Source organism: Streptomyces sp. NPDC045899 (assembly GCF_056431485.1).
The window spans coordinates 114,989-161,572 of the sequence record NZ_JBWKKP010000018.1 but is presented as its reverse complement, the minus strand read 5'-3'; the positions used below and the strand labels follow the sequence as shown (position 1 = coordinate 161,572).

Here is a 46,584-nt window from a genome sequence, read left to right as displayed (position 1 = left end):
CAGCTCAACGAGACGATCGAAGGAGGGAAACGACAGCCCCGGGCCGTCACTCAGCGCTACACGCCACCTGGCCGTAGCTATACGAGAACAGGGCCGACACGGATGCCCTCGGGCCCGTAGCTGATCGCGGCGGACTCGGTCAGGCTGTTGACGGCCCGCTTGACCGCGCCGTACGCGGGCAGTGCGGCGTTGCCCCGGAAGCTGCCGACGCTGGAGTTGTTGACGATGGCACCCCGGCCCACGGTGGACTGGATGGCCTTGATCTCGGCCGCCATGGAGCGCCAGACGCCTTTGAGGCTGACAGTGGTGATCAAGTCGAAGTCGGCCTCGGTCACATCGGCCAGCGGGGCGGGCGGAATGGCGGCGCCCGCGTTGTTGAACGCGCCGTCGAGCCTGCCGTGGAGTTCGACCGTCCGGTCCACCGCCGCCTGGACACCGGTCGCGTCGGCCAGATCGCAGCACACGTAGTCGGCGGTGCCGCCCGCCGCCCGCACCTCCTCGGTCACGGCCTTGAGCTGGGGCTCGGTGCGGGCGGTCAGCACCACCGCGGCGCCCTCACGGGCGAACAGCCGGGCCGAGGCGGCGCCGATGCCCCGTCCGGCGCCGGTGATCAGGACGACCTTGCCGTCGAGCAGTCCGGGGGTCGCGGGGCGGGGGGCCATGGAGGTCTCTGCCGGTTCGGTCATGCTCCCATCCTGCTACGAGGGCGGGGCGGGCCACGGCGCGGGTCACGGGCCGGCCGGACACGGCGGCCGGCCCGTGCGGGACGGGGACGGACACGGGTCCGCCCCCGTCGTCCGGGGTCAGCGCACCGCGTTCCAGGAGTGCGCCACGTCCACGATCACGTGGCCGTCGGACTGGAACACCCGGAACGGAAGCCGGGCCCGCACGCCCAGCCCGACCTGGGTGTCGCCCTCGAAGCTGCCGCCGAACCGGGTGTCCTTGAAGGTCTTGTACCCCGTCAGGTTCACACCCGGAAGAGGCTTGCGGGCACGGCCCGGGTACGCCTCGGCCCCGGTCTCCGGGTCGTAGCTGGGTGCGGCCACCCGGATCTCCAGGACGGCGCCGCCGCCGACCGGGATCTCCTCACCGGAACCGTCCTGGTAGAGGGTGTCGACGTAACTCACCCGGTAGCCGGTCTTGTCGGCGGCCGTGGCGCCCTTGACGTCGAAGACCATGCGGTCGAAGCACTCGTGCCGACCGGTCCTGATGTTCTCCAGCGGCTTGTAGGCCGCCGTCTGCGCGCTCTTCTCGCCGCTGCCCCAGCTGGTGGCGCAGGCGGCCGCCGCCGACGGCTTGGCGGCGGCGTGCGCCGTCCCCATCGTCGTCGCCAGTCCTGCTCCCGCCAGCGCCATCGCCGCGAGCGCGGTCCCCCACCGTCGCATATCGAACCCCCATGAGAGTGGACAAGGGATGTACAAGGGGTTTGACGGACCGTAGCCGTCCGAGGTTGTGCCCATGGCGGAAACTGTCGCAAAGAGGACGATCGTGTTCCGGCCAGAGTACGCCGACCGGTGGACGGACGGGCGGGGGTTAGCCCCCAAGGGCGTCCGCCGGGTGGCCGGATGGGATCGTCAGCCCGGTTCCACGAGGCTCGATGTCATGCGAACCCTCTCCGCCAGGACCACCGCGCTCGCCCTCGCCACCGCCGCCACGGCCGCGGTGCTCACCACCGTCTCCGGCGCCGACGCGGCCGTCGGCGACCCCTCGGCCGCCGCCGGCCGGCCGCTCGACTGGGGGCCCTGTCCGGGCACCTCGTCCGATCCGCGCCAGGAGTGCGCGACGCTGAAGGTACCGCTGGACTACCGCGACCCCGACGGGAAGCGGATCTCCCTCGCCGTCTCCCGGATCGCCAGTGAACGGCCGCACGAGCGCCGGGGCGTCCTGCTGCTGATCCCGGGCGGCCCGGGGTCACCGGGCCTGGACCGGCCCACCACGTACGGCAAGCGGCTGCCCCGGTCGGTGCGGGACGCCTACGACCTCGTCGGCTTCGATCCTCGCGGTCTGGGCGCGTCCACCCGGGCCGACTGCGGGCTGTCCACCGCCGATCTGTCGCTGACCGCCTCGCGCCCCTGGCCCGCCGCCGACGGGAGCATCGCGCGGAACGTGACCACGGGACGCCGTATCGCCGACCGTTGCGCCCGCAACGGCGGTGAGTTGGTGCGCAGCCTCAGCACCGTCAACGAGGCGCGGGACATCGACAGCATCCGCCGGGCGCTCGGGGAGCGGAAGCTGTCGGCCTGGGGCACCTCCTACGGAACCTACGCGGGGTCGGTGTACGCGCAGATGTTCCCCGAGCGCACCGACCGCTGGGTGCTGGACAGCAATGACAACCCGGATCCGGAGCGGGTGGGGCGCGGCTGGCTCGCCAACTACGCCGTCGGCGTCGAGGACACCTTCCCGGACTTCGCCGCGTGGGCCTCCGCCCCCGACAGCCCGGTGCGGCTCGCCGAAACCCCCGCCGGGGTGCGCCGCCGGGTGCTGGACCTGGCCGGCCGGCTGGACGCGAAGCCGCTGGCGTGGCCCGGTGCCAACCCGCCGGAGCTGAACGGCAATGTGTTCCGCCAGAGCGTGCTCACCGCGCTGTTCTCCCGGAACGGCTTCGAGGGCCTGGCCCGGCTGATCGTGGACGCGGACGCGGGCAAGGTGCCCGGCACGATCCCGCCCGACCCCGGTCAGGACATCGCGGCGGTGTCCCTGGCGACCCTCTGCAACGATGTGGAATGGCCGCGGTCCCTGCCCGGCTACGCGCGCGATGTCGCCGCGAGCCGCGAGAGCCACCCGCTGACCGCCGGGATGCCGGTGAACGTCTCGGCGTGCGCGTTCTGGCACGACACCCCGCGCGACAAGCCGGTGCGGATCACCGACCAGGGCCCGTCGAACGTCCTGTTGGTGCAGAACAAGCGCGATGTGGCCACCCCGTACGGCGAGGCCCTGAAGCTGCGGCGCGCCTATGGCGACCGGGCGCGGATGGTCAGCGTGGACGCGATGGGCCACGGCGCGGCCTACACGGGGGGAGGCGGCAGTGCCTGTGCGGACCGCCGGGTGACCGACTTCCTGCTGACCGGTGAGCGCCCGGCCGGGGACATCACCTGCCCAGCTGTCCCCGGTCAGGGCGCCCATCACTCGGTTCGGTGAACTCCGGCGCCCTGGCTGACGCGGGCGGCGGGGGACTGCCACGGTCACGGTAGGGCGGCCGTTCCCGCGGCTAGAATTTCGTATCGCAAGGGAATACACCATGACGACATCGCTTGTCGGAAGAGAGGACATCATGGGCCTCACTCCGCCGGAGCCCGGCATGACCCCGCTTCGCAAGGCCGCCGAAGCAGCTGAGGAAGCCAGTGGCCTGCGTGCCGAGATCATCCGAGGAGTTCTCATGATGTCCCCGACCCCGCGTGGCAGGCACGCCGGGATCATCAACGCCCTTTACGACCAGCTGCGCCCCGGTATGGCGGAGCACCTGGCGCCCTACCAGGTCGCATCCGTGTCGATGCCTGGGGACAAGGACGACTACGCGACGCCTGATCTCCTGGTCTGCGACGCGGGCTTCGGCGAGTCGGACGAATGGCTGGCCGACCCCGGCGATGTCGAGCTCGTCTGCGAGGTCGTCTCCAAGGGCAACAGCTCCAAGGACACCCGGGACATGGTCGGCTGGTACGCCGACGCGGGCGTGCCGACCTATCTGATCGTCGACCCCCGGGACGGCACATGGACCCTGTACACCGTGCCCCGTGAAGGGGCCTATCAAGGAGTCCTCCACGGGTTGTACGGCGAGGACATCGAGCTGACGGCACTCGGATTGAAGATCACGACGGGGGACTTCACCCGGTACGGCTGATCCTCGCCGCGCGTCCACGGGCATGAGAGCGCCCCGCCCGCGTTCGCGACGGGGGCGGGGCGCTGTCGGCCGTACCGGAGCCCGGGGCTCCGTCAGCTGATCAGAGCCGCTCGGGGGTGCGGATACCGAGCAGGTCCATGCCCTGGTGCAGGGTGCGGGCGGTGAGCTCGCACAGGAAGAGGCGGTTCGCGACCTGGGACGGACCACCCTCGGCACTGAGCACCGGACACTGGTCGTAGAAGGTCGTGAACAGCGAGGCCAGCTGGTAGAGATACGCGGCCAGCTTGTGCGGCTCGTACCCCTTGGCGACCTCGCGCACCACCTCCGCGAACTGGTCCAGGTGCAGTCCCATGGCCCGCTCGGCCGGGGTCAGCGGCAGCTCGGGGTGGGCGACCGGCGTCTGGCCCTCACCGGCGCGGCGCAGGATCGACTTGATCCGGGCGTACGCGTACTGGAGGTACACCGAGGTGTCGCCGTGCAGCGAGACCATCTGGTCCAGGTCGAACTTGTAGTCGCGCGAGGCGGAGGTGGACAGGTCCGCGTACTTCACGGCGCCGATGCCGACCTGGGCGCCGCGCTCGGCGATCTCCTCCTCGGTCAGGCCCAGCTTCTCCTCGCTCTTCTCCCGGACGACGGCCGCCGCCCGGTCGATCGCCTCGTCCAGCAGGTCGACCAGCCGGACCGTCTCGCCCTCACGGGTCTTGAACGGCTTGCCGTCCTTGCCGAGGACCGTGCCGAAGGCGAGCTGCAGGGCATGGGTCTTCTCGTTCAGCCAGCCGATCCGGCGGGCGGTCTCGAAGACCATCTTGAAGTGCAGCGACTGCCGGGCGTCCACCACGTACAGCAGGGTGTCGGCCTGGAGGTTCTGCACCCGGTCGCGGATCGCGGAGAGGTCGGTGGCCGCGTAGCCGAAGCCGCCGTCGGACTTCTGGACGATCAGCGGGACCGGATTGCCCTCCGGGCCCTTGACGTCGTCGAAGAAGACGCAGAGCGCGCCCTCGGAGCGGACCGCGACACCGGACTCCTCCAGCAGGCGGCAGGTCTCCGCCAGCATGTCGTTGTACCCGGACTCACCGACCACGTCGGGGTCGCGGATCTCCATGTCCAGCTTGTCGAAGACCGAGTAGAAGTAGAGCTTCGACTCATCGACGAACTTCCGCCACAGGGCGATGGTCTCCTCGTCCCCGGCCTGGAGGTCGACCACCCGGCGCCGGGACCGCTCCTTGAATTCCTCGTCCGTGTCGAAGTGGGAGCGCGCGGCCTTGTAGAGGCGGTTGAGGTTGGACATGGCCTCCTCACCGGAGGTCGCCTTGTCCTTGTGGTCCAGCTCGTGCGGGTGCTCGATCAGGTACTGGATGAGCATGCCGAACTGGGTGCCCCAGTCGCCGATGTGATGGCGGCGGACCACCTTCTCGCCCGAGAACTCCAGGATCCGGACGACCGCGTCACCGATCACGGCCGACCGCAGATGGCCGACGTGCATCTCCTTCGCCACGTTCGGCTGGGCGTAGTCGATGACGGTGGTGCCCGCGTCCGGCGCGTGGGGCACGCCCAGGCGCTCGTCGGCGGCGCGCGCGGCGAGGGTGGCGGTGATGGCGGAGTCGGCCACCGTGATGTTGAGGAAGCCGGGGCCGGAGACCTCGATGTCCGCGATCACCGAATCGGGGTCGGCCGAGGTGGCGGCCACCGGGATGTGCTCCACGACCTTCGTGGCCAGCTCGCGCGGATTCCCCTTCAGCCGCTTCGCGAGCGCCAGCATCCCGTTGGCCTGGAAGTCGGCCCGGTCGCTTCGTCGCAGCAGCGGGTCGGCCGACGCGGCCTCCGGCAGGGCTGCCGAGAGGGCGTCCGAGACGCGCTGGTGGACCGTAGCGGCAAGAGAGGGAACCGAGGCCATGGGTGAGATGCCGTTCCGTAGAGGTCTGGGTTGCCGATGTGGCCAGCCCAGTATTTCACGGTGTGTCCAACCCGTTTTCCGGCCCTGTGGACAGACTGTCCACAGGGCCCCGGAGGTGCCCGTTCCGTCTGGGACAATGGGCGGTGCCATGACCGCTAGGAAGGAAGTGCCGACCGTGGCTCAGAGCACCGAGACCGACTGGGTCTCCCGATTCGCCGACGAGGTCATTGCCGAAGCGGAGCGCCGCGCCCCCGGCAAACCGATCGTCTGCGCCTCGGGACTCAGCCCGTCCGGCCCGATCCACCTCGGCAACCTGCGCGAGGTCATGACCCCGCACCTGGTCGCCGACGAGATCCGGCGCCGTGGACACGAGTGCGTCCACATCCTCTCCTGGGACGACTACGACCGGTACCGCAAGGTCCCGGCCGGGGTGGACCCGTCCTGGTCCGAGCACATCGGCAAGCCGCTCACCTCGGTCCCGGCCCCGCCCGGGTCCTCCCACGCCAGCTGGGCCGAGCACTTCAAGGCGCCGATGATCGAGGCCCTGCGGGAGATGGGCATCGAGTTCCACGGCATCAGCCAGACGGAGCAGTACACCTCGGGCACCTACCGCGAGCAGATCCTGCACGCGATGCGGCACCGCGCCCGGATCGACGCGGTGCTCGACCGGTACCGCACCAAGGACAAGCCGGGTGCGGCCAAGGGCGGCGAGAAGCAGCAGCAGAAGCCGGTCGACGAGGCCGAGCTCGCCGCCGCGGAGGGCTCCGGCGCGGCCGCCGAGGACGACGGCAGCGCGGGCAGCGCGGGTTACTACCCGTACAAGCCGTACTGCTCGGTATGTGAGCGCGATCTGACCACCGTCACCTCCTATGACGACGAGACCACCGAGCTGGGCTACACCTGCGCGTGCGGCCACGCCGAGACGGTCCGGCTCAGCGAGCACAACCGCGGCAAGCTGGTCTGGAAGGTCGACTGGCCGATGCGCTGGGCGTACGAGGGCGTGGTCTTCGAGCCCTCCGGTGTCGACCACACCTCGCCCGGCTCCTCGTTCGTCGTCGGCGGGCAGATCGTGCGCGAGGTCTTCGGCGGTGACCAGCCCATCGGCCCGATGTACGCCTTCGTCGGCATCAGCGGTATGGCCAAGATGTCGTCCTCCAAGGGCGGAGTGCCGACCCCGGCCGACGCCCTGGAGATCATGGAGGCCCCGCTGCTGCGCTGGCTGTACGCCCGCCGCCGCCCCAACCAGGCCTTCAAGATCGCCTTCGACCAGGAGATCCAGCGGACCTACGACGAGTGGGACGCGCTGGAGCGCAAGATCGCCGAGGGTTCGGCCCAGCCCGCGGATGCCGCAGCGCACAGCCGCGCGACCCGCACCGCGGGCGGGGAGCTCCCGGCCACCCCGCGTCCGCTGCCGTACCGCACGCTGGCGTCGGTGGTGGACATCACCACCGGCCATGATGAGCAGACGCTGCGGATCCTCAGCGATCTCGACCCGGAGAACCCGGTGAAGTCGCTGGAGGAGACGCGGCCGCGGCTCGACAAGGCCGAGCGCTGGATCACCACCCAGGTCCCGGCCGACCAGCGCACCCGGGTGCGCGAGGAGCCGGACACCGAGCGGCTGGCCGCACTCGGCGAGACCGAGCGCGCATCGCTGCGGCTGCTGCTGGAGGGCCTGGACGACCACTGGTCGCTGGACGGGCTGACCACCCTGGTCTACGGCGTGCCGAAGATCCAGGCGGGGCTGGCCCCGGATGCCAAGCCCACCCCGGAGCTGAAGGTCGCGCAGCGCGCGTTCTTCGCGCTGCTCTACGAGCTGCTGGTCGGCCGGGACACCGGCCCCCGGCTGCCCACGCTGCTGCTGGCGGTGGGGGCGGACCGGGTGCGCAAGCTGCTCGCGGCCTGATCGCATCGCGCGAAGGGGGCGGACCGGTTTCCCGGTCCGCCCCCTTCGGCGTGTACGGATGGACTTCCGTGGCCGGCCGCCCTACGGGATCTGCTCGGCCTGCATGCGCTCCTTGAAGTCCTTGATGTAGGCCATCAGCTCGTTGTTGTTCAGCTCGCTGATGCCGTAGGTCTCCCGGAGCAGCTGTCCGAACTGGAAGGCCGAGGGGAACCGGCGGTTGTCGGCGGTGTACTGGCGGAAGGCGCCGTAGAACACCTCGTCCTGGGGGACATCCTCCGGCAGCTGGGTCAGCGGCTGACCCACCGTCTCGTAACCGGGGTACGACTCCGGCTCGCGCTGTTCGGGGACATAGGCGCCCTGGCCGTGCAGCACGCCCTGACCGCCGAGCTGGCGCACCCGGCCGGGGCTCACGGGCACGGTCACCTGCTGCTGATCGGGCACCTCCGGCTGCTGCCCCGGCTGCGGCTGCGGTGCCGGGTCGGCGGTGACCGGCTGCTGGTACGCGGCCTGCTGGTAACCGGTCTGCTGGTAGACCGGCAGCGGCAGGGAGAGCGGCAGTTCCTGCGGTCCGGCGGGAGCCGGCGCCGGGGCCGCCGGACCGGCACCCGGGGCACCGGGCACATCGACACCGCCGGGCTGCCCGGCGGCTCCGGGGGCGGAGACCGCGCCGGGCGCGGTGGGGGCGCCCGGGGTCCCCGGCGCGCCGGTCTCGGCTCCGGGAGCGTCGTACACCGCCGCGCCGGTGGCGCCGTCCGCGCCCACCGCATCGGACGACCCCGCGCCCGTACCGGCCGGTAGTGCGGAGGGCAGGACCGCGGTCGCCTCCAGACCGGCCGCGGCCAGTCCGGCCGGGGCGGTGTCCGCCAGCGGCACCCCGTATCGCGCCAGCCGCAGCGGCATCAGCGACTCGACGGGCGCCTTGCGGCGCCAGGCGCGCCCGTAGCGGGCCCGCAGCCGGGCGCGGTAGACCAGCCGGTCCTGCTCCAGCTTGATGACCTCGTCGTAGGAGCGCAGTTCCCACAGCTTCATCCGGCGCCAGAGCCGGAAGGTGGGCACCGGCGCGAGGAGCCAGCGGGCGATGCGGACCGACTCCATATGGCGGTCGGCGGTGATGTCGGCGATCCGGCCGACCGCGTGTCGCGCCGCCTCGACGGACACCACGAAGAGCACCGGGATGACCGCGTGCATGCCGACGCCGAGCGGATCGGGCCAGGCGGCCGCGCCGTTGAAGGCGATCGTGGCGGCGGTCAGCAGCCAGGCCGTCTGGCGGAGCAGAGGGAAGGGGATCCGGATCCAGGTGAGCAGCAGATCCAGCGCGAGCAGCACGACGATCCCGGCGTCGATGCCGATGGGAAAGACGTTGGCGAAGTCCCCGAAACCCTTGTCATGTGCCAGATCGCGCACGGCCGCGTAGGAGCCGGCGAAGCCGATCGCGGCGATCACCACCGCTCCGGCGACGACCACCCCGATCAGTATTCGATGCGTGCGTGTCAATTGCATCGCGGCCACCCGCGATCCCTCCCCGTCCTTGGCAACAGCGCGCCCAGCGTCGCATACACGTCAAGCGCCGTGGACGGGAAGGGGTGGCGGGAGGGCTCAGGCGCCGCTCTTCTTCTTGCTCTTGTCGGAGGAGCCGCTGTCGCCGGACTTGTCGCCGGACTTGTCGTCCGACTTTCCGGAGCCGTTCGCGTCACTGGAGTCGCTCGACGTGCCCTTGTCGCCCTGGTCACCCTTGGCGACGGACTCCACGACCTCCTTGGCCGCGGCCTTGGCGTCCTTCATCAGATCGCCGGCATCGGGTGCCTTGGCGGTCTCGTAACCGGCACCGTCGTATTCGATCACCACGACGACGTTGGCCGTACGGGCGACGACCGTCTGGTTACGGAAGTCGTCGCCGTCCTTCTTGCTCTTGGTGCTGACCGTGGTCGCCGCGTCGCCGATGGCCCCGGCCTGCTCGGTCTTGGCGTCCTTGGCGCCGTCGGCCGTGGCGGCCTTGGTGGCCTGCTGGCCCGCGTACGCCTGGGCGCGTTTGTCCCCGGTGCCCATTCCGGAGTCGGAGTGGAAGAGCTTGAGGGAGATGGTCAGCGACCGGTACTTGAATCCGTCGAGGCCGCTCCACAGACAGCTCGCGGACGTGTTGGTGTCCGCCGAGGGCAACGCCTTGCCCTTCTTGCTCTCCGCCTTCGGCACGAGCTCGCCGACGGTCTTCCCCGACAGGGAGGTGCAGACATCGGGCAGCTTGCTGAACTTTGCTGCCGCTACGGTCGGGGTGGGACTGGGCGAGGAAGATCTGGACGGACTGTCCGCGTTCTTCTTGTCGTCATCGGAACCGGACGAGCAACCTGCCACCAGCACCACAGGTACGGTCGCGCAGGCGAGTATTCGGGCGAGTCGCGGGGCTGAACGGTGCATGGGTCCTTCGCTCATTCTCTGTCGATGGGCGGACGTACCGCCCGCGTCATTAGTCGGCACGGTACGCGGCCGACGCGCGGGCGTCCCAATCTCCGAGGTCTTCGCGGGGTGTCCGAGGTCATTCCGCGGGTGCTGCCGGGCCCGCTATTCGTTCAGGGTGTCGGTCAGCTCCTGGGCCAAGTCTTCGGCGTTTTCCTGCAGTTCTTCGCTACCGGGAATGCTCTTCTTGTCGGTCGACCACTGGTTGTAGCGAATGGTGGCAATCACATTCGAGGACCGGAACACCACGGTGATGTCACGGTGCACCCCGGAGTCCTTGGTGATCAGCTGGTCATTGAGGAAAGCGTCATCGGCGAGGTCGTCGAGACGGCGCGGTGCGGTGTCCGCGGTGTCCTCGTCCTCGGCGGCACTTTCATCGCTTTCAGGCGACTCATCACTCTTCGGGGTTTTGTCGCCCTTGCCTGACTTGCCGTCCTTCTTGCCGGTGTCGTCCGTGGCGGAGCCGGGCTCCGAACCGGCGACCGCGCCGTCGTCGCCGCTGCCGCCCTCGTCGTCGGACGCCGCGTCGGGCGTATCGGAACCGTCGCCGGTGGGCGTGGGACTGCTCGGGGCGTCCGGGATGTGCGCCGCGACGGCCTTCTCCTCGTAGGTCTCCTGTGCCCGGTCGTCATCGCTGACGGCCGGGTCGTACGAGACCACGCGCTCGAAGTCCAAGGTCAGATAGCGGGTGCCGGCGGACGTCTCCATCTTCCAGCGGCAGCCGTCGCGCCGGTCGGTGTCGAAGGTGAGCGTCGCCTGGCCCTCGTACGCCTTGTCCTCCTCCTCGCCACCGGGCAGCAGCGTCTGGAGGGTTTTGGTGCTCACGGCGTCGCACGCCTCGGGCAGTGACCGGTAGCGGCCGGGCTCGGCCGAGACCTGCTGGCCCGCGTCGTCCGAGGAGCCGTCGTCCCCGCTGGGCTCCGAGCCGGAGCCGGTGCATCCGCTGAGCCCGACGGCCGCGAGCACGCCGATGAGCACGGCGACGGCCGGGGTGGCTCGCCGTCCGTACGCCCTTCGCTGCGCTGGCTGCACTGTCCGTGTCCCTTCGAGCGAAAACTGCTTGCCGCCCGGAGGCGGTGGCTGGACACAATGTCTACCGCACGCGCTGCCGTGCCTGCCGGTCGACCGCCTTCAATGAGGCATAGGCCCGGTTTTTGCGTTTTCTGTCTTTCACGGGGGAATGGGTAAATCATGTCGTACGTCGAGGTGTCCGGGGCGAACGTCCCGATCCGTATGTGGACGGATCCCACGACGGTCGAGGACGTCGCCATGCAGCAGCTGCGCAACGTCGCCACCCTGCCGTGGATCAAGGGCCTGGCCGTGATGCCCGATGTGCACTACGGCAAGGGCGCCACGGTCGGCTCGGTGATCGCGATGCGGGGTGCGGTGTGTCCGGCGGCGGTCGGCGTCGACATCGGCTGCGGTATGTCCGCGGTCAAGACCTCGCTCACCGCGAACGACCTGCCCGGAGATCTGTCGCGGCTGCGGTCCAAGATCGAGCAGGCGATCCCGGTGGGCCGGGGGATGCACGACGATCCGGTGGACCCGGGCCGTTTGCATGGATTCCCGACCGCGACATGGGACGACTTCTGGGGGCGCTTCGACGGTGTCGCCGAGGCGGTCAAGTTCCGTCAGGACCGGGCCACCAAGCAGATGGGTTCGCTCGGTTCGGGAAACCACTTCATTGAGTTCTGTCTCGATGACGAGGGCTCGGTCTGGCTGATGCTCCACTCCGGCTCCCGCAACATCGGCAAGGAACTGGCCGAGTACCACATCGGCGAGGCCCGGAAGCTCCCGCACAACCAGAACCTGGTCGACCGCGACCTGGCCGTCTTCATCGCGGACACCCCGCAGATGGCGGCGTACCGGCACGATCTCTTCTGGGCGCAGGAGTACGCGAAGTACAACCGCTCGATCATGATGGCGCTCTTCCAGGACGTGGTCCGCCGGGAGTTCAAGAAGGCCAGGCCGGTCTTCGAGCCGGTGATCTCCTGCCACCACAACTACGTGGCCGAGGAGCGTTACGAGGACGTGGACCTGCTGGTCACCCGCAAGGGCGCGATCCGCGCGGGCAGCGGTGACTACGGGATCATCCCGGGCTCGATGGGCACCGGTTCGTACATCGTGCGCGGCCTGGGGAACGCGGCGTCGTTCAACTCGGCCTCGCACGGCGCGGGCCGGAGGATGAGCCGCAACGCGGCGAAGAAGCGCTTCTCGACACGGGACCTGGAGGAGCAGACGCGGGGCGTGGAGTGCCGTAAGGACTCCGGCGTCGTGGATGAGATCCCGGGTGCGTACAAGCCGATCGAGAAGGTCATCGACCAGCAGCGGGACCTCGTCGAGGTGGTGGCGAGGCTCAAGCAGGTGGTGTGTGTGAAGGGCTGACGGCCCGATCCGGGAAGTGGTGTCCCGGACCGGGCGGAGACCCGGTCCGGACGACGGGCCGGGCCGGGGTGCCCGGCCCCGCGACGGGGGTGGGGGCCGGGCACCTGTGCGTTCTTCCCGACCGGCTGGTCCGGGGCCCGCTTCCGCGGGCCCTTTTCCGGTCAGCGCTCGCGGTGGACCTTGTGCTGGGCTGCCTGGGCGCGGGGCCGGACCACCAGCAGATCGATGTTCACGTGGGAGGGCCGGGTGACGGCCCACTCCACGGTGTCGGCGACGTCGTCCGCGGTGAGCGGCTCGGCGACGCCCTCGTAGACGGCCGCGGCCTTCGACGCGTCACCGCGGAACCGCTTCACCGCGAACTCGTCCGTCTTGACCATGCCCGGCGCGATCTCGATGACCCGCACCGGCTCACCGCACAGTTCCAGCCGCAGGGTGGCGGCGATGGCGTGCGCCCCGTGCTTGGCGGCCACGTATCCGCCGCCGCCCTCGTACGCGAGATGGCCCGCCGTCGAGGACATCACGACGACCGTGCCGTCGCCGGACGCGGTGAGCGCGGGCAGCAGGGCCTGGGTGACCTGGAGGACGCCCAGTACATTCACCTCGAACATCGCCCGCCAGTCGTCCGGCTCGGCCTTGGCGACGGTCTCGGTGCCGACGGCGCCGCCCGCGTTGTTCACCAGGACGTCGCAGCGGTCGAGGGAGGCGGCGAACGCGTTCACGGCCTCGCGGTCGGTGACGTCCAGGATGTGCGCCTGGGCCTCGTGGCCCGCCTCCGTCAGCTCGGCGGCGAGCGCTTCGATCCGGTCCGCGCGGCGCGCGGTGAGGACGACGCGGAAACCGGCGGCGGCGAGCCGGCGGGCGGTCGCGGCGCCGATGCCGCTGCTGGCGCCGGTGATGACTGCGGTACGGGTGGTCATCGGCCCTCCTGTGACGTATCCGATGGCGAGCTTCGCGCCTGGATGCGGACTGCTCCGTCCGCGCATGATCCGTACGCAGGATATGACGGTCAGATTTTCCTCCAATCAGGGGACTCAAGATCGGAAACCGCTACGGGCTCGGGGGCCTGGGGAAGGGAGCACAGCGACCGGCGTGGCGCCGGCGGAGGAGCATCCCCATGCCCAAGGAGTGAATTCAGCCCATGACGCAGCAGAACAGATTCATGCAGCGGCCCCGTCGGTCCTTCCGCCGCTGGGGCGTCGTCTCGGCAAGTGCCGTCGCGGCGGCGGCGCTGGTGACCGGCGCTCCGACGGCCGCGTGGGCCACGGCCTCGCACCCGAAGTCGAACGGTTCGTGCGAGCAGCGGTCCCAGGAGCCGCGGAAGCACCATGAGCACGGGCATGAACATGGGGATGGCCGTCAGCAGGAGCAGAGCGAGCAGAGCGAGCAGCGTGAGCAGCGCGAGGAGCACGGCCAGCGCGAGCACCACGGGCAGCACGAGCAGCAGCGCGAGCAGAGCGGCCCGCGCGAGCAGCAGGGGCAGCAGGAGGAACAGCGCGAGGAGCAGGGGGACAACGGCCAGCGCGAGCAGTACGGCGAGAACGGCGAGGGCCGCTACGACAGCGGTCGCCATGACGAGGGTCGTGACGACCAGGGCCGTGACGACCAGGGTCGTGACGACCAGGGCCGTGACGACCAGGGTGGTTACGACCAGGGCCGTGACGACCAGGGCCGTGACGACCAGGGCCGCGACGACCAGGGCCGCGACGACCAGGGTGGTTACGACCAGGGCCGCGACGACCAGGGCCGTGACGACCAGGGTGGTTACGACCAGGGCCGTGATGACCAGGGCCGCTACGACGAGGGCCGTGACGACCAGGGCCGCTACGACGAAGGCCGCGACGACCAGGGCCGCTACGACGAGGGCCGTGACGACCAGGGCCGTGACGAGGCCGGCACCCGCGACGAGGGCCACTACGGGGACGGACCCCAGCTGCGTGCCATGCCCCAGGCCGCACCGCAGGCGCAGGACCGCAGCGCGATGCGTCCCGCCCACGGCGACCACCACGGTGACCCGTCTCACCACCAGGACCACCAGACCCACAAGGCTCCGAAGGCCGAGGAGAAGAAGCACAACGGCTCTGTGACCCTCGCCGACGCGCTCCGGATCGCCGAGTGCGAGGTCGGGGGCCGGGCCGTCAGCGCCGAGCTGGTCGAGGACTGCCCCCCGGAGGACGCGCAGCACAAGGCCGACAGGGCTCCTCAACACCAGAAGAAGCGCCTGGTGTGGGCGGTCGAGGTCGAGTGTGACCACGTCGTCAAGCGGGTGCAGATCGACCCGAAGACCGGCTGTGTGCTGAGCACCACCCAGGTGGAGAAGCACAACGACCACGCCGGGCACGGTCACCACGGCGGCTGAGCGCCAGATCATGGATGACGCCCGGCGGGGGCAGCCCCGGCCGGGCGTCATGCCGTTGTCTCACGGCGCGATGAGCGGTTCGGCCTCGTAGGCCCGGTGCAGCAGCTCCAGGAAGGCGGGCGCCTCGGGGACGGACGTCCCGTCGACGCGGTTCACGGAGACCCCCGGTGTCCAGGAGTTCATGACCACGGCCCCCGCCAGCCCCGGCAGATCGGCGAGCGTGATCTCCGCGTCCCGCTGCGGCGCCCCGAGCCGCTCCAGCTGACGCCGGAGGATCCCCATCGTCACCCCGCCCAGTACGTCGGCCACGGGCCACACCACGGCGGAGCCGTCCCAGAAGGCCAGGTTCCAGATCGACGCCTCGCTGAGCCGTCCCCGCCGGTCGACGAAGGCGGTGTCGTCGAAGCCGCGCCGCACCGCCTGCCGCGGGTAGTACGTCTTGGCCACCTCACCGACGTGTTTCACGGCCGGGAGGACCCGCTCGTACTCCACGGTCTCCATGGCCAGCGGTCCCGCGGGCCCGTCCGCGGGCGGCCCCGTGCTGACCAGCAGGTCGAGCTCCGGCCCGATCTCGTCCGTGCTGAACTCGCCGACGGGGGAGTACACCGTGGCCCTCAGCGAGACATCGGACGCCCCGCCCGCCTCCAGCGCGGCCCGCAGGAGCTCACGCACCCGCTCGTCCGGCAGCGCCGTCCCGAACATCTCCTCCGAGGCCGCCCGCAGCCGGCGCAGATGGAGATCGAGCCCCCGCACCCCGCCCTCACGCACCTGCGCCGCGGTGAAGTGGGCGTACCCCGCGAACGCGAGCGGCGCCAACTCCTCGACGGACGCCGCCACCCCATTGCGCTGAACGACATACCTGCTCATAGCTCACCCCGTTGACCCGTTGGAACGCCCCGGCGCGGAATGCCCACGCCCACGGCGACGTTAAGCCTTCACATCGATGACAAGGTCAACTCCGAAGGGGACGGGACGGACCGGATGCTGATCGGAGAGCTCTCCCGGCGCACCGGCGTCAGCCGCCGCCTGCTGCGCTACTACGAGCAGCAGGGCCTCCTCACCGCCCGCCGCGGCTCCAACGGCTACCGTGCGTACGACGAGGACGCGGTGCTCACCGTCCACCAGGTCCGCGGTCTCCTGGAGGCGGGCCTGTCCACCGAGGTCATCCGCGATGTCCTGCCCTGCGTCCGGGGCGAGCAGCCGCACTTCGAATGGTGCGCGGATCTGCGCTCCACGCTGGCACGGGAGTTGACGGCCACCGACGACCGCATCGCGACCCTCCAGCGCCGCCGCGAAACTCTGGCGGACTACCTGTCCCGGCCCTGAAGCGTCACGGCCACACCAGGCAGTACGGCTGGTGTCCCGCCTCGTGCAGCCGATGGCTGAAGTCCTGCCACTCGTGGAGGAGTTGGTAGACGGTGAAGGCGTCGCGGGGGCCGCCGCGGTCGGGGACGGTGGACCAGATGAAGGCGGCGGCGCCGACCGCTTCCTCGCCCACGCCGCGCAGCGGGTCGACGGCGGTCATCGGGAGCTTGACGACGGCGTAGTCGGGGTGGAGGACGACCAGTTCGAGCGGGGGGACCTTGTGGAGGGGGACGCCCTCGATACCGGTGAGGACCATCGCGGCCACCGTCTCCGGCTTGATCTTGGTGAACATGCCGTGGCCTAGCTCGTCACCGCCGAGTTCCTCGGGGCGCATGGAGATGGGCACCCGCGCCGCGGTGGCCCCGTCGGGCGCGCCGAAGTACTTGTAGGTCACCCCCATGCGGCCCCCGCTTCTGCTTGCCCTGCCCGCATTCTCCCGCCGATGGCGTCCGGGGCGGGCACGCTCGGGGCCTCGGTCGTCAGTCCCCTCACCCAAATCGCCACCGCGATGCATATCTCCACCCGACCACTCGCGGCCACCACCGCGCAACCCGATCAATGTGAGAGAGACCTCCCCCGCACCGGAGCGGTGAAACGCCCCACGGCAGGACTCCGTCAGCCTCTGACAACATGGCTTGCGTGAGCTATCCGTACGCAGCCCCAGTTTCGCAGACGCTTTTCGATCGCGCGGCGGTCGTGACGCCCGGCGGCGTGAACTCTCCGGTGCGGGCCTTCCGCGCCGTGGGAGGTACGCCCCGATTCATGGTGTCCGGTGCCGGTCCGTACCTCACGGATGCCGACGGAAGGGAGTATGTCGACCTCGTGTGCTCGTGGGGACCGATGATCCTCGGCCATTCCCACCCCGAGGTCACGGCGGCCGTGCAGGCCGCCGTCGCACGCGGTACGTCCTTCGGTACGCCCGGTGAGGGCGAGGTGGAGCTCGCCGAGGAGATCGTGGGCCGGGTCGGGCCCGTCGAGCAGGTGCGCCTGGTGTCGTCGGGCACCGAGGCGACGATGTCGGCGATCCGGCTGGCCCGCGGGTTCACCGGCCGGGCCAAGGTGATCAAGTTCGCCGGGTGCTACCACGGGCACGTGGACGCGCTGCTGGCGTCGGCCGGGTCCGGTGTGGCGACCTTCGGACTGCCGGACACCCCCGGGGTGACGGGCGCGCAGGCGGGGGAGACCGTCGTGCTGCCGTACAACGACCTGGAGGCGGTGCGGCAGGCGTTCGCCGCGCACCCGGGCGAGATCGCCTGTGTGATCACCGAGGCGTCGCCGGGCAACATGGGCGTGGTGCCGCCGCTGCCGGGGTTCAACGCCGGACTCAAGCAGCTGTGCGCGGAGAACGGCGCGCTGTACGTCTCCGACGAGGTCATGACCGGCTTCCGGGTCTCCCGGGCGGGCTGGTACGGCCTCGACGGCGTGGAGCCGGACCTGATGACCTTCGGCAAGGTGATGGGCGGCGGCTTCCCGGCCGCGGCCTTCGGCGGGCGCGCCGATGTGATGGCGCGGCTGGCCCCGGCCGGACCGGTGTACCAGGCGGGCACGCTGTCCGGTAACCCGGTCGCGACGGCCGCCGGGGTGGCGCAGCTGCGGCTGCTGGACGACGCGGCGTACGGACAGGTCGACGCCTTCTCCGAGCGGCTGCGGTCGCTGGTGACGGAGGCGCTCGCCAAGGAGGGCGTGGAGCACCGCCTCCAGGTCGCGGGCAACATGTTCTCGGTCTTCTTCACCGGTGCGGACGTCACCGACTACGAGAAGGCCAAGGCGCAGCAGGCGTTCCGCTTCACCGCGTTCTTCCACTCGATGCTGTCGCAGGGGGTGTACCTGCCGCCGTCCGCCTTCGAGTCGTGGTTCGTCTCCACGGCCCATGACGACCGGGCGCTCGAGCGGGTGGCCGCGGCTCTGCCGGGGGCGGCGCGGGCCGCCGCCGAGGCGACTGAATGATGGGTGACATGACTCAGAGCGAGAACGAGATCACCGTCGTCCATGTGATGCGCCACGGTGAGGTGGAGAACCCGGAGGGTGTGCTGTACGGGCGGCTGCCCGGGTACCACCTCTCCGAACTGGGCCGGCGGATGGCCGACCGGGTCGCCGAGCATCTGGCCGACCGTGACATCACCCATGTCGTCGCCTCCCCGCTGGAGCGGGCGCAGGAGACGGCGGAGCCGATCGGCAAGACGCACGGTCTGGACGTGGCGTCGGACCGGCGGCTGATCGAGGCGGCGAACGCCTTCGAGGGCAAGACCTTCGGCGTGGGTGACGGCGCGCTGCGCAAGCCCGCCAACTGGCGCCATCTCACCAACCCCTTCCGCCCTTCCTGGGGTGAGCCGTACATCGACCAGGTGGTGCGGATGATGGCGGCGCTGGGCGCGGCGCGGGACGCGGCGCGCGGCCATGAGGCGGTGTGCGTGAGCCATCAGCTGCCGATCTGGATCGTGCGCAGCTTCGTGGAGCGGCGGCGGCTGTGGCACGACCCGCGCAAGCGGCAGTGCACGCTGGCGAGCCTCACCAGCTTCACCTACCGCGGTGACCAGATCGTGGCGGTCGGCTACAGCGAACCGGCCCGTGATCTCGTCCCGGCGCATCTGCTGGCGGGCGCCAAGCCGGTGAAAGGGGCGTCCAAAGGGTTCGGCGCCTGATCAACTCATGGCACGCGCATAAGGCTCCGACGGATTTCCCGGCGTATCGGTTCCAATGCGCGCGGTAATCGCCTGAAGACAATGTGTTGCTTGTGTAATTGACCGCGTCCCTCCGGAACCCCGCTATTCGTCTCGTCATCTCAAGGGTTGTCCGCCAGCCCCGGACAACCAGTACGGCGAGTGCGAATTGAGGACGTTATGCGTGAGGTCAGCCGGAGGGGGATCCTCGGTCTTGGTGCGGGAGCGGTGGCGTCACTTGCTGTCGCCGGCTGCTCCTCGCCAGGGTCCTCCACCAAGCCCAAGCCGCGGGAGACGCAGCAGGCGAAGCCGATCGGCGACGGTTCGACCTCCCGGGGCGCCCAGCGGCCCAAGGAGCCGAAGCCGGAGCGGCTGGAACGCGGCCAGAAGCCCCCGCAGTTCGTGATCTTCTCGTGGGACGGCGCGGGAGAGGTCGGCAACGGTCTCTTCCCGCGGTTCCGCAAGCTGGCCAAGGACCACGGCGCGACCATGACCTTCTTCCTCTCCGGCATCTACTGCCTGCCGGAGTCGAAGAAGTCGATGTACCGGCCGCCGAACAACCCGGTCGGCGCCTCCGACATCGGCTACCTCACCGATGAGCACATCAGGGCGACGCTGGAGAACGTGCGGAAGGCGTGGCTGGAGGGCCATGAGATCGGCACCCACTTCAACGGCCACTTCTGCGCCGGAAGCGGTTCGGTCGAGCGCTGGACGCCGGCCCAGTGGGAATCCGAGATCGAGCAGGCTGTGTCCTTCGTCACGAAGTGGCGGACGAACACCGGCTTCAAGGACCTCGATCCGCTGCCCTTCGACTACCGCAAGGAACTCATCGGCGGCCGCACCCCCTGTCTGAAGGGTCAGGACAACCTGCTGCCGACGGCCAGGAAGCTGGGCTGGCGCTATGACGCGAGTTCGCCCGGCGGCCGACAGGTGTGGCCTTCGAAGAAGCAGGGACTGTGGGACTTCCCGTTGCAGCAGATTCCCTTTCCCGGGCACTCCTTCGAAGTGCTTTCGATGGACTACAACATCCTGGCCAACCAGTCGCGCAATTCCACGAACGCGCCGGCGGCCAACTACCCGGGCTGGCGCAAGCAGGCCACCGGGGCGTACCTAGCCGGATTCCGGCGCGCCTATGAGGGCAATCGCGCGCCGTTGTTCATCGGAAACCACTTCGAGCAGTGGAACGGCGGTATCTACATGGATGCCGTCGAGGAAGCGCTGAAGCATATGGCGGACGAGAAGCACAAGGATGTGCGGCTGGTCTCCTTCCGGCAGTTCACCGACTGGATGGACGCCCAGGACCCGGCGGTACTGCAGGAGCTGCGCTCGTTCGAGGTGGGCGAGACCTGGCGGGCCAACCGCTGACCGGTCGGCGGCCGCCGACCGGTCGCCGGGCGGGTGTCGGTGGTCCGGGTCGTGGGTGGGGAACGGCCCGGACCGCCAGGCCGAAGGGGGGTGGCGAAGATCCCCAAAAGGTCCATGCGAAACTTTTCACATGAGTGCCTGCCGCGCCCCTCGGCGCCTCGCGACCCGACGTCGCGCAACCGTGCTGGCCACTGGGGCCGCGGTTGCCGCGCTGACCCTTACCGCCTGCGGTTCCGGCGGCACCTCGGGCGGCTCCTCCGACACCAAGTTCGTCCAGGGCAAGGGCGGCGTGGACACCGTGCCCAGGGGACAGCGCACCGAGGCCCCCGAGCTGTCGGGCACGACCCTCGAGGACGAGCAGCTCGATGTGGCCGACCTCAAGGGCAAGATCGTCGTCCTGAACGTCTGGGGCTCGTGGTGCGCGCCGTGCCGGGCGGAGGCGCCCAATCTCGCCAAGGTCGCGAAGGACACCAAGCGCGACGGCGTGGAGTTCGTGGGGATCAACACGCGGGACAACGACCGCGCCCCCGCCCGTAGGTTCGAGAAGGCGTTCGGCGTCGAGTACCCGAGCCTGTACGACCCGATGGGCAAGCTGATGCTGCGCTTCCCCAAGGGCAGCCTCAACCCGCAGGCCATCCCCTCCACCATCGTCCTGGACCGGGACGGCAGGATCGCGGCCCGTACGCTCACCGCGCTGAGCGAGGAGCGGCTCCGCTCGATGCTCGACCCGCTGATCGCGGAGAAGTGAGCGTGAGCACACTCGCCGCCGTCGCCGGATACAACGAGACCGTGATGACGGGGGGACTGCTGGTCTCCCTGCCGATCGCCGTCTTCGCCGGACTCGTCTCCTTCTTCTCCCCCTGTGTGCTGCCGCTGGTGCCCGGCTACATGTCGTACGTCACGGGGATCACCGGTGCCGATCTCGCCGAGGCCCGGCGCGGCCGGATGCTCGCGGGCGCCTCTCTCTTCGTCCTCGGGTTCAGCGCGGTCTTCGTCTCCGGCGGGGCCCTGTTCGGCAACTTCGGCAATGACCTCCAGGCGCACCGGGAGACCCTGAGCAAGGTCCTCGGGGTGATCACCATCGTGCTGGGCCTGGCCTTCATGGGGATCCTCAAGGGGTTCGGGCAGCGGGAGTTCCGCTTCCACATCAAGCCGACCATGGGGCTGGCGGGCGCACCGGTGCTGGGGGTCCTGTTCGGTGTCGGATGGACGCCGTGTCTCGGGCCGACGCTCAGCGCCGCCACCAGCCTCGCCTTCCAGCAGGGGACAGCGGCGCGCGGTGCGCTGCTGGTCGCCGCCTACTGCCTGGGGCTGGGCCTGCCGTTCATAGCGGTCGCCCTCGCCTACCGCCGAATGCTCGGCGCCTTCGGCTGGGTCAAGCAGCACTACGTCTGGGTGATGCGGGCCGGTGGCGGACTGCTGATCACCCTGGGGGTGCTGATGCTCACCGGTGTCTGGGACACCATGATGAGCGAAATGCAAAGCTGGGCCGCGGGCTTCAACGTTGGGATCTGATCGATGTCCACCACCGATACCGACACCGCGGCCGATACGGCGGGCGGCGCCAGCGCGGAGGAGCGCGAACTGGGCGCGGCCGGTTCACAGCTGTCCACGGCACCGTCCGAGGAGATCAGCCTCCCCTCGCTGGGGCTGCTGGGCTGGGTCCGCTGGTTCTGGCGCCAGCTGACCTCGATGCGGGTGGCGCTGCTGCTGCTCTTCCTGCTCTCGCTCGGCGCGATCCCCGGTTCGCTGATCCCGCAGACCAGCATCGATCAGCTCAAGGTCCAGACCTTCAAGGACGACCACCCGACGCTGACACCGGTCTACGAGAAGCTCCAGCTGTTCCACGTCTACAGCTCGGTGTGGTTCTCGGCGATCTACATCCTGCTGTTCATCTCGCTGATCGGCTGCATCGTGCCGCGCACCTGGCAGTTCATCGGCCAGCTGCGCGGCCGTCCGCCGGGCGCCCCGCGCCGCCTCACCCGGCTGCCGGCCTATACGACCTGGCGCACCGACGCCGAGCCGGAGGAGGTGCTCCGCGCCGCCCGCCGGGTCATGAAGGGGCGCCGCTTCCGCACCGAGAGCGCGGGTGACGCGGTCGCCGCGGAGAAGGGCTATCTGCGCGAGGTGGGCAACCTCGTGTTCCACATCTCGCTGATCGTGCTGCTGGTGTCCTTCGCGGCGGGACAGCTGTGGAAGGTCGAGGCCAGCAAGCTGGTCGTGGAGGGCGACGGCTTCGTCAACAGCGCGGTGAGCTTCGACGACCTCAAGACGGGCCAGCTGTTCGACAAGGACGACCTGGCCCCGTTCGGCTTCGAGCTCGACGACTTCCGCGCGACCTACGAACGCAGCGGTCCGCAGATGCGCACCCCGCGCACCTTCAGCGCGGACGTGACCTACTGGCAGGGCGCGGACGGTGCCGAGCGCAAGGCCCGGATCAAGGTCAACGAGCCGCTCGAGGTCTCGGGCTCCAAGGTCTACCTGCTGAACCACGGCTACGCCCCGGTGGTCACCGTCAGGGACGGGGAGGGCGAGGTCGCCTACAAGGGGCCGGTGGCCGGTCTGCCGATCGACGGGGCCAACCTCACCGAGAGCATGGTCATCAAGGTCCCGGACTACCGCAACAAGGCGGGCAAAAAGGACCAGATCGCCTTCCAGGGCCAGTTCCTGCCCACCTGGGTGCGCAGCCAGGGGATGTTCTCCGTCTTCCCCGCGCTGGACAACCCGACGCTGGTGCTCACCGCCTACCACGGCAGCCTGGGCATCAACGGCGGTACGCCGCAGAGCGTGTACCAGCTGGACAAGTCGCGGATGAAGCAGTTCATGGAGTCCGACGGCAAGACCAAGTACGCCCGCGCGCTGGCGGTCGGCGACTCCATGAAGCTGCCCGACGGCGCGGGCTCCCTGAAGTTCGAGGGGGTCAAGGAGTGGGCCAGCTTCCAGGTCTCGCACAAGCCCGGTACCGAGGGCGCCCTGATCGGCGCCGTGGCCGCCCTGGTGGGTCTGGCCGCCTCCCTGTTCATCCAGCGCCGCCGGGTGTGGGTGCGCGCGGTGACCGGCAAGGACGGCACCACCGTGGTCGAGATGGCCGGGCTCGGCCGCAGCGAGTCCGCCAAGCTGCCGGAGGAGCTCGCCGATCTGGCGGTCCGCCTCCAGGCCGACGCGCCGCCCGCGCCGGAAGCCGACGCGCCCCCCGCGTCGGAGGCCGCAACCTCCCCCGCGTCCGGGACGGAACCGGAACGCCAACCGGAACCCGCACCGGAATCGAAGCCGGAACCCGAGTCGGAGGGTGAACCGGAATCCGATCCGGCACCCGGGGCCGACGGCACGGATCCCGCAGATCCATCCGAAGGAGCGCACGCGTGAACCTCGCCGCCGAAGTCAACGAGACACTGGCGCACTACAGCAATGTGCTGATCTATTCGGCGATGGCGGTCTACACCCTCGCCTTCCTCGCTCATATCGCCGAGTGGGTGTTCGGCAGCCGCAGTGCCGTCGGCCGCACCGCCGCCGCGATCACCGCCGAGGCGGCCGCCGCCCCGCGTGCCCAGGTCACCGTCCAGGTCGGCGGGAACACCGCCGAGAAGGGCGGTACCGCGGTCCTGGAGCGGCCCAAGGTGATCACCCGCTCCGCCGCGGGCAGCCGGGACGTCCCGGACGGTCCGGGTGCCGCCGGGGGCAGTGAACAGGGCGATGTCTACGGCCGGATCGCGGTCGGTCTGACCGTGCTGGCCCTGCTCTTCCACGCCGGGGGCGTGCTCACCCGCGCCCTGTCGGTGCAGCGGGCCCCGTGGGGCAACATGTACGAGTTCTCCACGACCTTCGCCCTGGTCGCGGTCGTCACGTACCTCACCCTGCTGGCGCTGAAGAAGAACGTGCGCTGGATCGGTCTGCCCCTGGTCACCACGGTCCTCCTCGACCTCGGGCTCGCCGTCTCCGTCCTGTACACCGACAGCGACCAGTTGGTCCCCGCGCTGCACTCCTACTGGCTGTGGATCCACGTCAGCTGCGCGATCGTCTCCGGCGCCTCGCTCTACATCGGCGCCGTCTCCACGCTGCTCTACCTCTTCCGTGACCGGTACGAGGCGCAGCTGGAGAACCCCAAGGGGAAGAAGTTCGGCCGGTTCGCCTCCTCGGTCCTGGAGCGGGTGCCCTCGGCGGCGTCCCTGGACAAGTTCGCGTACCGGATCAACGCCACGATCTTCCCGCTGTGGACGTTCACGATCATCGCGGGCGCGATCTGGGCGGAGGCGGCCTGGGGCCGTTACTGGGGCTGGGACCCCAAGGAGGTCTGGTCCTTCATCACCTGGGTCGCCTACGCCGGCTACCTGCACGCCCGGGCCACCGCGGGCTGGAAGGGCCGTAAGGCCGCCTACCTCGCGCTGATCGCGTTCGGCTGCTACCTGTTCAACTACTACGGCGTGAACATCTTCGTCACCGGCAAGCACTCCTACGCCGGGGTCTGACCGCCGGACGATCCGCTCCGGCGGGTCGACGTCTCACGGCGGGGAGGGGCGCGAGCACATCGGCTCGCGCCCCTCCCCGCCGTGTCGTCTCACTCGTTCGTGTCCCCGGGGGCCTCGCCCTTGCGGCGCAGCTCCTCCTCGCGGCGGCGCAGATCGGCCTCCCAGCTCTTCAGCCGCTGCTCGTCGTCCTCCGCGGGCCGCTCTGCCGCCTCCTGCGCTTCCCCGCTGTCCTGCTGGTCCTGCTGTCCTCCGAGGGACTTCAGGAACTCGGGGTTGTCATCCGGTGCGACCCAGCCGCCGCCCCCGCGCGCGCCGCCCCGGACCCCGCCGCCCACCGCGCGCTTACGGCCCGCGATCAGCCAGGAGACCGAGCCGACGACCGGGAACAGCAGCACCAGAATCGCCCAGATCGGCTTGGGGAGATAGCGGATGTCCTGCTCGTCGGTGGTGATGCAGTCGATGAACGCGTAGATGCTGAGTGCCAGCGGCACCAGGATCATCAGCACCCGGAGCATGAGGCGATCCCCCTGCGTGTGGTGTTCGGGGCCGAAGGCACGGGCCCCAGTTACGGGACCAGGGTAGTGCGTACCGGATACTGGGACGCATGGCTTATGACGATCTTCGTTCCTTTCTGCGGGCGCTGGACAGGGAAGGTGACCTCAAGCGGGTCAAGGCCGAAGTCGATCCGCACCTGGAGATCGGCGAGATCGTCGACAGGGTCAACAAGGCGGGCGGTCCCGCGCTGCTCTTCGAGAACGTCAAGGGCTCGTCGATGCCGCTGGCGATGAATGTCTTCGGCACCGACCGCCGGCTGCTGAAGTCCCTCGGACTGCGCTCCTACGACGAGATCAGCGAGAAGATCGGCGGACTGGTCAGGCCGGAGCTGCCGCACGGCTTCGTCGGCGTCCGCGAGGCGTTCGGGAAACTGGGCGCCATGGCGCACGTACCGCCGAAGAAGGTCAAGGACGCGCCGGTCCAGGAGGTCGTGCTCACCGGTGAGGACGTGGACCTGGAGGCGCTCCCGGCGCTGTTCACCTGGCCCGAGGACGGCGGCTCGTTCTTCAACCTGGGCCTGACCCACACCAAGCACCCGGAGACCGGGGTGCGCAACCTCGGCCTCTACCGCCTCCAGCGCCATGACCGCCGCACCATCGGGATGCACTGGCAGATCCACAAGGACAGCCGCAACCACTACCAAGTGGCGGCCAGGCGCGGTGAGAAGCTGCCGGTGGCCATCGCCTTCGGCGCGCCGCCCGCGGTGACGTACGCCTCCACGGCCCCGCTGCCGGGCGATATCGACGAGTACCTCTTCGCCGGGTTCCTCCAGGGCAAGCGGATCGAGATGGTCGACTGCAAGACGGTGCCGCTCCAGGTCCCGGCCAACGCCGAGGTGGTCATCGAGGGGTGGCTGGAGCCGGGGGAGATGCTGCCGGAGGGCCCGTTCGGCGACCACACCGGCTTCTACACCCCGCAGGAGCCGTTCCCGGCGCTGACCATCGACTGTGTGACGATGCGCAAGCGGCCGCTGCTGCAGTCGATCGTGGTGGGGCGGCCGCCGACCGAGGACGGTCCGCTGGGCCGGGCCACCGAGCGGTTCTTCCTCCCGCTGCTCAAGATCGTCGTCCCCGACATCGTGGACTACCACCTCCCCGAGTCCGGCGGTTTCCACAACTGCGCGATCGTCTCGATCGACAAGAAGTACCCCAAGCACGCGCAGAAGGTGATGCACGCCATCTGGGGCGCCCACATGATGTCGCTCACCAAGCTGATCGTGGTGGTGGACGCCGACTGTGATGTGCACGACCTCCACGAGGTGTCCTGGCGCGCGCTGGGGAACACGGACTACGCCCGCGACCTCACCGTGGTCGAGGGCCCGGTCGACCATCTCGACCACTCCTCGTACCAGCAGTTCTGGGGTGGCAAGGCGGGGATCGACGCCACCGCGAAGTGGCCCGAGGAGGGCTACACACGGGACGGCGGCTGGCCCCGGATGGTCGAGTCCGATCCCGCGACATCCGACCGGGTGACGCGCCGCTGGAAGGAGTACGGGCTGTGACGTCCGCCGCCGCTGCCGCGCCGCGCCCCGGGGCCACCAAGTCGTTCCTGCGGCTGGTGATGATCGAGCACTCCGTCTTCGCGCTGCCCTTCGCCTACATCGCCGCGCTCACCGCCATGTTCCAGCTGGACGAGCGCGTCCACTGGACCCGGCTGCTGCTGATCACGGTGGCGATGGTGGGGCTGCGCACCTTCGCGATGGCCGCGAACCGGATCATCGACCGTGAGATCGACGCCCGCAATCCGCGCACCGCGGGCCGTGAACTGGTCACCGGCGCCGTGTCGGTGCGCACCGCGTGGAGCGGCGCGCTGGTCGCGCTCGCGGTCTTCCTGGGCGCCGCCGCCCTGCTGAACCCGCTGTGCCTGGTGCTGGCGCCGGTCGCCGTGGTGCCGATGGTGGTCTATCCGTACGGCAAGCGGTTCACCGACTATCCGCACGCCATCCTGGGCCTGGCCCAGGCGATGGGCCCGGTCGGCGCCTGGCTCGGGGTCACCGGTGAATGGTCCTGGGAGGCGGTGATCCTGGGGCTCGCGGTCGGCATCTGGATCGGCGGTTTCGACCTGATCTTCGCCTGCCAGGACGTGGCGGCCGACCGGGCGCACGGGGTGCGGTCGGTCCCGGCCCGCTTCGGGATCGCGGGGGCGCTGTACGGCGCGCGGTTCTGCCATGTGCTCACCGTCGCCCTGCTGGTCTGGTACGGGCTGGCCACGGACGCCGGAGCGTTCTTCTGGACGGGGCTGGTGATCGTCACGGCGGCCTTCGGGTACGAGCACAGCATCGTGCGCCCGGGCGATCTGTCACGGCTGAACCGGGCCTTCTTCACGGTCAACGGCTTCATCGGGATCGCGCTGTTCTGCTGTGCGCTGCTCGACCTGCTGGTGCGGGGGCTGAGCCTGTGAGAGCGGCCGGACGGCGGCGGATAGGCTCGGTCGTGTGGAGCCGCCGCAGGAGCCGTACGAGCCGTACGAAGAGGTGAGCCGACGCCCCTGGGTGGTCGGTGTGTCCGGCGCGTCCGGGACGCCGTTCGCCGCCTCGGTGCTGCGCGCGCTGCTGACCGCGGGGGAGGCCGTCGACCTGGTGATCAGCCGGGCGTCCCGGCTGACGCTGCTGGACGAGACCGGGATCGCGTTCCGGGACGCGCACTGGCGTGACGACCTGTGCCGCTGGCTGGCCCGCGGCGCGGACGGCACCCCCGACGCCTTCGAGGTGCCGGCCGGGGTCGCGGAGGTGCGCCACTGGGCTGCCGGGGACCTCGCCGCCGGGCCGTCCTCCGGTTCGTACCAGGTCAAGGGGATGCTGATCGTCCCGGCGAGCACGGCGTGCGTGGCCGGGGTGGCGCTGGGGCTGTCGAAGGACCTGCTCCAGCGGGCCGCGAGCGTGACCCTCAAGGAGCGGCGCCCGCTCGTGGTCGCGGTGCGGGAGACCCCGCTGAACGGTCAGACCCTCCGGCACCTGGTCTCGCTGGACGAGGCGGGCGCGGTGGTACTGCCCGCCTCTCCGGCGTTCTACGCGGGCGCGACGCATATCCAGGATCTGGTGGACTTCGTCGCGGGGCGGGTACTCGACGCGGCCGGAGTGCCGCACAAGCTGTACCGCCGGTGGGAAGGGGAACTCGGTGGGGACCGGGGGAGGGGTTAGCGCGTCCAGCGCTTCCGGGCCATCGCGGCGCGGGCCGCGACGACGACCGCGCGGCGCCCCGCACGGGAGGTGGGCCGGTGGTTCGCACGCGAGCGGTTGGCCAGGTCCCGCAGCTCATGCATGCGGGCTTCAAGACCCTCGATCGAGTACACGGTGAGTCTCATCTCCTGAGGAAAACAGGCCGATCGCCTGAAAATTTGCAGGGCGTGTGGCCCTGATGCCTTAGATTCTACATGTAATGTCGCTCGAACTCTGAATAATGGAAGGCGTACGGCATATGGACGCGGTGGACAGGCAGCTCATCCAGGCGCTGCGGGAGAACGGCAGGGCCTCGTACGCGGAGCTGGGCAGGCTGGTCGGCCTGTCCGGACCCAGCGTCACGGACCGGATCAACCGCCTGGAGGCGGCCGGTGTCATCACCGGCTATCGCGCGACCGTCGACGCCGCGTCCCTCGGGCTCGGGGTCACCGCGCTGATCGGCATCCAGCTCTCCGACGCCACCGACCACGAGGACGTGGCGCAGCGGATGCGCGAGCTCGCCGAGATCGAGGACTGCTGGTTCATCGCGGGCGACGACTCCTACATGCTCAAGGTGCGCGCCTCGGACGTGGACGGTCTGGAGCGGACCATCCGCAGGCTGTCCGGGACCAAGGGCGTCTCCCGCACCCGCACCACGATCGTGCTGTCCACCAAGTGGGAGAACCGGGTCGGAGAGCTCCCCGAGGACATCGAGGCGTAGTCTCGGCGAAGCCGACATCGGCAGAGGAAGGGCCGGAGAAAGACGGCCGGACGCAGGGGGCGAACGCATGGGAGGCGACCGCGTGACGGCGACCACACAGGACGTGGGTTTCAAGCGGGAGTTGGAGCAGAAGGTTCTCGCCGGCGAGCGGCTGTCCCGTGAGGACGGCATCGCCCTGTACGCGTCCGACGATCTGGCGTGGCTGGGCGGTCTGGCCCACGAGGTGCGCACCCGTAAGAACGGCGATGTCGTGCACTTCAACGTCAACCGCCATCTGAACATGACCAATGTGTGCACCGCGTCCTGTGCGTACTGCTCGTTCCAGCGGAAGCCGGGTGAGAAGGACGCCTACACGATGCGGATCGAGGAGGCGGTGCGGCTCGCCAAGGCGATGGAGGGGGAGAACCTCACCGAGCTGCACATCGTCAACGGTCTGCACCCCACCCTTCCCTGGCGGTACTACCCGAGGTCGCTGCGGGCGCTGAAGGAGGCACTGCCGGAGGTCTCGCTGAAGGCGTTCACCGCCACGGAGATCCATCACTTCGAGAAGATCTCCGGGCTCAGCGCGTCGGAGATCCTGGACGAGCTGATCGACGCGGGCCTTGAGTCGCTGACCGGCGGCGGCGCCGAGATCTTCGACTGGGAGGTCCGGCAGCACATCGTGGACCACGAGACCCACTGGGAGGACTGGTCGCGGATTCACCGGCTGGCCCATGAGAAGGGTCTGAAGACGCCGTGCACGATGCTCTACGGGCATATCGAGGAGCCCCGGCACCGGGTGGACCACGTCCTGCGGCTGCGGGAACTCCAGGATGAGACCGGGGGGTTCCAGGTCTTCATCCCGCTGCGCTACCAGCACGACTTCGTGGACATGAAGGACGGCAAGATCCGCAACCGGCTCCAGGCGCGGACGACGATGGCGACCGGCGCGGAGGCGCTGAAGACGTTCGCGGTCTCGCGGCTGCTGTTCGACAACGTCCCGCATGTGAAGGTCTTCTGGGTCATGCACGGGGTGCAGACGGCTCAGCTGGCGCTGAACCACGGTGCGGACGACATGGACGGCTCGGTCGTCGAATACAAGATCACCCATGACGCGGACAACTACGGGACGCCGAACAAGCTGACCCGTGACGATCTGCTGGATCTGATCCGGGACGCGGGCTTCCGTCCGGTCGAGCGCAACACCCGCTACGAGATCATCCGCGACTACGAGGGCCCCGACCCGGACCGCCGCGAGTCCCCCCAGCCCATGCGGGTGTGAGGTCCCGGCTGGTTATCGTCGGCCCATGCCTCTGACGTTCGAACTCGACCCGGCTGTCACCCCCGAGCTGCGCGACGGGATCTGCTCCCTGTGGGCCGACACCTCGAACGCGGACGGGGCGGTCGGCTTCGTACCCCCTGTCACGGTCGACGACGTCCGCTCGGAGCTGGTCAAGCACCTGGTGGCGATGGCCGAGGACCGCGCCCGGCTGCTGGTCGGCCGAGACGAGGACGGCAGGGTCGCCGCGACCGCCGTCCTCGGCCTCAACACCCACCGGCTGATGCGCCACTGGTGCTGGCTGTTCACCGTGATGGTCCACCCCTCCCACCAGGGCAAGGGATACGGCCGCGCGCTGATGGCGGCGGCCGGGGAGGCCGCCCGCGGACTGGGCGGAATCACCGGGATACGGCTGACCTGCCGGGGCGGCCGCGGTCTGGAGCGGTTCTACGGCTCCTGCGGCTACAAGGAGGTCGGCCGGGTACCGGACGCGATCCGAGTCGCGGAGGGCGAGTTCCGCGACGACATCACGATGTGGCTGCCGCTGAATTGATCGAAATGCGGACGTGCTTCACTGGGAGGGCAGATCTCCCCAGCAGAAAGAAGTCCAGCCGTGTCACTCCAGCCGAGCGCCACGTTCCGCTACACCCTGATGCGTCTGGGGATCTTTGCCGGCTCCTTCCTGGCCATCTGGGCGCTGGTCTGGTTCCGGCTGGTCCCCTCGGGTCTCGGCCGGTCGAACCTGTTCTGGGTGGCGCTGCTCGCCCTCGTCGTCTCCGCCCCGCTCAGCTGGGTGCTGCTGCGCAGGCAGCGGGAGGCCATGGCGGTCCAGGTCGCCGGGAGGGTGGACCGCGCCAAGGAGCGCCTGGCGGCGAACCAGAGCCAGGAGGACGGCGTCTGACCGGCGCCGCACCGGCCCCGCTGTAACGCTCCTCACACCACCCACACCGCTTCGGCACGCCCCGTGGGTCAGCATCCGCTGACCCACGGGCGTTGCCGTGTGCCGGGCCGGCCCGGGGAACCATCCCCAAAGATTTTCTTTGGGTTACTCAAAGCAGCGGTGTTAACGTACTTGTCATGACGACAGCAGCCGCGCCCCGTATCGCAGCGAGCGTTCCGCTCGTGGCGCGCCTGCACATCGATCTTTGCCGCTGCCTGTCCGCGGCCTGTCGCCGCCGCTGACCCACCTCGCGTACAGCGGCCGGAGATCCCGTACGGACTCCTGGCTCTTCTGCTTCTCCCTCACTGTGACCTCCCCGGAGTGTGTCCGTTGTCGTCCGTTCCCGAGACGTCCCCCAAGACGTCGTCGTCCTTCCGCCTGCCCAAGGTGCCCTTCTGGGCCCAGATCCTGCTCGGCCTGGTGCTGGGTGTGCTGCTCGGCTGGGTCGCCCGCAGCGGTGACGTCAGCTGGCTGGTCACCACGCTCGACAAGATCGGCTCGATCTTCGTCCAGCTGCTGAAGCTGGCCGTGGCCCCGCTGGTCTTCTTCGCGATCCTGATATCGATCACCAACCTGCGGAACGTCAACAACGCCGCCCGGCTGGCGACCCGCACCCTGCTGTGGTTCATGGCCACCTCGTTGATCGCGGTCGCCATCGGCCTGGCCATCGGTCTGCTCACCGACCCCGGCGCGGGCACCGACCTCACCCCCAAGGACGGCGCCAAGCCCGAGGAGGCGGGTTCCTGGCTGGACTTCCTGACCGGGATCGTGCCGACCGACGTGGTCACACCGTTCACCGAGCTCAACGTCCTCCAGATCGTCTTCCTCGCCGCCGTGGCGGGCGTCGCAGCCCTCCAGCTCGGTGAGAAGGCCGAGCCGGTCCTGAATCTGAGCCGGGCGGTGCTGGAACTGCTCCAGAAGGCGCTGTGGTGGGTCATCCGCCTCGCCCCGCTGGGCACCCTCGGCCTCATCGGCTTCGCCATCGCCGAGTACGGCTGGGACCTCATCGGCAAGTACGCGACCTTCACCGCCGACATCTACATCGGCTGCGCGCTGGTGATGTTCGGCGTCTACCCGCTGCTGCTCTCCACGGTCGCCAAGGTCAACCCGCTGAACTTCTTCAAGGGCGCCTGGCCCGCCATCCAGCTGGCCTTCGTCTCCCGCTCCTCGGTCGGCACCATGCCGCTGACCCAGAAGGTCACCGAGCGCCTGGGTGTCCCCAAGGAGTACGCCTCCTTCGCGGTGCCGTTCGGCTCCACCACCAAGATGGACGGCTGCGCCTCGATCTACCCGGCCATCGCCGCGATCTTCATCGCCCAGATCTTCGACGTCCAGCTGGGCATCGGCGACTACCTGCTGATCGCGTTCGTCTCGGTCATCGGCTCCGCCGCCACCGCGGGCCTCACCGGCGCCACGGTCATGCTGACCCTGACCCTCTCCACGCTGGGCCTGCCCCTGGAGGGCGTGGGTCTGCTGATGGCCATCGACCCGGTGCTGGACATGATGAGGACCGCCACCAACGTGGCGGGCCAGGCCCTGGTCCCGGTCCTGGTCTCGGCCCGGGAGAAGATCCTCGACCGCGACGCATACAACAACGTGAAGAGCGTCGACTTGGACGACGTGACCGCTGAGCCGCAGACGGTCCCGGCAGCCGCGTAGCACCGGACGTCCACGGCAAGCACAAGTCCGGTGCCCCCGCACCTCACTGAGGTCCGGGGGCACTGGGCTGTCCGGGTCTTGGGCAATGGTGCGGCCCTGGGGACGACGCGCTACGGCTCGTCGGAGGGGACACGACGGGGGCGCTGCGCCCGATCGGCCCCCGTTCTTGGATGCTCGCCCCGCGGTGGCTGCCTATTACGGCCGACGGCCGCCACCCGCGACGCCTCAGCCCGTGCGGTGGGTGCACGCGTTCTCTTGTCGTGCGGGGCACCTGGCTTGGACCATGCCAGTACGCGCAGCGTTGTACGTGCTGAGTTGAGGTGCGGGGCGACCGGTTGGTCCCCCGGCCGACTCCGCGAACGCCCGCATCGGCGTCTGCCTCCGGCTAGTCCACGGGTACGTCGTTAACGACGTAGATGATGTTGTTGCTGCAATGGGTCGTGGTCGGGGCGCCGAGAGTGGGGTTGGTGCTGTTCGCAGTGGCGAGGTTGCCCTCGATAGCACTCGAGGACTCGCATGCGTTGACCTGGTTACCCGTCTGATCAGAATCGTTGCCGGTGTCGGCGTGCGCGCCACTCGCGCCCACGGCGAGCAGTGCCCCCGCGGCCATGGTCAGGGCGGACAGCTTCTTAAGCACGATCAAGGACCCTTTCACGGGAAGTCGTACGGACGTCCCGCTAACGACCGCCCTTCAGGCGGGTCTCGGCGTCGCGCGCGACTTCATCCGTACGGCCGCCTATGAGGATCCCGGTCAGGACGTTCCTGATCCGCTGCCGCCGCCGAACCGTGTGCGCACCATCGACGGGGCGGGGCCATGTCCCGTAGGAGTTCACCTGCTTCGGGGCATGAGCCGGTCCGGCGGGCGCCTAGGCTAGGCGGCGATATGTGTGCGGGGGCACGGATCGAAGAGGGGGCTGCCTGCGTGGGCGGGGCGACGAGGGGCAAGCGCGTACCACGGGCGGTGCGGGAGCAGCAGATGCTGGACGCGGCGGTGCGGGCGTTCGCGCGCAGCGGCTACCAGCACGCCTCGATGGACGACATAGCGGAGCTGGCGGGGGTCTCCAAACCGCTGGTCTATCTGTATCTGCACTCCAAGGAGGAGCTGTTCGCGGCCTGTATCCGGCGTGAGGCCGCGGCCCTGGTGGCGGCGGTGCGCGCCGCCGTGGAGCAGGGGGCTTCCGCCGACCGGCAGTTGTGGAGCGGGCTGAGCGGTTTCTTCACGCACACCGCCGCCCACCCGGACGGCTGGACGCTGCTGCACGTCCAGGCCCGTACGCACGGACGGCCGTTCGCGCATGAGGTGGCCGCGATGCGGGAGGAGCTGGTGGCCTTCGTGACCCAGCTGCTGGCCGTGGCGGCGCGGGACAACGCGGCGCGCGAGCGGCTGGACCGCGCGGATGTGGCCGCGATCGCGTACGCCCTGGTGGGCGCGGCGGAGTCACTGGCCGACTGGGCGGGTGACCAGGGCGGGCCGTCGGCCCAGGAGGCGGCGGCGACGCTGATGGACTTCGCCTGGGCCGGGCTGGGCAATGTGCTGCGCGGTGAGGGATGGGCCCGCGAGGCCGTCTCGCACCCGGCCGGGTAGGTCGGTTGACGCGGTGTCATCGGCCCCGCCTGCGGGGCGCGCGGTCACCTGATCGGGCGCGCGTGTCCGCGGTGCGCCGCCGCCGTCCTCTATGCGCTGGCTAGTCTCAACGGGCCCTGCCGGACGTGTGAGAGCGGTGAGCGAGCATGGCCATGACCCGTCGTCCCGCCACGGCCGAATGGCTCGGTCTGCGGCCGCACCCCGAGGGCGGCTGGTACCGGGAGACCTGGCGCGGCGCGGTCTCGGCCCCGCTCCCCGGGTACACCGGTGACCGGGCCACGGCCACGGCGGTCTACTTCCTGCTGACCCCCGGTGAGGAGCAGCACTGGCACCGGGTGCTCTCGGCCGAGCTGTGGCTGTGGCACCGGGGCGGTCCACTGCGGCTGCTGCTGGGCGGGCCGGGGGAGCGGCCGGAGACGGATGAGCCCGCCGAGGTGGCGCTGGGGCCGGACATCGCGGCCGGGCAGCGGCCCCAGGCCGTCGTACCGCCGAGGGTGTGGCAGGCGGCGCGTCCGGCGGCGGACGAGGAGGTGCTGGTGAGCCGTGTGGTCTCTCCGGGCTTTGAGCTCGCGGATTTCCGCAGGTGGGAGGGGTGACCCCGGTCCGGGGTCCGGAAAGGCAGGAGCCCCGCTTCCCCCACCGGTGTGGAGGGAGCAGGGCTCCTTGGGTACTGCTAGATCAGACCGCGCTGACGTTCTCGGCCTGCGGGCCCTTCGGACCCTGGGTGACGTCGAAGGTCACGGCCTGGTTCTCCTCGAGGGAGCGGAAGCCAGACGCGTTGATCGCGGAGTAGTGAACGAAGACATCGGGGCCGCCGCCGTCCTGGGCGATGAAGCCGAAGCCCTTCTCGGCGTTGAACCACTTGACGGTTCCGGTAGCCATAAGCCCTCCTTGGGCCAAAGGGTTGCCCTGCTCCAGAACCTGCAAGAAGTCTGAAAACTACAAAAGCCCGCGGTTACATGCTCCGCAGGCTCTGTACTGCAAGGGAAACCAAACTGCAACTTGCGGCGAGCTTAGCACGCAGCGTGTGCGAGGGGAAAGAGCCGAAGATCACGAATAAGTGGGGTTTCCAGCGCCTCGGAGATGGATAAGATCGCAGGTCGCGCAGCTACTGCCGGAGAATCGCCGGGGGCCCGCGGCACCCCGCCGCCGCCGTGGGCGCCGTGCGGGGCTAGCCTCCGCACGTGGACATTTCACCGAGTTCCCCCTCGCGGAGTACACAGGGTGCCTCCGACGGCGTCACGCCCGACGGCGACCGCCGGCGCAGCCGCCCGAGAGTGGGCCACATCCAGTACCTGAACTGCATGCCGCTGTACTGGGGCCTCGCCCGGACCGGTTCGCTCCTCGACTTCGAGCTCACCAAGGACACCCCTGACGCCCTGAACGACCAGCTCGTCCGCGGCGACCTCGACATCGGCCCGATCAGCCTGGTCGAGTACCTGCGCAACGCCGACGACCTGGTGGCGCTCCCGGACATCGCGGTGGGCTGCGACGGGCCCGTGATGTCCTGCGTGATCGTCTCGCAGGTGCCGCTGGAGCAGCTGGACCACGCGCGGGTGGCGCTGGGCTCGGCCTCCCGCACCTCCGTACGGCTGGCCCGGCTGCTGCTGGCCGAGCGGTACGGGGTCACCCCCGAGTACTACACCTGCCCGCCCGACCTCAGCCTGATGATGCAGGAGGCCGAGGCGGCGGTGCTCATCGGTGACGCCGCGCTGCGCGCCAACCTCCACGAGGCGTCCCGGCTGGGCCTCCAGGTCCATGACCTCGGTCAGATGTGGAAGGAGTGGACCGGGCTGCCGTTCGTCTTCGCGGTCTGGGCGGTCCGCCGCGACTACCTGGAGCGGGAGCCGGTGATCGTGCACAAGGTGCACGAGGCGTTCCTCGCCTCCCGGAACCTCTCGCTGGAGGAGGTCGGCAAGGTCGCCGAGCAGGCGGCGCGCTGGGAGGCCCTGGAAGCGCCGGTGCTGGAGCGCTACTTCACCACCCTCGACTTCAGCCTCGGCCGGGCCCAGTTGAAGGGCATCGCGGAGTTCGCCCGCCGGACCGGACATGACGGGGGCTACCCGGCGGACGTCCGGGTGGAACTGCTGGACGGGCAGACCTCCGGGGTCTGAGCGGTCCGTGCCGTCCGGTGGTGTCCGCGGCGTCCGATGGCGTCCGCGGCGTCCGGTGGTGTCGGCGGCGTGCGCGGACGTGCGCGGCGACGGACCGGATCACTGGGCCGCCTTCGCGGGCCCGCCTAAGCTGGACCGCGCCGTCGACGGGGGAGGCACGCCATGGATCCGCTGGGAGCGGACGACCCACGGGCCATCGGCGCGTACCGGCTGCTCGGACGGCTCGGCTCGGGCGGTATGGGCCGTGTCTACCTCGGGCGCAGCGCCGGAGGGCGCACGGTCGCGGTCAAGGTGGTGCACCCCCACTTCGCGCTGGACGAGCAGTTCCGCGCGCGCTTCCGGCGTGAGGTCGAGGCCGCGCGCCGGGTCGGTGGCGCGTGGACCGCGCCGGTGCTGGACGCCGACCCCGGGGCCGCCGTGCCGTGGGTGGCCACCGGCTATGTGGCGGGCCCCTCGCTCAGCCGGGCGATATCCGACGAGGGACCGCTTCCCGAGGCGTCGGTACGGGCGCTGGGGGCGGGGCTCGCGGAGGCACTGGCCGCCGTGCACGCGCTGGGCCTGGTCCACCGGGACGTCAAGCCGTCCAATGTGCTGCTGGCCCTCGACGGGCCGCGGCTGATCGACTTCGGGATCGCCCGCGCCACCGACGGCACCGCCTCGCTCACCTCCACCGGGGCGTCCATCGGGTCGCCCGGCTACATGGCGCCCGAGCAGATCCTCGGGGAGGACGTCGGCGGTCCGGCGGACGTCTTCTCGCTGGGCTCGGTGCTGGCGTACGCGGCGACCGGCGAGGGCCCCTTCCCGGGCGACAGCTCGGCGGCGCTGCTGTACAAGGTGGTCCACGCCGAACCCCGGCTCAGCGAGCAGCTCACCGGCGATCTGCGCGAGCTGGTGGCCGCGTGCCTCGCCAAGAACCCCGCCGACCGACCCGCCCCGGAGCAGATCGTCCGGCGGCTGGCGCCCACGGACGGTGCCTCGGGGCTCGTGCGGTCCGGCTGGCTGCCGGGGACGCTGGTGGAGCGGGTGAGCCGGCGGGCGGTGCAACTGCTCGATCTGGAGGCGGAAACGGAGGATCCGGAACCGACCGGCGACGCGGAAGCCGCGCCCGCGGAACCGGAGGTGACAGCGGAAGCGACCCCCGCACCGCGGGCCGAGGAGACGTCCGCCGCCGGCCCGGACCGGCCGGCGCCCCACACCCCGGCTCCGGTTCCGGCCCGGGTCCCCGGGCCGTCCACCGCCGGATCGCCCGCCCTCGGCGCCTTCGGCCCCCCGGACCCCTCGTACGCGGGCGGTTTCCCGGGCCGTGAACCGGCCGACCGCACCACTCCTCCTCCGCCGCCGTCGTACCCCGCCCCGCTTCCCGAGCGGGGACGCGGTGTCGCGCTCAGCGCCTCCGTGGGCGGCCGCAACCGCCCCAAGGCGCTCAGCTGCACCCTCGTGCTCTCCGTCGCGGGCGCCCTGGCCGCCGCGACGACCGCCGCGGTGGTCTTCGACGTCCTGCCCGGCAGCGGCAAGGACACCAAGGCCGGTTCACGCGGCGACGCCCGGCCCGGCGGGAGCCCGTCCGCGACACCGCCGACCTCGGCGACGCCCGGCGACGGCGCGGGCCCCGGCGCGATCCCCAAGACGTTCCTCGGCACCTGGCGCGGCGACCTCACCTCGGACTCCGGCATCCCCGTGGGCACCATGACCATCACCTTCCGGCAGGGCCGGGTCGGGGAGCAGGTCGCGACCGGCCGGGTGACGCTGTCGGTGCTGCGCTGCGACAGCACCTGGAAACTGGTCTCCGCCTCCTCCGGTGAACTCCGGCTCGACGCCGCGCTGAAGCGGGACCGGCCCCAGGAGGGGTGCAGCGACGGTTCCACCCAGGAGCGGTTCGTCCTCGCGGGCGACACCCTGCGCTACCGCGCGAAGGACGACCGCGCGGGCGATCCGAGCGGCACCCTGCACAGGCTCCGCTAGGCCCTGTCCTGCCGATCTTCGTGGGCCCGCGACGCCTGGCACCGCACCTCGCCGCGTTGTCGGGATCATCCGAGTACCCCAGTACAAGGACGACCCTCCGCCTTGCGAGCTACGGCGCCAGACGCCGCGGCCTGATCCACGAAGATCGACAGGACAGGACCTAGCCGTCGCCAGGGGGCGCTCGCACGGACGGGACACGCCCCCGGAACGGCGCATCACCGCTGGCGTAGGCTGATTCGGTCCGCCCGTGAACCTCCGAAAGGTACGCCCCGGTGACCGCACACGCAGAGTTGCAGGCAGTCCTCGACCGCGCCGCAGCCGGGGGCCGCATCACACCGCAGGAAGCGCTCGACCTGTACCGGTTCGCGCCGCTGCACGCGTTGGGTGCGGCCGCGGACGCGGTGCGCCGACGTCGTTACGCCGGTACGGAGCACATCGCGACGTACATCATCGAGCGGAACATCAACTACACCAATGTGTGTGTGACGGCGTGCAAGTTCTGTGCGTTCTACGCCGCGCCGAAGGATGTGGCGAAGGGCTGGAGCCGTGATCTCGACGACATCCTGAAGCGCTGTGCGGAGACCGTGGAGCTCGGCGGTACGCAGATCATGTTCCAGGGTGGGCACCATCCCGACTACGGGGTCGAGTACTACGAGGAGCACTTCTCGGCGATCAAGAAGGCGTTCCCGCAGTTGGTGATCCATTCGCTGGGGGCGTCCGAGGTCGAGCACATGGCGCGGATCTCGGGTGTGTCGGCGGAGGAGGCGATCCGGCGGATTCACGCGGCGGGTCTGGACTCCTTCGCGGGGGCGGGCGCGGAGTTGCTGCCGGAGCGGCCGCGCAAGGCGATCGCACCGCTGAAGGAGTCCGGTGAGCGGTGGCTGGAGATCATGGAGATCGCCCACCGCCTGGGAGTGGAGTCCACCTCGACGATGCTGATGGGGACGGGGGAGACGAACGCGGAGCGGATCGAGCACATCCGGATGATCCGTGAGGTGCAGGACCGCACCGGTGGCTTCCGCGCGTTCATCCCGTACACGTATCAGCCGGAGAACAACAAGCTGAAGGGGCAGACGCAGGCGACGATCTTCGAGTACCTGCGGATGATCGCGATCGCGCGGCTGTTCCTGGACAACGTCGCCCATATCCAGGGGTCCTGGCTGACGGTGGGCAAGGAGGCCGGTCAGCTGTCGCTGCATTACGGCGCGGATGACCTGGGCTCGGTGATGCTGGAGGAGAACGTGGTCTCCTCGGCGGGTGCCAGGCACCGTTCCAACCGGATGGAGCTGCTGCATCTGATCCGCGCGGCGGGCCGGGTCCCCGCGCAGCGCGCCACGACGTACGAGCACCTGGTGGTGCACGAGGACCCGGCGAACGACCCGGTCGACGACCGCGTCGTCTCCCATGTCTCCTCCACGGCGATCGACGGTGGCACCGCCCACCCCGAGCTCAAGCTCATCGACGCGAAGTGACCGCGCTCCCGTGCTGACGATCCACCGTGTGCGTGCGGTCCGCCTCGTGGTGGACCACCCGTCCGAGGAGCGGACGGAGCCCGGGTACGCGGTGGTCGTCACCGGCGCCCGCTTCGAGGCCATCGGGCCGTACGAGGACCTCCTGGCCGAGTACGGCGAGCGCGCCCGGATCCGGGAGTGGGACGGGACGCTGACCCCCGGCCGCTACGAACCGGACGGCGCCGCGTACCTGGAGGCCGCCTACCACCCCGATCCGCGCGAGGCCGATGAGCTCGGCGTCGAACCGCTCACGGGGGAGGCGCTCGCGGCCCTGGAGCTGACCGACGCGCGCTGGGGCGCCAGTGCCCGGCGCGGGGTGCAGCGGCTGCTGGCGCGGGGCACGACCGTGCTCACGGGGCCGTTCATCCGGCCCGTGGTCCGCACCGCCGTGGCCCGGTCCGGCATCCGGGAGGCATCCGGCCCCCGGCCGCGCGCCCTGATCCCGGGCGGCGTCGCCGACTTCGCGGTCTTCGCCGACGACGGTGACTGCCTCGTCACGGCCCTGGACGGGCGGCTGGTGCACCGGCGCCGGTGAGCCGGGACGCGGCGGGGACCGACCCCTGCGGCGGACCGTCCCGCGCGAGGTGAACAATGGGGCTGTGACCCGAGCATCCCTGGACAAGCAGCCGCAGGAAGTCGCCGCCATGTTCGACGACGTGGCGGCCAAGTACGACCGCACCAATGACGTGCTGTCCCTCGGGCAGGCCCGTCAGTGGCGCAAGGCGGTCGCCCGCGCGGTGGACGCGCGCCCCGGTGAGCGGGTGCTCGACCTCGCCGCCGGCACCGGCACCTCCTCGCTGCCCTTCCGTGCCGCGGGCGCCTACGTGGTCCCCTGCGACTTCTCGATCGGCATGCTCAAGGAGGGCAAGAAGCGCCACCCCGGGCTGCCGCTGACCGCGGGTGACGCGACCCGGCTGCCCTTCGCCGACGGGGTCTTCGACGCCGTCACGATCTCCTTCGGGCTGCGCAACGTCCAGGACACCGAGGGCGCGCTGCGAGAGATGCTGCGGGTGACCCGGCCCGGCGGCCGGATCGTCATCTGCGAGTTCAGCCATCCGACCTGGGCGCCGTTCCGCACTGTCTACACGGAGTACCTGATGCGCGCGCTGCCGCCGATCGCCACCGCGGTCAGCAGCAGCCCGGACGCGTACGTCTACCTCGCCGAGTCCATCCGTGTCTGGCCCGACCAGGCCGGACTCGCCGCGCGGCTGGGCCGGGCGGGCTGGTCCCGGCCCGCGTGGCGGAACCTCACCGGCGGTGTGGTGGCCCTGCACCGCGCCTACCGGCCGGAGTAGGCGGCTTCCGGCCGCCGCCCGGAGGCCGGACAGCCGGCCCGCAGCCGCGGTCCGGCCGGTGGCCTCACAGGTCCAGCCGGTGGCAGATGGCCGGGACCCGGGAGACCGGCGACTCCAGGTGCTCCGCGGGGCGCATGCCCAGCCGCCGGGTCACCGCTATGGAGCGCTCGTTGCGGGCGTGCACCATCGCGACCACATGGCCGACTCCGGCGGCGCGCACCCGCTCCAGCGCGGCCTCGGCGGCCACCGTGGCGTAGCCGCGGCCCCAGTACGCCCGGCCGAGCCGCCAGCCGATCTCGATCTCGCCCACCGGACCCCAGTCCTGGGGCCACGGCTGGGCGCCGGTGAAGCCGATCACCTCGTCCGAGCCGTTCAGCAGGGTGTAGAGGCAGAAGCCGTGCGCCTGGGCGTGCGCGCGCTGGCGGGCGGTGAACTCCTCGTAGTGGGCGAGGTCATGGGAGGCACCGCCGTGGAACTCCATCACCTCCGGATCGTCGAAGACGCGGTGCCAGGCCGAGGCGTCCTCGGGGGTGGGCACGCGCAGGTGTACGGCGGGCTGGGTCACGGTCATCAGGGGCGGCCCTTCGCGAGTGGTCGACTACGGCCCCCATAGACTGCTGCTGTCCAGTGCCCGGCGCGACCGGCACGCCGTTACCGAGGCTTCGGGAGACCCCGCGTGAGCGAGACCGCACCCACCCAGAGCATGTCCTCCGGGAGCTCGGAGCGCAGCGCCGACGTGATCGTCGTCGGTGCCGGACCGGCCGGTTCCACCACCGCGTACTACCTGGCCAAGGCCGGTCTGGACGTACTGCTGCTGGAGAAGACGGCCTTTCCGCGCGAGAAGGTGTGCGGTGACGGGCTGACCCCGCGCGCCACCAAGCAACTGGTCGCCATGGGCATCGACGTCTCCGAGGAGGCGGGCTGGCTGCGCAACAAGGGTCTGCGGATCCTCGGCGGCGGGGTGCGGCTGGAGCTGGACTGGCCCGATCTGGCCGCCTATCCGAACTACGGACTGGTCCGCAAGCGCGACGACTTCGACGAGCAGCTGGCGAACCAGGCGCAGAAGGCCGGGGCGCGGCTGTACGAGCGCTGCAACGTGGGCGCGCCGATCACCGATCCGCGCACCGGCCGGATCACCGGTGTCGAGGCCAAGCTGGGCGAGGAGAAGACGCCGGTCACCTTCCACGCCCCGCTCGTCGTCGCCGCCGACGGCAACTCCACCCGGCTGTCACTGGGGATGGGGCTGCACCGGCGCGAGGACCGTCCGATGGGCGTCGCGGTGCGCACGTACTTCACCTCGCCCCGCCATGACGACGACTACCTGGAGTCCTGGCTGGAGTTGTGGGACCGGCGCGGTCCGCAGGACCGGCTGCTGCCCGGCTACGGCTGGATCTTCGGCATGGGCGACGGGACGAGCAACGTCGGCCTCGGCGTGCTCAACACCTCCTCGTCCTTCAAGGAGCTGGACTGGCGGGAGATCCTCAAGGCGTGGTGCGCCTCCATGCCGGAGGACTGGGGCTACACCCCGGAGAACATGACCTGCCCGATCCGCGGCGCCGCCCTGCCGATGGCGTTCAACCGCCAGCCGCACTACACCCGCGGGCTGCTCCTGGTGGGCGACGCGGGCGGCATGGTCAACCCGTTCAACGGCGAGGGCATCGCCTATGCGATGGAATCCGGGCAGCTGGCCGCCGATGTGATCGTGCAGGCGCACGCCCGGACCACCGCCGCGCAGCGGGAGATGGCGCTCCAGCGCTATCCGAAGGTCCTCAAGGACACCTACGGCGGCTACTACACGCTGGGCCGCGCCTTCGTGAAGCTGATCGGCAACCCGAAGGTGATGCGGCTGGCGACCGAGCGCGGGCTGACCCACCCGATGCTGATGCGCTTCACCCTGAAGCTGCTGGCGAACCTGACCGACCCGACGGGCGGGGACGCGATGGACCGCATCATCAACGGTCTGACCAAGGTGACCCCGAGGGCCTAGGGCCTGGCCGCAGAGCGGGCGCAGCGGGCCGGGCCGGGGCGTGCCGCGGCGGGGGTCAGCCGCCGCCGTCCTGGCCCTCGCTGGTGAGGACGCCGAACGGCGCCCCGGCCACGTCCGTCAGCCAGGCCATCCGGCCCACGCCCTCGGCGGAGAAGGCGGGCATCAGCACCGAACCGCCCAGCTCCTGCCCCTTCGTGACCACTCCGTCGCAGTCCGTGACCTGGATGTAGGGCAGCCACTGCGCGGGGGTCGAGTGCCCCTCCTGGAGCCTGGCGACCCCGCCGAAGGCGCCGTCCTTCCCGGCGCCGGACGTGGAGAGCACGGTGTACGTCCCGCCCGGGAACGAGACGTCCTCGGCGTCCCAGCCGAAGACGGCCCGGTAGAAGGCGAGGGCCACGACGGGGTCGGGGGAGTGCAGCTCGGTCCAGCACAGACTGCCCGGGTCGGTGACCAGCTCCAGGCCGGCCGTCTTGCCGGGCTGCCAGACGGCGAACCGGGCGCCCCCGGGATCGGCGAAGTGGGCCATCCGTCCCTCGTGGAAGACGTCGAACGGCGCGACCACCACTGCGCCGCCCGCCAGCTCGACGGATGCCGCGGTGGCGTTGGCGTCGGGCGTGTGGAAGTACGGCGTCCAGGCCGAGCGCGCGTTCTGCTCGGTGAGCGGACCGAGGGCCGCGACGGTCTTGCGGTCCCGTGTGAAGAAGCCGTAGCCGCCCGCCTCGGGCCCGGCCGACTCGAAACTCCAGCCCAGCAGCCCCTGGTAGAAGGCCACGGCCGCGTCGGTGTCGGGGGCGCCGAGATCGAGCCAGTTGGGGGCGCCGGGGACGTAGTCGGTGGTGAGCATGGATGCTCCTCCGGCGGTCGGGCGGGAAGGACCTCTCGTCCTCAGTCTGGCACCGGCCCCGGACCCCCGCCGCCGGACCGGGAACGGCCCCGCACTTCCGTGTGCGGTGCGGCTCCCGATATGACGCGGTCGCCCGGCGGCGGTGACAATGAACGTGAGGGGGGCGCCGCGAGCGTCAGCCGCGGCGACCGGAACGATCGGGCCCGCGGGCCGGTTCCGCCGCCGGTGGGCCGTCAGGAGGTACTCCCATGACGAAGGCAGCGGACATCATGCACCCGGGCGCGCAGTGGATTCCGGCCACCGAGTCGCTGGACCGCGCCGCCCAGCTGATGCGCGAACTGAACGTCGGGGCGCTGCCGGTCAGCGACAGCAACGAGCGGCTGTGCGGCATCCTCACCGACCGCGACATCGTGGTCGGCTGTGTGGCGCGTGGCGGCGACCCGTCCCGGATGACGGCCGGGGACCTCGCCAAGGGCACCCCGCGCTGGATCAGCGCGGACGCCGATGTCAGCGAGGTGCTGCGGGAGATGGAGGAACACCGGATCCGCCGGCTGCCGGTGATCGACAAGAACAAGCGGCTGGTCGGCATGATCAGTGAGGCGGACCTCGCCCGGCACCTCTCGGACCAGCAGATCGGCGAGTTCGTGGAGAAGGTGTACGCCACGGCGTGAACGGCATGAGGCCGCCGCCCCCGGGAGGGAACGGCGGCCCCGTGGCCGTTCGGCGGTGCCGTGCGCGGCAGTTGGCCGTGCGCGGACGTCAGCCGTGCGGGAATTACAGGACGCGCACCGCGCCGGTGGGCATGTCGTAGTCCAGCGGACGCTCGACGATGCCGGTGCTCGGGTTCTGGGCGCCGATGAACTTGCCGTCGCCGATGTAGACACCGACGTGGTAGGCGCTGCCGGAGCTGCCCCAGTAGAGGATGTCGCCCGGCTGGAGGTTGTCCAGCGACACCTGGGTGCCGACGGTGGACTGGTCCTGGGAGACGCGCGGCAGGTCGATGCCGATCTGCTTGAACGCGGCCTGGGTCAGACCGGAGCAGTCGTACGAGGTCGGACCGCTGGTGCCGAGCACGTACGACTTGCCGAGCTGCGCCTTCAGGAAGCTGATGACGGTGGCGGCGTTGCCCGTGGCGTTGCTGGTGCTGGGGGTGGAGAGGGTCGAGCGCTCGGCGGAGCGGGACGCCTTCTCGGCCTTGGCCTCGGCCGCACGCTTGGCGGCGGCCTTGCGCGCCGCCTCCTTGGCTTCCTTCGCCTTGCGGTCGGCCTCCGCCTTGGCCTTCTTGGCCTCGGCCTTCGCGTGGGCGGCGGCCTGGTCCTGCTGCGCCTGCAGCTGGTAGTCCGAGGCTGCCTGCTGCGTGGCGTCGGCGGTCTGGGCGGCCGTGCTCGCCAGCGTGGCGCTGACGGTCGGCATCTCGATCGTCGACTCGGCGGCCGACGAGTCGGTGGCGGAAGCGGGCACGGCGGCACCGGCCACCGCGATGGTGAGGAAGCCACCGGTCACCCCTGCGCGGAGGGTGCCCTTGGACGCGGCACGGCGGGGCTTCCGGTGGCTGGGTATGTGTGCGACTGGGGACATAGGTCACTGGCTATCAGGGCCGAAAGGCCCGGATCAACAAAAGTGGGGTGCGCCACATTTGGCGTGTACACGCCTAAAAACCGGCCGATTCGGCCGCCACCGCGGCGCCCGCCGCGATGTCCGAATTTCTCGATCATGTCTCTACGCACGGCATTTGGCGGCCGTGCGGAGCCGGCGGGCGGTCTACCACCGATGCAGCCCGCATATCAAAGGTTCCCGTGAATTCGGGATCCACAACCCATCGGGACGTGGGATACCTCACTCCGTGGCGCCCGTTCGCGCGGCTCCCGTGGGCGGGTGGTGAAGCGGACGGGGCCGACGCGTGAAGCGGGTGCGGCCGCCACGTGGAGTGACCGCGCGGACCGCTCGTGAAACAAAGCGCGAACCGGCGATCAAGGAGGGCCGGTGGACGCCGGATGCGTCCTGCGGGTGGCGCGGGCGCCGGCCCGGCGACCGGGTCACCCGGGAGAGTGGCGGACAAATATCAGCTGACGATGTCCATCGCAAATTTGCATGTATGTACCATGTCTTGGTAAGGGCGCAACGCCCTCACCAGTGACGACGTCCCCGAATGTCACTTCTGGTGATCGTTCGGATGCTTCGCGTACAAGATCACCGCTCATCCGACTTCATGATCCTTCGTCAGGTGGTGGAGATCACAAAGACGGTGACGTACCCCGTGTCGCAGATCACAGACCGACGGGCATAGGATGCAGGCGAAACGGGCTTGTGAAC

The 46,584-nt window shown here is 70.3% G+C and carries 45 protein-coding genes and 1 pseudogene; 30 read left to right on the top strand and 16 right to left on the bottom strand.

Annotated elements, in window-relative coordinates:
- Positions 1-86 precede the first annotated feature (86 nt).
- Together AC07FT_RS25445 and AC07FT_RS25440 are read right to left on the bottom strand one after the other, a co-directional pair.
- A pseudogene (locus tag AC07FT_RS25445) lies at positions 87-686 on the bottom strand (SDR family NAD(P)-dependent oxidoreductase); the annotation flags it as partial.
- 117 nt (positions 687-803) lie between these two features.
- Entirely contained in the window at positions 804-1,385 is a 582-nt protein-coding gene (locus tag AC07FT_RS25440; RefSeq protein ID WP_479178213.1) for an AMIN-like domain-containing (lipo)protein, read from the bottom strand.
- Between the two features lie 217 nt (positions 1,386-1,602).
- Here AC07FT_RS25440 and AC07FT_RS25435 point away from each other — a divergent pair, with 217 nt between their 5' ends.
- Together AC07FT_RS25435 and AC07FT_RS25430 are read left to right on the top strand one after the other, a co-directional pair.
- Entirely contained in the window at positions 1,603-3,138 is a 1,536-nt protein-coding gene (locus tag AC07FT_RS25435) for an alpha/beta hydrolase (RefSeq protein ID WP_479178212.1), read from the top strand.
- Between the two features lie 100 nt (positions 3,139-3,238).
- Positions 3,239-3,838, top strand: a complete 600-nt coding sequence (locus tag AC07FT_RS25430; protein ID WP_479178211.1) for a Uma2 family endonuclease — start codon at positions 3,239-3,241, stop codon at positions 3,836-3,838.
- Between the two features lie 100 nt (positions 3,839-3,938).
- On the opposite strand, the gene argS is transcribed toward AC07FT_RS25430, so the two are convergent.
- Positions 3,939-5,732, bottom strand: a complete 1,794-nt coding sequence (gene argS / locus AC07FT_RS25425; protein WP_479178210.1) for an arginine--tRNA ligase — start codon at positions 5,730-5,732, stop codon at positions 3,939-3,941.
- A 148-nt stretch (positions 5,733-5,880) separates the two neighbouring features.
- On the opposite strand from argS, the gene lysS reads away from it, so the two are divergent.
- The gene (gene lysS, locus AC07FT_RS25420; protein ID WP_479178209.1) at positions 5,881-7,635 is read left to right on the top strand and encodes a lysine--tRNA ligase; all 1,755 of its coding nucleotides are present in this window, start codon (positions 5,881-5,883) and stop codon (positions 7,633-7,635) included.
- A gap of 81 nt (positions 7,636-7,716) precedes the next feature.
- Here lysS and AC07FT_RS25415 read toward each other — a convergent pair whose 3' ends face one another.
- From AC07FT_RS25415 to AC07FT_RS25405, 3 genes are all read right to left on the bottom strand, one after another.
- Positions 7,717-9,144, bottom strand: coding sequence for a DUF2637 domain-containing protein (locus AC07FT_RS25415; protein ID WP_479178208.1), 1,428 nt, complete (start codon positions 9,142-9,144; stop codon positions 7,717-7,719).
- A gap of 87 nt (positions 9,145-9,231) precedes the next feature.
- Positions 9,232-10,047 carry a hypothetical protein gene (locus AC07FT_RS25410; RefSeq protein ID WP_479178207.1) on the bottom strand — a complete coding sequence of 272 codons (816 nt, stop codon included), beginning with the start codon at positions 10,045-10,047 and terminating at the stop codon, positions 9,232-9,234.
- Positions 10,048-10,191: 144 nt separating this feature from the next.
- Positions 10,192-11,118, bottom strand: coding sequence for a DUF3558 domain-containing protein (locus AC07FT_RS25405; protein WP_479178206.1), 927 nt, complete (start codon positions 11,116-11,118; stop codon positions 10,192-10,194).
- 159 nt (positions 11,119-11,277) lie between these two features.
- On the opposite strand from AC07FT_RS25405, the gene AC07FT_RS25400 reads away from it, so the two are divergent.
- Positions 11,278-12,471 (top strand): RtcB family protein, encoded by a 1,194-nt coding sequence (locus tag AC07FT_RS25400; RefSeq protein WP_471202762.1) that lies wholly within the window; start codon positions 11,278-11,280, stop codon positions 12,469-12,471.
- A 161-nt stretch (positions 12,472-12,632) separates the two neighbouring features.
- Here AC07FT_RS25400 and AC07FT_RS25395 read toward each other — a convergent pair whose 3' ends face one another.
- Positions 12,633-13,388, bottom strand: coding sequence for an SDR family NAD(P)-dependent oxidoreductase (locus AC07FT_RS25395; protein WP_479178205.1), 756 nt, complete (start codon positions 13,386-13,388; stop codon positions 12,633-12,635).
- A 221-nt stretch (positions 13,389-13,609) separates the two neighbouring features.
- Between AC07FT_RS25395 and AC07FT_RS25390 the strand changes: the two genes are divergently transcribed.
- The gene (locus AC07FT_RS25390) at positions 13,610-14,827 is read left to right on the top strand and encodes a PepSY domain-containing protein (RefSeq protein WP_479178204.1); all 1,218 of its coding nucleotides are present in this window, start codon (positions 13,610-13,612) and stop codon (positions 14,825-14,827) included.
- Between the two features lie 60 nt (positions 14,828-14,887).
- On the opposite strand, the gene AC07FT_RS25385 is transcribed toward AC07FT_RS25390, so the two are convergent.
- On the bottom strand, positions 14,888-15,694 hold the full coding sequence (locus AC07FT_RS25385; RefSeq protein WP_479178203.1) for an aminotransferase class IV family protein: 807 nt from the start codon (positions 15,692-15,694) through the stop codon (positions 14,888-14,890).
- A 114-nt stretch (positions 15,695-15,808) separates the two neighbouring features.
- Here AC07FT_RS25385 and AC07FT_RS25380 point away from each other — a divergent pair, with 114 nt between their 5' ends.
- On the top strand, positions 15,809-16,153 hold the full coding sequence (locus AC07FT_RS25380; protein ID WP_254746593.1) for a MerR family transcriptional regulator: 345 nt from the start codon (positions 15,809-15,811) through the stop codon (positions 16,151-16,153).
- Between the two features lie 4 nt (positions 16,154-16,157).
- Here the strand turns inward: AC07FT_RS25380 and AC07FT_RS25375 are convergent, their stop codons facing one another.
- Positions 16,158-16,706, bottom strand: coding sequence for a hypothetical protein (locus AC07FT_RS25375; RefSeq protein WP_479178202.1), 549 nt, complete (start codon positions 16,704-16,706; stop codon positions 16,158-16,160).
- A gap of 116 nt (positions 16,707-16,822) precedes the next feature.
- Between AC07FT_RS25375 and hemL the strand changes: the two genes are divergently transcribed.
- The 7 genes from hemL (at position 16,823) to ccsB (ending at position 24,683) form a co-directional block, all read left to right on the top strand.
- The gene (gene hemL, locus AC07FT_RS25370) at positions 16,823-18,139 is read left to right on the top strand and encodes a glutamate-1-semialdehyde 2,1-aminomutase (protein ID WP_479178201.1); all 1,317 of its coding nucleotides are present in this window, start codon (positions 16,823-16,825) and stop codon (positions 18,137-18,139) included.
- Between the two features lie 8 nt (positions 18,140-18,147).
- Positions 18,148-18,834: a histidine phosphatase family protein gene (locus AC07FT_RS25365; protein WP_471202772.1), complete on the top strand. Its 687-nt coding sequence runs from the start codon at positions 18,148-18,150 to the stop codon at positions 18,832-18,834.
- A gap of 198 nt (positions 18,835-19,032) precedes the next feature.
- A complete protein-coding gene (locus tag AC07FT_RS25360; protein WP_479178200.1) occupies positions 19,033-20,217 on the top strand; it encodes a polysaccharide deacetylase family protein in 1,185 nt (394 codons plus the stop codon).
- Between the two features lie 130 nt (positions 20,218-20,347).
- A complete protein-coding gene (locus tag AC07FT_RS25355; protein ID WP_479178199.1) occupies positions 20,348-20,965 on the top strand; it encodes a TlpA family protein disulfide reductase in 618 nt (205 codons plus the stop codon).
- Between the two features lie 2 nt (positions 20,966-20,967).
- Positions 20,968-21,732, top strand: coding sequence for a cytochrome c biogenesis CcdA family protein (locus tag AC07FT_RS25350; RefSeq protein WP_254746457.1), 765 nt, complete (start codon positions 20,968-20,970; stop codon positions 21,730-21,732).
- A 3-nt stretch (positions 21,733-21,735) separates the two neighbouring features.
- Positions 21,736-23,583, top strand: a complete 1,848-nt coding sequence (gene resB, locus AC07FT_RS25345; protein WP_479178198.1) for a cytochrome c biogenesis protein ResB — start codon at positions 21,736-21,738, stop codon at positions 23,581-23,583.
- Complete coding sequence (gene ccsB, locus AC07FT_RS25340; protein ID WP_479178197.1) at positions 23,580-24,683, top strand: c-type cytochrome biogenesis protein CcsB; 1,104 nt, start codon at positions 23,580-23,582, stop codon at positions 24,681-24,683. The genes resB and ccsB overlap by 4 nt, the downstream gene beginning before the upstream one ends.
- An 89-nt stretch (positions 24,684-24,772) precedes the next feature.
- Here the strand turns inward: ccsB and AC07FT_RS25335 are convergent, their stop codons facing one another.
- A complete protein-coding gene (locus tag AC07FT_RS25335) occupies positions 24,773-25,198 on the bottom strand; it encodes a PLD nuclease N-terminal domain-containing protein (protein ID WP_479178196.1) in 426 nt (141 codons plus the stop codon).
- An 89-nt stretch (positions 25,199-25,287) separates the two neighbouring features.
- Here AC07FT_RS25335 and AC07FT_RS25330 point away from each other — a divergent pair, with 89 nt between their 5' ends.
- Genes AC07FT_RS25330 through AC07FT_RS25320 form a run of 3 tightly spaced genes read left to right on the top strand, consistent with a single transcriptional unit; the run spans position 25,288 to position 28,377 of the window.
- The gene (locus tag AC07FT_RS25330; protein ID WP_254746449.1) at positions 25,288-26,739 is read left to right on the top strand and encodes a menaquinone biosynthesis decarboxylase; all 1,452 of its coding nucleotides are present in this window, start codon (positions 25,288-25,290) and stop codon (positions 26,737-26,739) included.
- Positions 26,736-27,638, top strand: coding sequence for a menaquinone biosynthesis prenyltransferase MqnP (mqnP, locus tag AC07FT_RS25325; RefSeq protein ID WP_471202782.1), 903 nt, complete (start codon positions 26,736-26,738; stop codon positions 27,636-27,638). Before AC07FT_RS25330 ends, mqnP begins: the two co-directional genes overlap by 4 nt.
- 34 nt (positions 27,639-27,672) lie before the next feature.
- The gene (locus AC07FT_RS25320) at positions 27,673-28,377 is read left to right on the top strand and encodes a UbiX family flavin prenyltransferase (protein WP_254746445.1); all 705 of its coding nucleotides are present in this window, start codon (positions 27,673-27,675) and stop codon (positions 28,375-28,377) included.
- Here AC07FT_RS25320 and AC07FT_RS25315 read toward each other — a convergent pair.
- Positions 28,374-28,541, bottom strand: a complete 168-nt coding sequence (locus AC07FT_RS25315) for a hypothetical protein (protein ID WP_254746443.1) — start codon at positions 28,539-28,541, stop codon at positions 28,374-28,376. The two genes, AC07FT_RS25320 and AC07FT_RS25315, sit on opposite strands and share 4 nt — an antisense overlap.
- A gap of 113 nt (positions 28,542-28,654) precedes the next feature.
- Between AC07FT_RS25315 and AC07FT_RS25310 the strand changes: the two genes are divergently transcribed.
- The 5 genes from AC07FT_RS25310 to AC07FT_RS25290 all read left to right on the top strand — a co-directional run bounded on the left by AC07FT_RS25310 (position 28,655) and on the right by AC07FT_RS25290 (position 32,973).
- Complete coding sequence (locus tag AC07FT_RS25310; RefSeq protein ID WP_362430894.1) at positions 28,655-29,116, top strand: Lrp/AsnC family transcriptional regulator; 462 nt, start codon at positions 28,655-28,657, stop codon at positions 29,114-29,116.
- Between the two features lie 82 nt (positions 29,117-29,198).
- On the top strand, positions 29,199-30,377 hold the full coding sequence (gene mqnE, locus AC07FT_RS25305; protein WP_479178195.1) for an aminofutalosine synthase MqnE: 1,179 nt from the start codon (positions 29,199-29,201) through the stop codon (positions 30,375-30,377).
- A gap of 25 nt (positions 30,378-30,402) precedes the next feature.
- Positions 30,403-30,927, top strand: coding sequence for a GNAT family N-acetyltransferase (locus tag AC07FT_RS25300; protein ID WP_471202789.1), 525 nt, complete (start codon positions 30,403-30,405; stop codon positions 30,925-30,927).
- A gap of 60 nt (positions 30,928-30,987) precedes the next feature.
- Positions 30,988-31,275 carry a DUF4229 domain-containing protein gene (locus AC07FT_RS25295; RefSeq protein ID WP_479178194.1) on the top strand — a complete coding sequence of 96 codons (288 nt, stop codon included), beginning with the start codon at positions 30,988-30,990 and terminating at the stop codon, positions 31,273-31,275.
- Positions 31,276-31,644: 369 nt separating this feature from the next.
- Positions 31,645-32,973 (top strand): dicarboxylate/amino acid:cation symporter, encoded by a 1,329-nt coding sequence (locus AC07FT_RS25290; protein WP_479178193.1) that lies wholly within the window; start codon positions 31,645-31,647, stop codon positions 32,971-32,973.
- Between the two features lie 385 nt (positions 32,974-33,358).
- Here AC07FT_RS25290 and AC07FT_RS25285 read toward each other — a convergent pair whose 3' ends face one another.
- Positions 33,359-33,610 carry a hypothetical protein gene (locus AC07FT_RS25285; protein ID WP_479178192.1) on the bottom strand — a complete coding sequence of 84 codons (252 nt, stop codon included), beginning with the start codon at positions 33,608-33,610 and terminating at the stop codon, positions 33,359-33,361.
- Positions 33,611-33,856: 246 nt separating this feature from the next.
- Here AC07FT_RS25285 and AC07FT_RS25280 point away from each other — a divergent pair, with 246 nt between their 5' ends.
- Together AC07FT_RS25280 and AC07FT_RS25275 are read left to right on the top strand one after the other, a co-directional pair.
- Positions 33,857-34,558, top strand: a complete 702-nt coding sequence (locus AC07FT_RS25280) for a TetR/AcrR family transcriptional regulator (protein WP_471202795.1) — start codon at positions 33,857-33,859, stop codon at positions 34,556-34,558.
- A 146-nt stretch (positions 34,559-34,704) separates the two neighbouring features.
- Positions 34,705-35,154 carry a cupin domain-containing protein gene (locus AC07FT_RS25275; protein WP_479178191.1) on the top strand — a complete coding sequence of 150 codons (450 nt, stop codon included), beginning with the start codon at positions 34,705-34,707 and terminating at the stop codon, positions 35,152-35,154.
- Positions 35,155-35,236: 82 nt separating this feature from the next.
- Here the strand turns inward: AC07FT_RS25275 and AC07FT_RS25270 are convergent, their stop codons facing one another.
- Positions 35,237-35,440, bottom strand: coding sequence for a cold-shock protein (locus AC07FT_RS25270; RefSeq protein ID WP_009715975.1), 204 nt, complete (start codon positions 35,438-35,440; stop codon positions 35,237-35,239).
- 395 nt (positions 35,441-35,835) lie between these two features.
- Here AC07FT_RS25270 and AC07FT_RS25265 point away from each other — a divergent pair, with 395 nt between their 5' ends.
- The 5 genes from AC07FT_RS25265 (at position 35,836) to AC07FT_RS25245 (ending at position 41,440) form a co-directional block, all read left to right on the top strand.
- On the top strand, positions 35,836-36,672 hold the full coding sequence (locus AC07FT_RS25265; RefSeq protein ID WP_479178190.1) for a menaquinone biosynthetic enzyme MqnA/MqnD family protein: 837 nt from the start codon (positions 35,836-35,838) through the stop codon (positions 36,670-36,672).
- Between the two features lie 162 nt (positions 36,673-36,834).
- Positions 36,835-38,634, top strand: coding sequence for a serine/threonine-protein kinase (locus tag AC07FT_RS25260; RefSeq protein WP_479178189.1), 1,800 nt, complete (start codon positions 36,835-36,837; stop codon positions 38,632-38,634).
- Positions 38,635-38,906: 272 nt separating this feature from the next.
- Positions 38,907-40,106 (top strand): cyclic dehypoxanthinyl futalosine synthase, encoded by a 1,200-nt coding sequence (gene mqnC / locus AC07FT_RS25255; RefSeq protein WP_471202803.1) that lies wholly within the window; start codon positions 38,907-38,909, stop codon positions 40,104-40,106.
- Positions 40,107-40,116: 10 nt separating this feature from the next.
- On the top strand, positions 40,117-40,680 hold the full coding sequence (locus AC07FT_RS25250; protein WP_479178188.1) for a hypothetical protein: 564 nt from the start codon (positions 40,117-40,119) through the stop codon (positions 40,678-40,680).
- Positions 40,681-40,744: 64 nt separating this feature from the next.
- Positions 40,745-41,440 carry a demethylmenaquinone methyltransferase gene (locus AC07FT_RS25245; RefSeq protein WP_479178187.1) on the top strand — a complete coding sequence of 232 codons (696 nt, stop codon included), beginning with the start codon at positions 40,745-40,747 and terminating at the stop codon, positions 41,438-41,440.
- A gap of 64 nt (positions 41,441-41,504) precedes the next feature.
- Here the strand turns inward: AC07FT_RS25245 and AC07FT_RS25240 are convergent, their stop codons facing one another.
- On the bottom strand, positions 41,505-42,011 hold the full coding sequence (locus tag AC07FT_RS25240; RefSeq protein WP_479178186.1) for a GNAT family N-acetyltransferase: 507 nt from the start codon (positions 42,009-42,011) through the stop codon (positions 41,505-41,507).
- Positions 42,012-42,143: 132 nt separating this feature from the next.
- On the opposite strand from AC07FT_RS25240, the gene AC07FT_RS25235 reads away from it, so the two are divergent.
- Positions 42,144-43,427: a geranylgeranyl reductase family protein gene (locus tag AC07FT_RS25235; protein WP_479178216.1), complete on the top strand. Its 1,284-nt coding sequence runs from the start codon at positions 42,144-42,146 to the stop codon at positions 43,425-43,427.
- 55 nt (positions 43,428-43,482) lie between these two features.
- On the opposite strand, the gene AC07FT_RS25230 is transcribed toward AC07FT_RS25235, so the two are convergent.
- Entirely contained in the window at positions 43,483-44,271 is a 789-nt protein-coding gene (locus AC07FT_RS25230; RefSeq protein ID WP_479178185.1) for a VOC family protein, read from the bottom strand.
- 248 nt (positions 44,272-44,519) lie between these two features.
- On the opposite strand from AC07FT_RS25230, the gene AC07FT_RS25225 reads away from it, so the two are divergent.
- The gene (locus tag AC07FT_RS25225) at positions 44,520-44,942 is read left to right on the top strand and encodes a CBS domain-containing protein (RefSeq protein ID WP_471202810.1); all 423 of its coding nucleotides are present in this window, start codon (positions 44,520-44,522) and stop codon (positions 44,940-44,942) included.
- Positions 44,943-45,045: 103 nt separating this feature from the next.
- Here AC07FT_RS25225 and AC07FT_RS25220 read toward each other — a convergent pair whose 3' ends face one another.
- Complete coding sequence (locus tag AC07FT_RS25220; protein ID WP_471202813.1) at positions 45,046-45,849, bottom strand: C40 family peptidase; 804 nt, start codon at positions 45,847-45,849, stop codon at positions 45,046-45,048.
- Between the last annotated feature and the right edge of the window lie 735 nt (positions 45,850-46,584).

What these genes read in the sequence shown, in the direction of transcription:
- AC07FT_RS25275 (WP_479178191.1), top strand. Translation starts at nt 34,705, where the DNA reads ATGGCCATGACCCGTCGTCCCGCCACGGCCGAATGGCTCGGTCTGCGG.
- AC07FT_RS25280 (WP_471202795.1), top strand. Translation starts at nt 33,857, where the DNA reads ATGTGTGCGGGGGCACGGATCGAAGAGGGGGCTGCCTGCGTGGGCGGG.
- AC07FT_RS25220 (WP_471202813.1), bottom strand. Translation starts at nt 45,849, where the DNA reads ATGTCCCCAGTCGCACACATACCCAGCCACCGGAAGCCCCGCCGTGCC.
- AC07FT_RS25380 (WP_254746593.1), top strand. Translation starts at nt 15,809, where the DNA reads ATGCTGATCGGAGAGCTCTCCCGGCGCACCGGCGTCAGCCGCCGCCTG.
- AC07FT_RS25330 (WP_254746449.1), top strand. Translation starts at nt 25,288, where the DNA reads ATGGCTTATGACGATCTTCGTTCCTTTCTGCGGGCGCTGGACAGGGAA.
- AC07FT_RS25400 (WP_471202762.1), top strand. Translation starts at nt 11,278, where the DNA reads ATGTCGTACGTCGAGGTGTCCGGGGCGAACGTCCCGATCCGTATGTGG.
- AC07FT_RS25270 (WP_009715975.1), bottom strand. Translation starts at nt 35,440, where the DNA reads ATGGCTACCGGAACCGTCAAGTGGTTCAACGCCGAGAAGGGCTTCGGC.
- AC07FT_RS25355 (WP_479178199.1), top strand. Translation starts at nt 20,348, where the DNA reads ATGAGTGCCTGCCGCGCCCCTCGGCGCCTCGCGACCCGACGTCGCGCA.
- AC07FT_RS25225 (WP_471202810.1), top strand. Translation starts at nt 44,520, where the DNA reads ATGACGAAGGCAGCGGACATCATGCACCCGGGCGCGCAGTGGATTCCG.
- AC07FT_RS25435 (WP_479178212.1), top strand. Translation starts at nt 1,603, where the DNA reads ATGCGAACCCTCTCCGCCAGGACCACCGCGCTCGCCCTCGCCACCGCC.
- argS (WP_479178210.1), bottom strand. Translation starts at nt 5,732, where the DNA reads ATGGCCTCGGTTCCCTCTCTTGCCGCTACGGTCCACCAGCGCGTCTCG.
- AC07FT_RS25365 (WP_471202772.1), top strand. Translation starts at nt 18,148, where the DNA reads ATGACTCAGAGCGAGAACGAGATCACCGTCGTCCATGTGATGCGCCAC.
- lysS (WP_479178209.1), top strand. Translation starts at nt 5,881, where the DNA reads ATGACCGCTAGGAAGGAAGTGCCGACCGTGGCTCAGAGCACCGAGACC.
- AC07FT_RS25235 (WP_479178216.1), top strand. Translation starts at nt 42,144, where the DNA reads ATGTCCTCCGGGAGCTCGGAGCGCAGCGCCGACGTGATCGTCGTCGGT.
- resB (WP_479178198.1), top strand. Translation starts at nt 21,736, where the DNA reads ATGTCCACCACCGATACCGACACCGCGGCCGATACGGCGGGCGGCGCC.
- AC07FT_RS25310 (WP_362430894.1), top strand. Translation starts at nt 28,655, where the DNA reads ATGGACGCGGTGGACAGGCAGCTCATCCAGGCGCTGCGGGAGAACGGC.
- AC07FT_RS25240 (WP_479178186.1), bottom strand. Translation starts at nt 42,011, where the DNA reads ATGACCGTGACCCAGCCCGCCGTACACCTGCGCGTGCCCACCCCCGAG.
- AC07FT_RS25315 (WP_254746443.1), bottom strand. Translation starts at nt 28,541, where the DNA reads ATGAGACTCACCGTGTACTCGATCGAGGGTCTTGAAGCCCGCATGCAT.
- hemL (WP_479178201.1), top strand. Translation starts at nt 16,823, where the DNA reads ATGGCTTGCGTGAGCTATCCGTACGCAGCCCCAGTTTCGCAGACGCTT.
- AC07FT_RS25360 (WP_479178200.1), top strand. Translation starts at nt 19,033, where the DNA reads ATGCGTGAGGTCAGCCGGAGGGGGATCCTCGGTCTTGGTGCGGGAGCG.
- AC07FT_RS25390 (WP_479178204.1), top strand. Translation starts at nt 13,610, where the DNA reads ATGACGCAGCAGAACAGATTCATGCAGCGGCCCCGTCGGTCCTTCCGC.
- AC07FT_RS25375 (WP_479178202.1), bottom strand. Translation starts at nt 16,706, where the DNA reads ATGCATCGCGGTGGCGATTTGGGTGAGGGGACTGACGACCGAGGCCCC.
- AC07FT_RS25300 (WP_471202789.1), top strand. Translation starts at nt 30,403, where the DNA reads ATGCCTCTGACGTTCGAACTCGACCCGGCTGTCACCCCCGAGCTGCGC.
- AC07FT_RS25395 (WP_479178205.1), bottom strand. Translation starts at nt 13,388, where the DNA reads ATGACCACCCGTACCGCAGTCATCACCGGCGCCAGCAGCGGCATCGGC.
- AC07FT_RS25410 (WP_479178207.1), bottom strand. Translation starts at nt 10,047, where the DNA reads ATGCACCGTTCAGCCCCGCGACTCGCCCGAATACTCGCCTGCGCGACC.
- AC07FT_RS25440 (WP_479178213.1), bottom strand. Translation starts at nt 1,385, where the DNA reads ATGCGACGGTGGGGGACCGCGCTCGCGGCGATGGCGCTGGCGGGAGCA.
- AC07FT_RS25335 (WP_479178196.1), bottom strand. Translation starts at nt 25,198, where the DNA reads ATGCTCCGGGTGCTGATGATCCTGGTGCCGCTGGCACTCAGCATCTAC.
- AC07FT_RS25260 (WP_479178189.1), top strand. Translation starts at nt 36,835, where the DNA reads ATGGATCCGCTGGGAGCGGACGACCCACGGGCCATCGGCGCGTACCGG.
- AC07FT_RS25385 (WP_479178203.1), bottom strand. Translation starts at nt 15,694, where the DNA reads ATGAGCAGGTATGTCGTTCAGCGCAATGGGGTGGCGGCGTCCGTCGAG.
- AC07FT_RS25430 (WP_479178211.1), top strand. Translation starts at nt 3,239, where the DNA reads ATGACGACATCGCTTGTCGGAAGAGAGGACATCATGGGCCTCACTCCG.
- AC07FT_RS25230 (WP_479178185.1), bottom strand. Translation starts at nt 44,271, where the DNA reads ATGCTCACCACCGACTACGTCCCCGGCGCCCCCAACTGGCTCGATCTC.